Source organism: Rhodopseudomonas sp. BR0G17, from assembly GCF_010907025.1.
Classification (GTDB): Bacteria; Pseudomonadota; Alphaproteobacteria; order Rhizobiales; family Xanthobacteraceae; genus Rhodopseudomonas; species Rhodopseudomonas palustris_H.
In genome coordinates this window covers 1-57,671 of the sequence record NZ_QUML01000016.1, presented here as the reverse complement: position 1 = coordinate 57,671, position 57,671 = coordinate 1, and the positions used below count along the sequence as shown (strand labels likewise).

At 61.0% G+C, this 57,671-nt stretch carries 40 protein-coding genes and 1 pseudogene; 18 read left to right on the top strand and 23 right to left on the bottom strand.

All coding sequences use genetic code 11. The annotated features are described in order from the left end of the window. Window positions 1-462: 462 nt before the first annotated feature. Window positions 463-744, bottom strand: a complete 282-nt coding sequence (locus DY467_RS14180) for a hypothetical protein (RefSeq protein WP_164636880.1) — start codon at window positions 742-744, stop codon at window positions 463-465. A gap of 183 nt (window positions 745-927) precedes the next feature. Then, window positions 928-1,179 carry a hypothetical protein gene (locus DY467_RS14175; RefSeq protein ID WP_164571698.1) on the bottom strand — a complete coding sequence of 84 codons (252 nt, stop codon included), beginning with the start codon at window positions 1,177-1,179 and terminating at the stop codon, window positions 928-930. Window positions 1,180-2,082: 903 nt separating this feature from the next. Here DY467_RS14175 and DY467_RS14170 point away from each other — a divergent pair. Both DY467_RS14170 and DY467_RS26790 read left to right on the top strand, forming a co-directional pair. Continuing rightward, on the top strand, window positions 2,083-3,150 hold the full coding sequence (locus tag DY467_RS14170) for a polysaccharide biosynthesis/export family protein (RefSeq protein ID WP_234819978.1): 1,068 nt from the start codon (window positions 2,083-2,085) through the stop codon (window positions 3,148-3,150). Beyond that, window positions 3,147-4,580 (top strand): O-antigen ligase family protein, encoded by a 1,434-nt coding sequence (locus DY467_RS26790; RefSeq protein WP_164636877.1) that lies wholly within the window; start codon window positions 3,147-3,149, stop codon window positions 4,578-4,580. The genes DY467_RS14170 and DY467_RS26790 overlap by 4 nt, the downstream gene beginning before the upstream one ends. A gap of 55 nt (window positions 4,581-4,635) precedes the next feature. Here the strand turns inward: DY467_RS26790 and DY467_RS14160 are convergent, their stop codons facing one another. The 6 genes from DY467_RS14160 to DY467_RS14135 form a co-directional block, all read right to left on the bottom strand. Next, a complete protein-coding gene (locus DY467_RS14160; protein WP_164636875.1) occupies window positions 4,636-5,298 on the bottom strand; it encodes a transglutaminase-like cysteine peptidase in 663 nt (220 codons plus the stop codon). 547 nt (window positions 5,299-5,845) lie between these two features. After that, window positions 5,846-6,010, bottom strand: coding sequence for a hypothetical protein (locus DY467_RS14155; RefSeq protein WP_164636872.1), 165 nt, complete (start codon window positions 6,008-6,010; stop codon window positions 5,846-5,848). Window positions 6,011-6,104: 94 nt separating this feature from the next. After that, entirely contained in the window at window positions 6,105-6,779 is a 675-nt protein-coding gene (locus DY467_RS14150; protein WP_107345156.1) for a sugar transferase, read from the bottom strand. An 805-nt stretch (window positions 6,780-7,584) separates the two neighbouring features. Then, the gene (locus tag DY467_RS14145) at window positions 7,585-8,301 is read right to left on the bottom strand and encodes a hypothetical protein (RefSeq protein ID WP_205502357.1); all 717 of its coding nucleotides are present in this window, start codon (window positions 8,299-8,301) and stop codon (window positions 7,585-7,587) included. Further along, window positions 8,298-10,646 carry a polysaccharide biosynthesis tyrosine autokinase gene (locus tag DY467_RS14140; protein WP_164636870.1) on the bottom strand — a complete coding sequence of 783 codons (2,349 nt, stop codon included), beginning with the start codon at window positions 10,644-10,646 and terminating at the stop codon, window positions 8,298-8,300. The genes DY467_RS14145 and DY467_RS14140 overlap by 4 nt, the downstream gene beginning before the upstream one ends. Before the next feature lie 58 nt (window positions 10,647-10,704). After that, window positions 10,705-11,343: a hypothetical protein gene (locus tag DY467_RS14135; RefSeq protein WP_164636868.1), complete on the bottom strand. Its 639-nt coding sequence runs from the start codon at window positions 11,341-11,343 to the stop codon at window positions 10,705-10,707. A gap of 250 nt (window positions 11,344-11,593) precedes the next feature. Between DY467_RS14135 and DY467_RS14130 the strand changes: the two genes are divergently transcribed. After that, window positions 11,594-12,370, top strand: coding sequence for a metallophosphoesterase family protein (locus DY467_RS14130; RefSeq protein WP_164636866.1), 777 nt, complete (start codon window positions 11,594-11,596; stop codon window positions 12,368-12,370). Here DY467_RS14130 and DY467_RS14125 read toward each other — a convergent pair. The 3 genes from DY467_RS14125 to DY467_RS14115 form a co-directional block, all read right to left on the bottom strand. Continuing rightward, window positions 12,367-13,485 (bottom strand): glycosyltransferase, encoded by a 1,119-nt coding sequence (locus DY467_RS14125; protein ID WP_164636863.1) that lies wholly within the window; start codon window positions 13,483-13,485, stop codon window positions 12,367-12,369. The genes DY467_RS14130 and DY467_RS14125 overlap by 4 nt on opposite strands. Window positions 13,486-13,516: 31 nt before the next feature. Further along, on the bottom strand, window positions 13,517-14,323 hold the full coding sequence (locus DY467_RS14120) for a glycosyltransferase family 25 protein (protein WP_164636861.1): 807 nt from the start codon (window positions 14,321-14,323) through the stop codon (window positions 13,517-13,519). Window positions 14,324-14,398: 75 nt separating this feature from the next. Continuing rightward, complete coding sequence (locus tag DY467_RS14115; protein ID WP_164636859.1) at window positions 14,399-15,544, bottom strand: DegT/DnrJ/EryC1/StrS family aminotransferase; 1,146 nt, start codon at window positions 15,542-15,544, stop codon at window positions 14,399-14,401. A gap of 608 nt (window positions 15,545-16,152) precedes the next feature. Here DY467_RS14115 and DY467_RS14110 point away from each other — a divergent pair. Next, on the top strand, window positions 16,153-17,289 hold the full coding sequence (locus DY467_RS14110; protein ID WP_164636856.1) for an acyltransferase family protein: 1,137 nt from the start codon (window positions 16,153-16,155) through the stop codon (window positions 17,287-17,289). Between the two features lie 138 nt (window positions 17,290-17,427). Then, window positions 17,428-18,921 carry a lipopolysaccharide biosynthesis protein gene (locus DY467_RS14105; protein WP_164636853.1) on the top strand — a complete coding sequence of 498 codons (1,494 nt, stop codon included), beginning with the start codon at window positions 17,428-17,430 and terminating at the stop codon, window positions 18,919-18,921. Between the two features lie 104 nt (window positions 18,922-19,025). On the opposite strand, the gene DY467_RS14100 is transcribed toward DY467_RS14105, so the two are convergent. Together DY467_RS14100 and DY467_RS14095 are read right to left on the bottom strand one after the other, a co-directional pair. Continuing rightward, entirely contained in the window at window positions 19,026-19,970 is a 945-nt protein-coding gene (locus tag DY467_RS14100; protein WP_164636850.1) for a glycosyltransferase family 2 protein, read from the bottom strand. Then, complete coding sequence (locus tag DY467_RS14095; RefSeq protein ID WP_164636848.1) at window positions 19,939-21,039, bottom strand: glycosyltransferase family 4 protein; 1,101 nt, start codon at window positions 21,037-21,039, stop codon at window positions 19,939-19,941. The genes DY467_RS14100 and DY467_RS14095 overlap by 32 nt, the downstream gene beginning before the upstream one ends. Before the next feature lie 499 nt (window positions 21,040-21,538). Between DY467_RS14095 and DY467_RS14090 the strand changes: the two genes are divergently transcribed. Beyond that, on the top strand, window positions 21,539-22,981 hold the full coding sequence (locus DY467_RS14090; protein ID WP_164636846.1) for a hypothetical protein: 1,443 nt from the start codon (window positions 21,539-21,541) through the stop codon (window positions 22,979-22,981). Here the strand turns inward: DY467_RS14090 and DY467_RS14085 are convergent. The 4 genes from DY467_RS14085 to DY467_RS14070 form a co-directional block, all read right to left on the bottom strand. Beyond that, window positions 22,976-24,724: a GMC oxidoreductase gene (locus DY467_RS14085; RefSeq protein ID WP_164636843.1), complete on the bottom strand. Its 1,749-nt coding sequence runs from the start codon at window positions 24,722-24,724 to the stop codon at window positions 22,976-22,978. The genes DY467_RS14090 and DY467_RS14085 overlap by 6 nt on opposite strands. Window positions 24,725-24,835: 111 nt before the next feature. Continuing rightward, a complete protein-coding gene (locus DY467_RS14080) occupies window positions 24,836-25,972 on the bottom strand; it encodes a glycosyltransferase (protein WP_164636840.1) in 1,137 nt (378 codons plus the stop codon). 63 nt (window positions 25,973-26,035) lie between these two features. After that, window positions 26,036-27,853, bottom strand: a complete 1,818-nt coding sequence (locus tag DY467_RS14075) for a glycoside hydrolase 5 family protein (protein WP_164636837.1) — start codon at window positions 27,851-27,853, stop codon at window positions 26,036-26,038. A gap of 91 nt (window positions 27,854-27,944) precedes the next feature. Next, complete coding sequence (locus tag DY467_RS14070; RefSeq protein WP_164636835.1) at window positions 27,945-29,084, bottom strand: acyltransferase family protein; 1,140 nt, start codon at window positions 29,082-29,084, stop codon at window positions 27,945-27,947. A gap of 486 nt (window positions 29,085-29,570) precedes the next feature. Here DY467_RS14070 and DY467_RS14065 point away from each other — a divergent pair, with 486 nt between their 5' ends. From DY467_RS14065 to DY467_RS14035, 7 genes are all read left to right on the top strand, one after another. After that, complete coding sequence (locus DY467_RS14065; RefSeq protein ID WP_164636832.1) at window positions 29,571-31,484, top strand: non-ribosomal peptide synthetase; 1,914 nt, start codon at window positions 29,571-29,573, stop codon at window positions 31,482-31,484. 22 nt (window positions 31,485-31,506) lie between these two features. Next, a complete protein-coding gene (locus DY467_RS14060) occupies window positions 31,507-39,537 on the top strand; it encodes a non-ribosomal peptide synthetase/type I polyketide synthase (protein WP_164636829.1) in 8,031 nt (2,676 codons plus the stop codon). Beyond that, the gene (locus tag DY467_RS14055; protein WP_164636825.1) at window positions 39,534-41,843 is read left to right on the top strand and encodes a condensation domain-containing protein; all 2,310 of its coding nucleotides are present in this window, start codon (window positions 39,534-39,536) and stop codon (window positions 41,841-41,843) included. Before DY467_RS14060 ends, DY467_RS14055 begins: the two co-directional genes overlap by 4 nt. Before the next feature lie 213 nt (window positions 41,844-42,056). Further along, window positions 42,057-43,016, top strand: a complete 960-nt coding sequence (locus DY467_RS14050) for a dienelactone hydrolase family protein (RefSeq protein WP_246701544.1) — start codon at window positions 42,057-42,059, stop codon at window positions 43,014-43,016. Window positions 43,017-43,031: 15 nt separating this feature from the next. Beyond that, window positions 43,032-43,739 carry a 4'-phosphopantetheinyl transferase family protein gene (locus tag DY467_RS14045; RefSeq protein WP_164636819.1) on the top strand — a complete coding sequence of 236 codons (708 nt, stop codon included), beginning with the start codon at window positions 43,032-43,034 and terminating at the stop codon, window positions 43,737-43,739. Window positions 43,740-44,310: 571 nt separating this feature from the next. Further along, on the top strand, window positions 44,311-44,652 hold the full coding sequence (locus DY467_RS14040; RefSeq protein ID WP_164571719.1) for a hypothetical protein: 342 nt from the start codon (window positions 44,311-44,313) through the stop codon (window positions 44,650-44,652). Between the two features lie 134 nt (window positions 44,653-44,786). After that, entirely contained in the window at window positions 44,787-45,176 is a 390-nt protein-coding gene (locus DY467_RS14035) for a hypothetical protein (RefSeq protein ID WP_164636817.1), read from the top strand. Between the two features lie 234 nt (window positions 45,177-45,410). Here DY467_RS14035 and DY467_RS14030 read toward each other — a convergent pair whose 3' ends face one another. From DY467_RS14030 to csgH, 4 genes are read right to left on the bottom strand one after another with little or no spacing between them, the layout of a single operon-like run. Beyond that, window positions 45,411-46,286: a CsgG/HfaB family protein gene (locus tag DY467_RS14030; RefSeq protein WP_107345133.1), complete on the bottom strand. Its 876-nt coding sequence runs from the start codon at window positions 46,284-46,286 to the stop codon at window positions 45,411-45,413. Window positions 46,287-46,342: 56 nt separating this feature from the next. Then, window positions 46,343-46,627 (bottom strand): curli assembly protein CsgF, encoded by a 285-nt coding sequence (locus DY467_RS14025; protein WP_107345132.1) that lies wholly within the window; start codon window positions 46,625-46,627, stop codon window positions 46,343-46,345. Window positions 46,628-46,659: 32 nt separating this feature from the next. Beyond that, window positions 46,660-47,190, bottom strand: a complete 531-nt coding sequence (locus DY467_RS14020) for a hypothetical protein (protein WP_164571614.1) — start codon at window positions 47,188-47,190, stop codon at window positions 46,660-46,662. Continuing rightward, a complete protein-coding gene (csgH, locus tag DY467_RS14015) occupies window positions 47,175-47,642 on the bottom strand; it encodes a curli-like amyloid fiber formation chaperone CsgH (protein WP_349627640.1) in 468 nt (155 codons plus the stop codon). The genes DY467_RS14020 and csgH overlap by 16 nt, the downstream gene beginning before the upstream one ends. Window positions 47,643-48,118: 476 nt before the next feature. Between csgH and DY467_RS14010 the strand changes: the two genes are divergently transcribed. Both DY467_RS14010 and DY467_RS14005 read left to right on the top strand, forming a co-directional pair. Then, on the top strand, window positions 48,119-49,924 hold the full coding sequence (locus DY467_RS14010; RefSeq protein WP_164636814.1) for a beta strand repeat-containing protein: 1,806 nt from the start codon (window positions 48,119-48,121) through the stop codon (window positions 49,922-49,924). A 378-nt stretch (window positions 49,925-50,302) separates the two neighbouring features. Continuing rightward, a complete protein-coding gene (locus tag DY467_RS14005) occupies window positions 50,303-50,719 on the top strand; it encodes a helix-turn-helix domain-containing protein (protein ID WP_164571612.1) in 417 nt (138 codons plus the stop codon). An 804-nt stretch (window positions 50,720-51,523) separates the two neighbouring features. Here the strand turns inward: DY467_RS14005 and DY467_RS14000 are convergent. After that, complete coding sequence (locus DY467_RS14000) at window positions 51,524-52,009, bottom strand: DUF6941 family protein (RefSeq protein ID WP_164636811.1); 486 nt, start codon at window positions 52,007-52,009, stop codon at window positions 51,524-51,526. Between the two features lie 390 nt (window positions 52,010-52,399). Further along, window positions 52,400-52,882 (bottom strand): hypothetical protein, encoded by a 483-nt coding sequence (locus DY467_RS13995; protein WP_107345126.1) that lies wholly within the window; start codon window positions 52,880-52,882, stop codon window positions 52,400-52,402. 817 nt (window positions 52,883-53,699) lie between these two features. Between DY467_RS13995 and DY467_RS13990 the strand changes: the two genes are divergently transcribed. The 3 genes and pseudogenes from DY467_RS13990 to DY467_RS13980 all read left to right on the top strand — a co-directional run. Next, window positions 53,700-54,569, top strand: a complete 870-nt coding sequence (locus DY467_RS13990; protein ID WP_164636807.1) for a TIGR04325 family methyltransferase — start codon at window positions 53,700-53,702, stop codon at window positions 54,567-54,569. 334 nt (window positions 54,570-54,903) lie between these two features. Further along, complete coding sequence (locus DY467_RS13985; RefSeq protein WP_164636804.1) at window positions 54,904-56,676, top strand: DUF4407 domain-containing protein; 1,773 nt, start codon at window positions 54,904-54,906, stop codon at window positions 56,674-56,676. Window positions 56,677-56,911: 235 nt separating this feature from the next. Further along, window positions 56,912-57,640: pseudogene (locus DY467_RS13980) on the top strand (mannose-1-phosphate guanylyltransferase); the annotation flags it as partial. Window positions 57,641-57,671: the final 31 nt, after the last annotated feature.

Genomic DNA, 57,671 nt, shown 5'->3' with positions numbered 1-57,671 from the left:
TAGATTCGAAGGCCGACGGCATCAGCTACCGTTCGATGATGTCCGGCGCATTGCGGAAACTTCAGTCTGGAACAGCCGGCATCCGACCTTATCAACATGCACGGCAATGTCGCGGCTCGCGGATTTGCAACTGCTCTATTCTTAGTTACGCTCGGGGCAGTTGGATCTGGGAGGATCTCATGCGAGCTGTGATCTTGGTGGTTTCTGCCATCCTGTCGATGGCCGGTAGTGCATCCGCACAGAGCGTGGTGCCACAACGCGACATGTACGGAAATCTGGTCCGCGATCGCGGGTCGAATAACATCGGTCCGGCGGAGCGATCTCAGGCCGGCCGAGGAAACGCGAACGATTTTTCGAGCCGTCAGGGCGCGCCGAACAATGCCGGATCGCGGCCGGATAGATAGAAAAGCCTATCCGAACCGCGGTTTGGTCGTGGCAGCGCTTGTTGATTGCGATTTGGGTTTACCACCAAATCATCGCGCGGTCTGGGCTACCGCAAACGAGGACGAACTCACGTCCGTAGCGGCGGCTCTTGCCGACAGTCTTGATGCACGCCGGATGGATCGCCAGGTTGTAGTGGAAGGGCGGGCTGTCGAACGATCCGTGCAGCTTACAGAGGTAGGCGTTGTCCGGACCGCAGGTCGTGACCGGATAGAGCCGGTTTCGCGCAGATGCAGGCTCAGACACTGCGATGGCTGAACTGCCTAAAATCAGCGAAATGATCGCAAGCTTACTCAAGTTCATATCAGGTCTCCGAAACCAGAATCCGAATTTCCATCAAGTATCTGCCCGAAAAGCGGGCTGCACCAGATCACGCTTGTAGCACAAGGATCGAAATCCAAGAGGCCAATCTTATCCCGGAGAGGCCGACTGGCGCTTCGCTGTGCGAGGCTACGTTAGAGGGCACAAGAAGATCGCGGCTACGCCCTAAAGCACCATTCGCGTTCGACGGGACTGGTACAGCGTCTGTGCGAGCAGGCCGAAGAAGTACCCGGCCTGGATGGCCGCCTGCGCTGCGAACACGACCACGATCGTTCTTGTGAAGCTGTATCCAAATCCGATGCAGATGCCGATCGTCAGGAGCAGCACCACGGCGAGGGCTTGAAGCAGTCCCACAAGCCGAAATCTCAGTCCAATCAAGAACCCCGCCGCCGCTAAGCCAATAGCCAAATACGCCATTACGGCCTCCCGCGGCTTCCTCCGTGGGCGTGACTCCAGCTCAGTCGAATGGATTGATAAATCATTGCCGCTCTCCCCCCAAGCGCCTTTCGAGCGCCAGCCCCACTTCAGGTGCAGCGATCAGAGCACCGCTCACTCCTGATTGCATGAACATATGACTGTCGAGCGATACTGGGTGGAACTTTGTTTAATTTGAGGAGGGTAGCTCGGCTGTCGGGCCAGGAAAGTAACTGCGGATAGTATTTCCGAAAATCGCCCAGTCACTTAATGCGTAATCATAGCCCGGAATTTGCACCAGGACTGAGACCCTGGAGGTCGGTGGTGCTCCTCGCCTGGGGGCGATGACCCTCCCCGTGGACGGGTCGGGGTGACCAAAGGGAGGGGGCGGCATAGTTCGTAGCCGGATAGAGCCCGCCGTGCCGGCTCTGGTGACCTTCTGGATCGGCCCGGGTACCGACTATCCAGACAAGAATGAGGGGCTGCGGAGGGCGGAAATGGGCCTTTTCGGTCACGGAAGTAGTGAATAGCACCGTCCAGTGTGGCTCAACTGCAACGTGTTTCCGCAGAATGAGGGCGGACGGGGGGAGCTTCTTCAAAAGCCTGTGCCCTCTAAGTAAGGTTCTGGGAGATATTCGAGGCTCGAATCGGAGGGACCGGTCGTCTCACCTCCCGACAAGGCCGCAGATTGATGTTCGTCCCCTGGACGCGCCGACCGGCACTGGTTGACCGCGGCCCCTGTGGCGCGATTCAATGAGGTTGCGCGTGGTACGCAAGACGTTTCAGGTGCTTGCTGGTCTGCTGTTGCTGATTTCGATGTCAGCATGCTCGGTTTTGCCGGGCACGGGCCCTTCAAGTGAATCAGTTGAAAATTATGCGGCGGCCGGGGTCCGGTCGACCACGGCATTGCCTTACGCGCTGGTGGACGTCTCGGCCGATACCATCGGCTTCCTGTCCCAGCCCAACGTCGTCTCGTTCAAAGGCTCGTTCAAAGACAGGCGTCCGAAGCCTCAGCAGGTGGTCGGCGTCGGCGACGTGCTGAACATCTCGATCTTCGAAGCCGCGCCAGGCGGTCTGTTCACCCCCGGTCAATCTGCCGGTGCTCGCCCCGGTAACTTCGTCGATCTGCCGCCGCAGGCCGTGGACCAGCGCGGCAATATTTCTGTTCCTTACGCGGGCGAAGTGCCGGCGGCCGGGCGGACGCTGCCGGAAGTTCAGCAGGCGGTCGTCGCGCGGCTGCGGAATCGCGCGATTGAGCCCCAGGTCGTGGTGAGCCTCAATCAGCAGCACTCGAGCGTCGTGAGTGTTCTCGGCGACGTCAATGCGCCGGGCGTGTTCGCGCTTAACAGCGTCGGCGAGAAGCTCCTCGCTGTGGTGGCGCGCGCGGGTGGACCGAAATACGAAGCGATCGAAAGCTATGTGACGCTTCAGCGCGACGGCAAGAAGGTCAAAGTCCTCCTGAGCCGGATCGTCCATGATCCGTCCGAGAACATCTTCATCCGTCCCAACGATGTGATCTTCATCACCCGGGAAGCTCCGACCTTCACGGCTCTTGGTGCTCTCAATCAGAACGTGTTCGGGTACAATTCCGAGCTGACCTTCGACGTCGAAACGCTGACGCTGGCTCAGGCGATCGGCAAGGCCGGCGGCCTGAACGATCAGCAGTCGGATCCGGCCGAAGTCTTTGTCTTCCGCTACGAAGATCGGCCGCTGCTCGAGAAGCTCGGCGTCGACACCAACCGCTTCGTCTACGACCGCATTCCGACCATCTATCACGTCAACCTGCGTGATCCGTCCGGTATGCTGCTGGCCTCCGGCTTCCAGATCCGAAGCAAGGACGTCATGTATGTGGCGAATGCGCGGGTGGTCGACTACTACAAGCTCCTGACGCTGATCAACAACACGGCCAACACCACGTCGAACGTGTCGAACGCGGCAATCAATGTGAACGCTGCGACGAAGACTCGTTGGTGACCGATAGGACCTCTCCGATTGCTTCGGCCGTGGGCCCGGGCGTAAAGCCCTCCCACGTCGAAGCTCTCGGAAAGGTTCAGCTAGGGCTCACCCTCGCAGCGTTTGCACTGGCGCCACTGCCATTCGGCTCCGTCGACACGATCTGGGTGCTGGTCTGGGTGGTTGTGCTGTCGCTGACCCTGCTCGGGCGGCCAGTGCGATCGGTTTCCCGCGCCCAATTCTGTATTCTGATTGCATTTTTGGTCGTCTGCGCCGCGTACCTGATTGTGGCGGCGATCCAGATCATTCCCGGCCTATCGTTTGGACCGAACTCGGCCGCGTGGCAGAGGGCAGGGGAGCTCATGCAGCTCCCGATCTCTCCGAGAATATCGGCTCGGGCGGAGATCCCTGTCGTAACTGCCGGGCATTACCTGCTTTTGGTCACCTCGGTCCTGGCGGGATTCTGGATCGGAACCTCGCGAAGCAACGCCGAGACGCTGTTCAAGGTCGCCCGCTATTCGATCCTGCTCTACGCGCTATATGGCTTGCTGGCGCGGGCGTTCACGCCGGGGTTGGTGCTTTGGCAGCCGAAGACCGCCTACCACGGGGATTTGACGGCTACCTTCATCAATCACAATACCGCGGCCGCCTTGCTCGGCGCCGGGGTGATCTTGTGGGCCTGCTCGATCCAGCAGCAGTTCAGGTCCTTCGGCCCGCTTTCGCTTCGGCTGTTGATGCTGAGCCCGTCCAATGAAGCCGTCGGGATCCAGATTGCCACCCGAGCCGCAGCAGGCTTGCTGTGTTTCCTTGCGCTGCTCTCGACGGGCTCGCGCGCAGGCCTTGCCTGTGCCGTTCTGGGGCTTTTCGCGGCGATCCTCCAGATGGTCGCCGGGCAGCTCAGGCTTCGCTTCGTCTACGGCCTATTGATCGCGGCTATAGGCTTGGTCGTGATCGCGCTGTGGCTGGCGCAAAGTCAGAGCGTTATGACCCGCGGCCTGTTCGATGAAGGCCGGTGGATGGCCTACAAGCATGCTCTGCGCGTGATTGCCGAAAGCCCGATCTTGGGCATTGGCGCCGGAGCGTTTGGCGATGTGTTTCCTGCCTTTCGAGGCGGCGATATGTCGATGTGGGGCGTCTGGGACTACGCCCATTCGACACTCGTTGAAATCGCCGTCGAAATGGGCCTCCCAATCGCTCTGCTGGTCTGTATGTCGGCGGTTGGCTCGCTGGTCGTTGTGGCGCGGGCCGGGACGCGTTCGGTCGGGCAAAGTCGGACCTTTCTGTGTGCCATCAGCGGCATCATGGTCATGACCTTCCTGCATTCGCTGATCGACTTTCCGCTGCAGGTCCCCGGCTACTCGATCCCCTTCGGCATCCTGGTCGGCTGTGGCCTCGCTTTGGCAACGCGGGAGCGAGGAGCCGAGAGGGAGGAAGCCGCGGGGCATCGCTGAGCTGGTCACGGCGCGTTCTGGGAGCGCCCGACGCAGCTAGCCGGCAGGCGCTGGGCTACTCGGCGGTTCGCCGAGCGGCGAGCTGAAGGCGAGCGGAGACTTTGAGGTCCGCCGGCTCGGCCATCCTTCTGCCGACGTCAAACCAGAGACGAGCATCAGCGCGAGACTGAATCTTCAGCCATTCGTAGTCGGTATTCTGCCAGGAGCGGATCGATGGCGTCAGATTGTCGAGCACAAGGTCGCCGTCTGTTGTCGAGACCAGGAGCACCAGGTGCCCGATCTGGTCGGGCGTCCGCACCACCGACAGCCGCAGCGCTCGCGCCGGCAGCCCGCTTTCAATCAGGCGATGCCTTTTGGTGACGGCGTAATCGTTGCAGTCCCCCGCCTTTGGCCCGATCGTCCAGCCGATCTTCAAATCCGATCCATAGACTTTCTGGATCGGTACGATCTCGGAATTCACGCTGCGATTGATTGCTTCCAGCAATTTGAGCGTCGATGGGGAAAGCTCGACGCGGTCGGTCGGATCGCGATCGGATGCGCAATCCATCGGATAACGCATGCAGAACCGAACATGCTGAAAGGGAGCCAAAGCCGGGGTCGCCTCGGCCAGCACCTGGACAGCACCGCTCCGGCCAGTGATAGGCCGTGCAACCGAGGGGCTGACAACGACGATGACAGCCGCCAGCGAGAGGATCGGACAGAGCAGCTTCTTCAGCATCGAACGCAACTGATCTTGGGCTTGCCTACGGGAACGGCTGGTCCAGAGGATGCATCTGCGAAGTAAATGAACGGCTACGGATCGAGGTTAACGATCAGTGCTGCTTATAAAGTGTGCTGTCTCAGCGGGGGCGAGCAGGCGAGCCGGGAACGTGGCTGCGGCAGCCGATTGCCTCCAGGAACAGAAGTCTACCAGAAGTCGGCCATAAGGCTACGTCGGCGATGAGGCTCGATGAGGGCCGCTGGAAGCTTCTTTCGCGGGTGACGCTCAAGGCGGGCGCGGGCGGGCCTGTAATAATCCGAGATGACGGCGACGTCGGGGGGGGTGAGTCCGGCGAGCGATCGGGCGAATTGGGTAGGATTCAGTGGTGGCCTGCCGGCGCAAAAACCGAGATGTTGCTTCAGTGCCGAAGCGCCTCTCGCGCGGAAGATAAGCCACAGACTGCACCAGGCGCTCTGAGCGCCCGAGGTGCTTGCAGATAGGCCCTGATGGCCGTCGGTCTAGAGATGCCTATTACAAAAGCATGTCCGCCTTCAGAGATCGTGGTTCACTTGAAGAAGAAGAACCAGACTGCGGCGACCACGTTCTCCAGCGAGAGACCCAAGCCGATGACGAGCAGTCCGATCCATGCCAACAGGGTGGCCGCGTTGAGAGCGACCAGGATCTTAAATACGCTCTTGCGTTTCGGATGAGAGATGAGATCGGTGCTCACGTCTTTGGTCTCGGCGAGTTGTCTGTTGCAGTGTTCCTTTGTCGCTCCAGTTACGCGCTGAGTTCACGTCACAGAACGCTTCACCCTAACTGTCTCAATATGCGCCGTACGCGGTGAGCAGTGTCGGGATGGTGACCAGGATGATCCGTAGATCGAGGCGATGCGACCAGTTGTTCGCATAGTACGAGTCGAGGGCAACGCGGCGATCATAGGTCGTGGTGTTGCGACCGCTGACTTGCCAAAGTCCCGTCAGTCCCGGACGGCACGCCAAATATTCTGCCGCGCAGTGTCCGTAACGGCTGAGCTCTTCCTCAGTGACGGGGCGCGGCCCCACGATGCTCATTTCGCCCTTCAGCACGTTGAAGAGTTGCGGGAGCTCATCCAGGCTTGATTTGCGAAGCGCGGCTCCGACCAACGTAATGCGGGGATCGCGGCGCAGCTTCTGCGTCAATCGCCATTCCTCGGCTGCCTCCGGATCGCTCTCCAACAGCCTTTGAAGCCGCTCATTGGCGTCGGTGGCCATGGTCCGGAATTTGAGGCAGTCAAATCGCTGTCCGTTGAATCCGACTCGTCGGTGGCGGAAAATCGCCGGTCCGGGAGACGAGATCATCGTCGCGAAGTAGCACAGAAGTAACAGCGGAGCCAAAATCAGCAAGCCCGAAAGCGCCAAGAGAAGATCGAGGGTTCTCTTCGATGCGCAACCGACCGGAGTCGGCCGACTCCTGTCGGCGAGATCAAGCTCCGTATCTGTTCTCAGCAATCCATCCATCGTCGCACTCTCAAAGCCGCCCGTAGATGTCCAGATGAACTGTCACTCAAAGTGTTATTGAATTGAATGTTTATCAAATTGCGGATGGTGAATAAACTGTTGATCGCACCATTGCCGATGCAAGTTCGCGTTAAGATAAATTGCGCTGTTGACATATAGAGCAACAAACCGCCTCGGACCGCGAAAGTCGCGTCCCAACAGCCCTTTCAGACATCATTGGAAATGTTTGCTCGTCTCAGAAATGACGCTGGCTCAGGCGTTGCGGTGATGTCGATTCAGTGGATATCGAGCTCGTCAGAGTCGAAAGACTCCGAGTGGCAACGTTCTCGAATTTGCTCTTTGCCAAGTCCCTAACGGGCTGCGCTATTGCGTGCCGAGTGTCTGACAATGCAATTGCTCGACGTGGCATCGGAGTGCCAGAAGTAATAGGTCGTGGCTTTTCACTCTGAATAGTTCGATGGTGTGGGGTGCTGTTTAGGAAATCGCTCGCTCATCCGGCTGCGCGGTGTTCGGCGACCTGGGTCGAGGCGTCCTTGGCAGTCGAGCGGATTGCCAAGGTCACCATGCCGTCTTCGCACTCATGGCTGGAGCGGATGCGGTGAGAGCATTCGGCGTTCCTATCCGCGAACACGCTCTGGGCTGGATTGCAGAGCCAGGATCTTGCTTTGTGTTGCTGGAAGGAGCGAGGGCATTGCCGTCAATGCGCGGCCTGCCGGCTCTCTCAGGCTGTATGCTCTCGGTGTCTGGAGGGCTGAGGAGGGGAAGTCTGCTGTCCCCGCATTTGCCGCGGCATCGAAGCGACGGTTCAGGGCAAGAGTTTCGTCACGGCTGCCTTGAAGCGTAACTGGGTGCGGACGTCGAGCTGCTCGACCTGGGTGTCCAGAAACTCTTTCACCCCCTGGTGAGATCGCGCGTAAGCCTGGGCTGGCAGCTCCACATATCCATCCAGCAGTAGTTGGCGAAACTCGGAGACAATCTTGCTTCGTATTGCATCCGGGGCAAGTGAGGCAACCGGAGCTGCAACTGCGATCCTCCGAACAGCAATCCAGGCCTCTCGCGGAGACGTTTCGTAGGAGCGTTCGAGCAGGGCGAAGGTATCTGCGTCGAGCCGTCCTGCCTGCACTGCCAGGCCAAACAGAACCAGCCAGGCGAAGGACTCGGTCGGCGCGCAGGAGAGGGACTGATAGGCGCGGGTTCTGAGATCCGTGGTCCTGCGATCGAACTCATTCGTCGCCCCGGTCCGGAGTGCGACGTCGGCGAGCGGGATCTCGAGCATGATCAGCGCGCGTTGCGCACGGGTGTCGCAGGCATCAAGCGCATGAGCTGAGCGACTGTTCAGCACCGTGGTGCTGAAGCTGTCGTCGAATGTCTTGAAGCGCAGAAGATGGTCGGTAAATGCCTCGAAGCGATCGATCGCGATTGCGCGGTGAAAATTCGCGACCGCCCAGCCGATACCGATCACACCGATCGCAAAAAATACGAACTTGAGCGTCGTAGACCGACGAGCATCTGAGGACGTCAATTTGCGGTCTGCTCGTTCTCGTGCTTGGGAGCACCATAGTAATAATAACTGTGGCTGCGATACGAGTAGCCCTCGAGACGGCGCATGACGTCTTCGTCCGTCTTGTTGAGGACGGCACCCAGCAGCCGCTCGGACAGGGAGCGAGAGACACCGACCGCGCTACGGACTTCGTCGCTCATGGTCGCTCCCCATTCGACAACCAGGACGAAGGCGTCGAACAGGTGCGCCGCGGCCTTGACGTCGACCACCGGAAGAATGGGGGGCAGGTCGACGATGATGTACTCGTAATTGCCTGCGGCAGACTTCAACATCCGCTTCACGGACGGCGAGGTGAGCACGTCCGCGCTGTTGATCGGCTTCATCTCGGTCGCCGATGGCAGAAAATCGAATTTGTAGACTGGATCCGTGACGACCAGGTCGCTCAATTGGAGCTGATCGGCGACGAGTTCGAGCAGGCCGCGCTTGTTCTTATAACCGAGCGTTCTGCTCAGAGACGGATTGCGCAGGTCGCCGTCGATCAGCAACGTTCGCGCGCCGCTCTTCGACAAGAAGGCTGCAAAGCTGGCACAGATCGTTGTCTTGCCTTCTCCGGGGCGGGCGGACACGATGCCGATCACGCGTCCTCCACCGGGGCTCAGGTCAATCGCAACCTTGATGTGGCGGAGGGCTTCTGCGGTCGCCGAAAACGGCGCAACGTCGTTGATCTTCTCGAAGGCCGCTGAATTCGCCGGGCTTTTCTCGCGAGGCTGCCCCGGGACGTTGTCTCGGCGATGGACGAGCTGCTTCACCGCCCGCGACAGCCGGGAGGAAGTTGTCGCGGTCTGGGACGCGAGAGACGGATCCGCGAAGGAGGGGATGATCGCAAGGCAGCTGGTGCCCAGGATGGTTTCCAGTTGCGCTCGGGTGTGGATCCGGCGGCTCATCCGATCGCGCGCGAAGGCGGCGAGGATACCCAATGCCAAGCCTGATATGGCGGCGAGGGCGAGGGTCAGATTGGTTTTGGGCGAACTGCGGACCGAAGGCGGCGAGGCAAGGGTGACCACTCGTGCCTCGGTCGACGGAAACGATTGCTGCTGAACCGACTGGGTAAACCGCGTCAGGAAGGTCTCATAGATGCCACGGTATGTGGTGGCCGCGGTTTCGAGCTCTCTCAGATGGACCTGCGCCTGGCGCGTTCCGGTCGACAATTGAAAGACCTCGAGCATGCGTTTGTCGATCGAGTCCTCCTGCGTCTTCGCGATCTGGACTTCGCTGCGGTAGCTTTCGGCGATCCGGCTGACTTCATCCCAGATGGCTTGACGAACGTTGGCCATTTCGGACCTGAGATTGCGCGCGGCCTGATGGTCGGGTCCGTAGCGCGAGCTCCATTCGGCTTCCTTGCTCTGGTTGTCGAGGTACTGCTGGCGAAGGCGAGTAATAACCGGGTTGCTGAGGGCGTCGGTCACCACCGGGTCGGGAATCTCATTGCTTCCCTTTTCCTGGCGCAGTTCGAGAACGCGGGTGATCCGCTCCAGCTTGGCTCGGGCTTGACTGGTTTCGGCTCGGGCCTTTGCAAGCGCGATGCCGAGCTGATCGAGCTCCAGGTCGCTCGCGAGTTTGCCGTCGCCATTCACGATGATCGAGTTGCTCGACTTGAAGTCCTGAACCGCCCGATAGGCATCGCTGGCCTGCTGGCGGAGTTCTCCGATCCTCTGCTGCAGCCACTCGCTGGCGCGCCGGGTCGCTTCGAACTTGGCCTGGATCTGGTCCTCGATGTAGGCGTCCGCAAACGCGTTGGCGATGGCGGCCGCTTTCTCCGGCACCAGCGACGTGAACGAAATCTGCTCGATGTAGGATCGCCCGAGCCGGATCACCTTGAGATTGTCTTTCACCCGGCTGAGCGCACGTGCCTCGAGTTCGCTGGGCGTGAGCTGCGGCGAGATCGGGCCATCCAGGTCTAAAAGCTGATAAAGCCGGTTGCGAAGTCCGGTGCCGGACCCGATGAATTCCGGGTCCTCGTTCAGGCGGAGCTTTCGAATGACCTGCAGCGCCACCTTTTCTGACTTTGTCGTCTCGATCTCGCTTTCGACCGACGCGTCCTCGACCATCCGGTTCTCGGTCGCGAACTCCGACTGAGTCCAGGTGACACGTTTGGTGTCGATGATCATGTCGGTTTGGGCGGTGTATCGAGAAGGTGCCGCGGCCAAATAGGCGAGCGCAAGCGCGATCGAGATCACCGTCACCAGGCCGATGAAGCGCCAGTGCCGGGCAACGAAATCGCTGACGTCCAGCAGGGAGAGCGCGTCCTTCCCGGTGCCAATACGAGGCAGGCTACCATCTTGAAGAGGCTGACCGGCGAAGTTCATACGGCAGTCCTAAACCGTCATCGGCGTTGATACGGAGAATGCGAGTGACAGGCGGGGGTCAGCGTGTCGCGCTGACCGATCCGCCGGCCGTGACTGACTTGACGTTGTTATCAGTGCCATCGACGGCAACGATAGCGCGGGCGCCGGCGGTGATCTGGGTCAGCAGCGAAGCCCCACCACCGACAGCGGGATTCAGGGTAACGCGAGCCGAGCGGTTCGGGTTGTTAATGATGACACTCCCTGCGGAGCTGGTTGCGGAGGCGGCCGCCGCCGCTGTGGCCGCAGTCGAAAGATCTCCTGCGATCGCGGCGAATGTAGCCTGGAATTCACCATCCGGGAGCGAGGCGACAGCTTGCTGGATCAGCATGGCGGACTGAGCATCGATCGTCGTGCAGGCGGTGGCCGCTTGCGCAAGGCCAGCCGCGATCGCCGTCTTAAGTCGCGGCGGTGCGCTTGCTGCTAACTTCACGATGTCCATCGCAAGTGTCGCGTCGGTGCCGACCAAGTCTCGAACGGCCGTTTCCACCGCGCGACCGTCCGTCGTGGGATTCAGCACAGCTTTCGGATTTGATCTGAACTGTGCGATCGCCTGATCAGTGAGCGGCGGATTGATACAGGCGGCTGATGCCGACCAGCTATAGAAGGGGATGGAAGAAACAGCCGCTAAAAGCGCTATGCGACCCAGCCTGCTCGCCATCTGACGACTCCAAGGTACTGTTTATGAATATAAATTTTGTAGTTTTTAGATACATTAAACGCCCAATAGGTTCAACAACGGTCGGCGGTTATAGTTGATTGTGATCAACCAGAGGGCTCGCGATCGAGACCAGTATGACTATGAAAGATAAAGGGAGTTTCCTTCGTGTTGACATGTATGTCACCGGAGGCAAATAGGGGGATATGTTGAATCCGAGTAGCGGTACCTGTGGGCGAAAGGCTAAAACGGCGTGAGCAGATGGGGCGGGAAAGCTGAACAGGATCTCGGTTCAGGGAAATTTGAGCGCTGGTTGCCCTTTCTGCCCGACGGATTGCGGATCTATGCGGTCGGTGACGTGCACGGCAGGGCCGATCTCATGGAGCGGCTGTTTCGCCTGATCGATGATGATCTGGCTAAGCGCCCGGTGGTTCGCTCCGTGTGTGTGTTCCTCGGCGACTACATCGATCGTGGGCCAAAATCGCGCGACGTCATCGACAGCCTGATCCGGAGATCGCGTGAGAGAGAGCTTGTCTTTCTCCGCGGCAACCATGAGGCAGTCGCGATCAAATGCCTGTCCGATGAAGGCGTCTTCGAAAACTGGATGCGCCGCCTTGGCGGGGTCGAGACGCTAGTGTCCTACGGCATAGAACCGAAGAAGGTGCTGTCGGAATCGGGGGTTGCAGAACTGCAGTCGGCGTTCCGGGACAGTCTTCCGGATGCGCATCACCGGTTCTTGAAGGGACTGCAGAGCACGTTTTCCTGCGGCAACGTATTCTTTGCCCATGCCGGCGTGAAACCAGGCGTTGCACTCTCCGACCAGACCGAACGCGACCTGCTCTGGATACGCGACGAATTCCTGTCGTCGACGTTGAACTTCGAAAAACTGGTTGTGCACGGTCACACGCCGGTTCAGCGGATCGATGTGCGATCGAACAGGATCAATATCGACACCGGCGCCTTCGCCACGGGGCATCTGACGTGCCTGGTGGTGGATCGCGACGCTCTTAAGGTGCTGGCAACGGGCTAGCCTCTGTTGCGGGCGGTGGCCTCAGCTTTTGCCGCCAACAGCTGGTCGATGTGCGAGCGGAAGCCGTTAAAGAACGCCTGTTTGCCGAACCGGGCGGCATGATTGGCGATCTTGGCCGGATCGATTTCGATGTCATCGAGCTGCAGGATCGCCGCGCGGATTTGCTCGACCTCCTGTGCTTGAAAGAACAGCCCGGAGAGTCCGGGTACGACGGTTTCGGTTGCTCCGCCTTTTCCGAATGCGATCACCGGGCGCCCGGCCGCCATCGCTTCCACCGGCACCATGCCGAAATCTTCCTCGCCGGGGAAAATCAGCGCGCGGCAGTGCATGTAGTGGTCCCTCAAGACCTCGAAAGGTTGGGCCCCCATGACGGTCACATTCGGCCCGGCGATCCGCTTCAACTCGCTCAGCATCTCGCCGCCGCCGATCACCACCAGCTTTCGGCCGATCTGGTTGAATGCTTGGACCGCCAGATCCGGGCGTTTGTAGGATACGAGCTCGCCGGCCATCAGGTAATAGTCGCCCAGCTCTGATGCGGGGACAGGTGTGAATGCGGCGGTGTCGACCGGTGGATGGATGACGACGGAGTCTCGGCGATAGTAACGGCGGACCCGGTCTGCGACCGTCGCCGAATTGGCGATGAAGCTGTCGACGCGGGATGCGGTCGAAACATCCCACATCCGCAAATAGTGAGACAGCGGCGGCATCAGCAATTTCGTGAGCCGGCCGGCGCCATTCCGATAGTCGTGATACATATTCCAGATGTAGCGCATCGGCGTGTGGCAGTAACACACGTGCAGGGCATCCGGTGGTGCGATAATCCCTTTGGCGGGCCCGGACTCGCTGCTGATGACCAAGTCGTAGCCGCTCAGGTCGAGGTGCTCGAGCGCGAGCGGCATCAGCGGCAGGTACGATTTATACATCGAGCTGGCGCGGGGTAGGGAGTTGATGAACGACGTCGTCACGCGATGACGACGAATCCCATCGCTCACCGCCTCGGGGACGAACACGTGAGTGAAAATGTCGGCCTGCGGGTAGAGTTCGCACAGAGCCTCGATCACCTTTTCGCCGCCCCGCATCCCGACGAACCAGTAGTGTACGATCGCGACCTTCAACGGATTTCACTCCAGGCTACGGCGCTTCTGTTCACGGATCGCGGCGTTGCTCGACATCCACTCGACCGACCTGCCGAAACTGCCAATGGCGCTGCCGCAAGCTCTCGTCGCTCTTGCGAAGCTGGGCGTTCGTCAGAATCTTCCGAGCCTTGTTGATGACCCGTGCGCCCTGCCAGACCACGTTCTCCAAGCCTCGGACTTCAACAGTATGTGGAGGCATCGGGATGGATGTTGGCGAGAACCGCTCGATAATCGGGTAGGGAAAGATCGAGTAGATCGGCAACTGTGTGATCCAGAACGAATCCATGGCCAGGTCGACGGTCGCGCGGATCGATCGGTAGCTGTCGAGGAAGCGCCGCGCCGCCATGCGCGACATCAGATAGGCTTGGGCGCCCGCCGGGCTTGTGGTGAAGCGGACGATCGACCGGTCGTAGAAGAAGCCGAGATGAACTGCCTTGGCGTAATGTTTGCCGAACAGCCGGATGTATTCCAGCCCGTTGTCGGCGCAGAAGGCACAGAACTGGTCGAGCGGAAAATCGGTATCGAAGATGACGTCGTCTTCGAGCACCAGGATGTAATCGGCCTGGTTGCTGTCGACAAACTGATGGAGGATCGCGGCGTGGCTCGAGCAGACGGCAATTTCCGGAGGGGACAGATTGCGTCCGAAGTGTCGCCGCAGCTCGGCGCTGTCGTAGTGCAAGTTGGGGCACATCAGCGACGCGTGGGCATCGAAGTACTGCCAATCCAGCGACGTCTTGCTGAGCATGGCGGTCATCTGGCTCCGGCGCGCGGTGGCAGTCGGTAAGCTCAAGACGACGATTTTGACCGATGGGTTCATTGCCTGTGGCTTTGATCTCGGAGCATCCAGCGTGACCTCGAAGACGTCGCGCTGAATGCACGCATTCAGATGTCTCTAGGACGCCGCCTTGAGGAGGGACCGTCCACGCCATTCCATGAATGGAATCGGGTATTGCGGACCGAGCGAGACGCGGCAGGTTCGCGACAGGATGTCGAGCGTCCGGCTGCACATGTCTTCCGAGTATTGGATGTCTCGCTTGGCCCACTTCCACGGATTCATCCGATCATCGAACGTGCGCTGCGTCATGATCGGGCGCCAATTGGTATAGACGTGACGGCCGGTGTCGATCAGTCGGTCCACGCCTCGGTTCTGTGCGAATTTCTTGGCATCTTCCGCTGTATCGAGGATCACAGTCAGTCCGGCAGCGTTCTCTGGATCATTGTGCGGCGAGACTCGGAGCTTATTGCTCTTGGACAGGTGCTTCACCATGATCGGATAGCGCGCGCGCAGGCGGGAAATCAACGGGTCGAGCTTGGGCAGCTGGGCGTGAAGGACTGCGCCGGTCAACTCCGAGACCTTGAAGTTCATGCCGGTGAACGGCGCTTCGTTGGACTCGTAAGAGTACTCCCGCGTGTAGCTCCCGGCATCGTGGAACATTCGCGCGCGAGTGAAAAGACGGTCGTCGTTGGTCAGGACCGCGCCGCCTTCTCCAGAGTTGAGATTCTTGAATTGATTGAAGCTATACGCGCCGGCGTCGCCGATCGTGCCGACACGGCGCCCTTTGTACGTCAGCCCGACCGCCTGACAGGCGTCTTCAATAATCTTCAGCCGATGCTCGCGAGCAATCGCGACGATCGAGTCCATGTCACATACCAGATTGAGCATGTGAACCGGCATGATCGCTTTGGTGTACGGCGTGATCTTCCGCTTGATGTCTTCCGGATCGATCGTCAGGCTTTCGTTGACGTCGACGACGATCGGAACAGCACCGACCATGAGCGGGGCGATCGCGGTCGCCACCCAGGTGTAGGCGGGAACGAGTACCTCATCACCTGGACCGATGCCTGCCGCCGCCAGCGCTGAGATCAGCGCGCTCGTTCCGCTGTTCACCGTCAGCGCGTGCTTGACGCCGATCTGCTTCTCGAGATTTTGCTCGAACTGGGTCGTGTAGCCTTGTTCGCCTCCGCGGTAACGTAACAGTTGACCGCGAGCGACTACCTTCGTTAACGCGAGCCACTCCGAGAATCCAACGCGCGGCATTCGAGGACCCCAATTCGTTGCATTTAGTCCGAAGTTTACCCGTTGTACGTATCGGAGCAATGGGCGATCAGCAAGTGATCGGTCCAAACATAATGAATCCGCGAGACTGGTTCGACGATCTGTGTGTGTCCACAGTCACATTGCGTGAGTGATCGTTGAGAGTGCACGATGGCGCCAAAACAGGTGGCCTGATGTACCGCCGCTCAGCAATTCCGGTGCGTGTTCAGGCGTCACAAACATGTGGCGCGGCGCCCGCGTTTGGAGTCAGAAAACAGAGTTTACCTCAGGCGGTCAACCGCCTCTGACAGGACTGGCCCGTTGCTTCCTGCAATCCTCAACAGTTGTCTCCGCATTGGCAGTTCCCCTGGTAGCGCTGCATTGTGGCCTCAGCAGTCCGGCAGGTGGAGGCTTGTGGTGCCACACTGTTCGGCGGAGCAGACCCGACTGCCGCTGCGGTTAACCCACTCGGATCTTCGCCAAGATGTTTGTTGCGGAGGAGACTGAACAAGATCAGCATGGATCGAAGACGAAGAAAATGAGCGTCGTGTTGTAAACTGCCGATCGGAGGCGGTTGGGCTAGTGGGTGTCTATCTCGGGAGCGCCAAACGTTGACGTGCTCTGTTGATATAAATGTCAACAGAAGGCGGATCGATGCGATCCAGTTGCTTCGTGCGTTCGCGGCTACCGCGGTTGTGTTTACTCACGCGACGACCCGGATCGGCTATATGTTCCCAGAGGGAAAAGCGAGCTCGCACCTGTTTGATGGGACTTCCGGTCAGGTCAGAGTTGGTGATGCTGGCGTCGACCTGTTCTTCGTGATCTCCGGCTTTGTGATGCTGTATGTGCATCGGAACGATTTCGGCCAGCCGGGAGCGGTGACGGGATTTTTCAAAAAGCGGATCGCCAGGATCGTGCCGCTGTATTGGTTACTCACCACGGTGGCGGTGTCGGTCACGGTGCTGTCGCCGGGGTTATTCACAACGCATTATGCAGCGGCCGACCCGGCGTGGATCGCCGGCTCGTATCTGTTCCTGCCCATTCCCGCTCCCGGACGGGAGTTGTCGCCTGTCATCGGGGTGGGGTGGACGCTTAATTACGAGATGTTTTTCTATCTGGTCTTCGGGCTGTTGCTGACGTTACCGCGCCAACTGGCGCTACCATTGTTGCTCGCGTCGTTTACCGTTCTGGTCGGCATGGGAGCCGCGTTGGCTCCGGCTGCGCCTTGGGCGAAATTCGCAACGAGTTGGCTGCTGCTGGAGTTTTTGCTGGGGATCGGGGTCGCCTATTGGAAACTCTCGGGAGGCCAGTTGACGGCCCAGGCCACGCGCGTTCTGGCCGCCTTGTCACTGGCCGTTTTGTTGGCAACTGTGTATTGGACGCCAGACGAGCAGGGCGCTGGTCGGTTTGCATTCTGGGGTATCCCGGCGGCGGGGATCGTCGTTGCGGCGACAAATCTCGACTTGGGGCAGGGACGCCAGCGTCGGCTGGCCGCGGTGCTGGGCGACGCGTCTTATTCGATCTATCTGTTTCAGGTGTTCGCGCTGCCGATGTGGGGGCTCGTGATGTCCCACCTAGGTTTCGGAATGTTGCCGTTCGATCTCAATGTGGTGATCTTGACCATTCTGGTCGTTGCGAGCGGCGTCCTCGGCTGGGCATTTGTCGAGCGACCTCTGAGCCGCGCGATCAAGCCGCTGTTGTTTGGGCCGCCACAGACGGACCATCCGGTCGGGGAATTGCGGTCGTGAAGCCTATTGTCGGAAGATGCCTCGATGCCTGCCGTGTTTCGTCATCGCGAGCCCGACCGATGCAACGGTGCAATCGCAAACCAATGATGGCTCGTCCCTTGGCCGGCGCGGCGTCGCGGGTCTGATGTCTGGTGGGTGATGGGCTCCGAGAGTCACGCTGAGGCGCCGGTTGGTGCGCGAGCCGCGGCGAGCGCTGGCCTGCTGGTCGCCTCGCGCCTGATTACGCGGTGCATCGATCTGATCACCCTGAGCCTGTTGGGACGGCTGCTGACGCCTGCCGACTTCGGCATCGTAGCCATCGCGATGTCCGTGATTTTCATCGTCGAAGCGGTCATGGAAATCCCGATCGGCGTGGCGCTCGTCAGAGTGCGAAATCCCACCAAACGACATTACGACACGGCCTTCACCGTGGGGCTGTTGAGGTCCTGTATCTTGATGGCGGTGGTGATCGCGTTGTCGTGGCCGATCGCCGAACTGTATCGGGACGAAAGGCTAATCTGGTTGATTTCGGCGCTCGGCACCGCGCCGGCAGTCCGGAGCCTGGGAAGCCCGCGGATCACTGAGTTTACCCGTCGGATGGATTATCGGCCGATCGTCGCTTTGGAGGCGATGGGTAAGCTGACGTCGCTTGTAGTGTCGGTGGTGGTGGCTTGGTGCACGGGCTCGTATTGGGCGATCGCTGTCGGGACGATTGCGACGCCACTCACGATAGCTGTCGCGAGCCACATCGCGTTTAGATATAGGCCGCGTCTGTCGCTAGCGGAATGGAGTGCATTCTCTGCCTTCGTACGCTGGTCCACGATCAATCAACTGGTCGGGGCTATGAACTGGCAGATCGACCAGTTGATGCTGGGCCGGATGGTGAGCCGTCAGGACCTCGGCCGGTTCTCCATGGCATCAAATCTGGCGTCGTTGCCGACCCAGGTGATCATCGTTCAGCTTCTCAATCCGCTCACCGTGGCGTTTTCACTGATCCACGACAATCCCGCGCGATTGAAAGATGCGTATCGAGCAAGCGCTGCGATGATCGTCTGCATTGGCCTGCCGGTGCTGATCGGACTTGGACTCGTTGCGGACCCGCTGATCCGCCTGGTGCTGGGCGAAAAATGGACGGTGATCTCGCCGATCGTATCGTTCATGGCGTTGTCGATTATTCCGTCGCTGTTCGTGTCGCCACTATCGCCGCTGTTGATGGCGTTGAACCGGACGCAGGCGCTGTTCCCGATCGCGCTGTCGGAATTGCTCTTCAAGATGCCGATTTTGTTGGTCGCGATCTGGCTGTTCGGGATGGAAGGGGCGGTCGGGATGAGAATGCTGACCGCGTTATTCGTGGCAGCGGTTTCGATGCGGGCGGCACAACAAACGATCGGCTGGGCGGCATGGAAGCAGGTCGCGGAGCATTGGCGTTCGATCGTGGCGGGCGCGATGATGGCGGCTGCGGTTTATCCGCTCACGTGTGACCTGGAACACGAGCCGCAAATTGTTCTGATGGCCGCGAAGTTGGTGGGGGCCGTTCTGTTGGCTGGGGCGGTCTATGCCGTTGCCATCCTGGCGCTTTGGTTTGTCGCAGGGCGACCAGCAGGCGCCGAAGCGAAAATCCTGCATCTCGTACGATCAGCGATCAGGCGGTAGATCGACAGCGAATGCCGAACTTCGGCCTGATCGGAGCGCATTCGCGATCGCGGTGGCTGTGTTGGCGACGTCAATGTGGGCGGTAAAATAATCCGCGTCGAAAGTCACTGGCGAATGGAAAGAATGTTCTTTGGATGATCGCGTCCGATCACCAGGTCCAGGATGCCTATCCAGTTTCCCTTGCAGCGTCCTCTGCGATCGATCCACGGCTCGGGCTTGAAGGCGCGAACATGGTTCATTACCAGATTGCGCGCGATCAGCCGGATCCCGGCTTTGACAGACAAGGTCCCCTTCCGCATCAGATAGACCGGGTTGACGATCTGCGAATAGCCGAGGCGTACGCCAGCCAGACGAGCGGCTTTGACACCCTGATGAACTCCGGCGAAGGCTGTGGTCAGGGCGAGGCTGCCTCGGCGGCCCACGCGTGCCGCGAAATCGATATCCTCTTGCCAAGCGTAGAGCGGCAGGTTCTCGTCGAAGCGCTCGGCCCCGATGGCAGCGCTGCGATACACCATGTTGCAGCCATACAGTCCATCGAGCGAACAGATTACGTTGGCCTTGGGCCTGCCGTTCCGATCGTTGGCGTCGACCAGCGCGATGGCTTCTTCATACGGAATCCCTGCGGTGTTGATCCCATCCGCCAGCAGCGATCCATTCACGGCGACCACTGCAGGATGGTGCAGGAAGAAATCCTCGATCCCCTCGAGACAATAGGCCGAGGGGACATAGTCATCGTCAAAGAACGCGATGATGTCCGTAGAGCCAAGGAGCAACTCCAGCGCAGCGTTGCGCTGCACGGGAAGTCCCGGATTGCAGTAGACAACCTCGGCGCCTGCCAGCATCGAATCCGAGGGCGGAAGGTCTGACGGCTTCACGACCGCAAATACGAACCGGCTTGGCTGGAGGGTCTGTCGGAGAATGTGATCTTTCCAGCGACCAAGCTCCTCGGGGCGGCCGGTGCTGGCGACCACCACCGCGATCCTGGTCGACCTCGTCGACCCGTCAACGAGGCTTTCGCTATTTGTCTTCGGCGACGTGTCGAATGACATTGCAAAGATCCGCCCCGGCTTTCCGCCACGTAAAATTCGCTGCCTGCGCGACCCCCTCGGCGGAGCGCTCCAGCCAGAAGGGAGCCGAGCCCGCGAGCGACCTGATCGCTTCGATCCACTCCCTAGGATTGTCTGCCGCCGCGTAGAGCGCCCCTTTCCCTGCGACCTCGGGAAGGGCACCGCAGGGCGCGACGATGGCCGGGCAGCCCAAAGCCATTCCTTCCAAAGGTGGCAGGCCGAAGCCCTCCGTGGTCGATGGAAATGCTACGCACAGCGCCGCTTCTAAGAGGGACCGTAACTCACCGTCGGTCACGGACCCTGCAAATACGACATTGGCTGGAATGTTGGGTGACAAGCGGTCAAAGTCGCGGCGATCATGTCCGCCAAACAGGACGAGCTTGATGTCGCCAAGCTCCGGGCTGGAAAAGGCGTCCAGTAGAACCTTGATATTCTTGTGCGCCTGAGTGGAAGACAGCGCGACCACAAAGCGCCGCCGTGCAAGCGAGAGACGATCGATGATCTCGGGCGCTCGGGGGTACGTCAGGACGTGATCGACACCGTTATGGATCACCGAAATGCGCTCGGCATCGGCGACGCCGGCTCTCGCCAGTTGCTCGGCGGAGAAATGGGACACTGTCAGAATGCGACGATGTCTTCGCCCGGTCAGCGGCAGAATGGTCTTATACCACGTGCGAAAAGCAGCCGAATAGGACTGCGGCGTGATGAACACTTGTGCATCATGGATCATGGTGATCGCGTTGCCGATCGCCACCGGTCCAAGATTGCAGAGGTTGAGCAGCAGATCGGATCGGGCGGCGCGGGGCAGGTCGATCTGCTCCCACAGCTGCCCGCGCAAGCGGCCATAGCGCTCAACGTGAACGCCTTGCGTGCCGTCCGGTGCGGACTTGGGAGCAACGATCGTCGGTGAGGTCGAAAATACGCCGTCCAGGAGATCCTGGTTCAAAACGATCTGGCGAATAAGCTGATCGGCGACCCTGTGGACGCCGGTAGGTCGCGCTGTCAGGAACTTCCCGTTGATCGTCAGTCGACGAAAGGGCAATGGGTTCACCTAATGCGATCTCCAGAACGCCTCTCGCGTTCTGGCCAACTATCGATCTGCCGATGGCGCCAGATAGTGTCAAGACAACTGTAGAGGGAATAAGATCGCCCGTGCTTGTTTGTTTGGGACAATGGTAAATTCATGGGGCGCTCCTAATGGGAATGGGCGAAATGGCGTCTATCAAGCCCGTGGGCATGCGATGATGCTTGAGTTAGTAGGCGATGCGCAGAGTCCGGCGGTCGCCAGGACATCATGGCGGCCACGCCCTACTGCCTGTCCTGATAGCGTAGCTCGGATCGCTCTATTCGCGTACGTGGTCTGGTGCCGCGTCTGGACTGGCGGGATCGGTCCGATTATCGGGACAAGCGGCAGGCTGCACAGCCGCCGGACGGCATGGCCGGTTCGAAGGAGACGTTGACAGATTTGACTAAAGCGAGAAACTTCAGCGCGGCCGAGCCCCAATGAGCTCCGGCCGCCGACAGCAAGAGAAAGGCTCCGGGGCAACACCATGACGATCGAAGTCATCGGAATGATCACGCTCGCGCTCGGCGTGATCTGCCTCTTTCAGCCTGTATCTTTCATCATTCACGCCTTTGTATGCTCGATCCTGCTCGGCGCGGCCGCCGCCTTCACGCTGCCGAGCCTGGGCGGCACCAACGTCACCCCATCGCATTTGCTGTTAGGGTTTCTGACGATCCGCATTCTTGCTGAACCGGGTTGTCGGAGCCGGCTGTCCGATGCCCTGGTGATAGGGACGCCTGGATTCTGGCTGGCGCTGATCGTGATCGACTGTCTGGTCTCGGCCTATTTCATGCCGCGGCTGTTTGCCGGCGACACCTTCGTCTATCCGGTGCGAACCACCGGCTACATGGTGGTGCTTCAGCCCGCGACGTCGAACTTCACGCAGTCGGTCTATCTTGTCGGAGATCTGGTCTGTTTCGTTCTGATCTGGGCGTATGCGACTTCCTACGTGGGAAGAAGCCAGTTAGGGAGTGCCGCCATCCTGTGCGTCGCCGCCAACTTGGCCTTCTCGGTCGTCGACCTCGCCACCTATTATTCGAACACCACTGAAATCTTGTCGTTCATCCGAAATGCCTCCTACGGGTTGTTGACCGAGGTGGAGCTTGCGGGCTCGAAGCGACTGGTCGGATCGTTTACCGAGGCGTCCGCGTTCGGATCGATGACGGTCGCGTTCTTTGCTTTCACGTTCCAGCTCTGGCTTTGTGGAGTTTACCGGCGCTTGTCGCTGGTCCTGGCCGTGCTGTCCCTCGGCGCGGCGCTGCTTTCGAAATCGTCAACGGCCTATGTCGGGCTCGCGGTGGTGCTGGGCATCTTCTATTTCCAGATCGTCTCGGCGTCGTTCTCCGGCGCATTGCGTATTGAATCGATGGTTCTGCTGGCCGGGGCGCCGTTCGTGGTGGCGTTCATCATCCTGGGAATTCTCGCCGACGATCGTGCATCGAGCTATGTGGCAGACATTCTCAACGAGTTGGTGTTGAACAAACTGTCGAGTTCCTCGGGGGTCGAGAGATCGCTTTGGAACAGACAAGGGCTCGAGAACTTCTTCGACACCTTTGGGTTCGGCGTTGGCAACGGCAGCATGCGAGCGTCGAGCTTCCCGATTGCGGTGCTTGCGAGCCTTGGAGTGGTTGGAAGCATCCTCTTCGTCGGGTTCTTTCTGTCGGTGTTCTTGGCAAAAGACGGTAACGGTGTGGACGCGAGGGACGAGGGCTACAGAAAGGCAGCCAAGGTCACTTGTGCGGCGATGTTGGTGACGCAGGTTCTGGCGGGTGCGCTGACTGACCTGGGGCTGCCGTTCTTCATCTTCGCGGCGTTGGCCTGTGCCAAGCGCGATGCGTTGTCGAGAGTGAGGTCGAGCACCAGTTTGGCGCTCGAATCTGGGCTCGGTGTTCTCGCAGCGGCACGCCGATCCGGGGCAAGAGGACTATAGCAAGGTCTGTCGAATACGGTCGGCAAGACGGACCGCAAAGGCCACGATCATAAGAGTTGGATTGGCGTGGCCACTGGTCGGAAAGATCGAGCTTCCCGCGACGTAAAGACCGCGAACGCCGTGTACTTGGCAGTGTTCGTCGACCACGCCTGATCGCGCCGACGCCGACATCCGTGTGGTCCCCATGCTGTGCGCCATGTCGATAATCACGGCGTCGTTGAATGCGCCTTCCGCGACCCATGGTTCCAGGATCGGCTTCGGTAGCTGCACGTGCGCAAAAGCCGACTGCACGATGTGGCCGAGCCGCAAGATGGTTCGGCGCTCGTCAGCGTTGATCCGCCAATCGACCCGTGGCAACGGCAGGCCCAACCTGTCCGTCTTCTCCGACAACGTGATGCGACTGTCGGGATCAGGCCGCTGCTCGGATATGGCGTCGATCCACACGTCCGTCACCTTGTGCGGAACGCCGCGACTGAGGAAGTCGTCCGCGGCCACATTAGGCATGTAACGAATGGCGGTTTGGACGATGAGGTCCTTGACGGCGACCGGAAGCCGGTTGCTCGACAGTAGCTTCATGGCGGCGCCCTTGCCGAGGAGACCGGCGCCGGCGATGGCACGCATGGCATCCTTGACCTGTCGCTTACTCTTTCCGGTAAGGAGCCGTTTGACGGCGTCCCATGGGTCGTCCGCCGCATGCTCCGGCATGAAGTAGATCGCGGAATTCAAGAGATGCTCTCGCTCCTGCACTTCAGGCGTGATCGCGAGGCCATGCATGTACATCGAGGTGCGACCGCTGTTGCGGAGGCCGTAGAATCCAAAGCGCCGCATGATCTGGTTGGCGTTCGATCCGCCGAACCTGGCGATCCGCGCGCCGGCATGGTCCATCAGGAAGCGGCCCACCAGATCGTGCTGATTGCCAACTCCGTTGGGGTGAACCGTGGTTGAAGCGAGCAGAAGGCGCGCATTTTCGATACCGCCGCCGGCGATCACGGCGGCCTTTGCGTGCACGGTGTGGCGTTGCCCGTCGATTGTCGCGATCTCCAATCCGCGAAACCCGTCTCCCTCCTGGGTCAGATCGAGGCGTGTCGCGGTTGCGTTGAGCAGAACGCGAATGTTGTCGGCTTCCACCCTGAGAAAGTCGGCGCCGAACCGCATAATGTCGAGAGGATCGATCCGGGATCGCGAAAACTGCCAGAAGAACGAGCGAAGCCCCTGCGTGCCGAGTTGGGGTTCGGGAGGTGAAATGCCGAGCAGGGTCCAAAGGGTGTCGTCGTAACGGTTCGGTCCGAGGTTCAGAATGTCGGCTGCCCGATCGAGGAACGGATCGAGGCTGGATCGGTCTATCGGCCAGCCGGAATGCGGGACCCATGCTCGCTCCTGAAAATCGATGCCATCGAAAGCTGCCGACTTTCCTGCCCAAGCATGTGTCGAGCCCCCGAGCGCTCGACAGCGGACACCATAAGGTTGCTGGTCCTGAGTCCAGGAGCGGCAATTGGCGCCGTGAAAAGCAATCCTCTTCTGAATTTGGTGAGGGGCTTTCGGCTCGCCGATGCTCTCCAGCGTCGAGAGCTCGGTTGCTTGAGGGGCCTCTTCAAGCAGTCCGCTCTCGACGATCAGGACGCGCAGCGGAGCACCTCGCAACTCGCGCGCTATGGTGAGGCCTGCTGGGCCGCCTCCGATAATGACGAGGTCGGCCTCAAAACGAGTATCGGCGCTGAAATGAGCAAGGTTCTCGACAAGCATGATTTCAGCCTACCAGCCTGCGCTGAAGCCGGGAATCTCTTTCACCGCGGGCTGCTCTCACAGAGACTCATCTGTTAGCGAAAATGTCTGCCTGACGTTGCGCTGCAGTCGCTATAGCGATGTGGAGGGGCTTGCATCCGCATGCTGGTGAAGCGATGCGGCCTGGGACAGAACGGATCGCCAGACCCGTAGGGCGTTCTCTGTTGAAAACCTCGCAATACTCGTTCGCATCTGATCCAAGCGCTGCGCCTTCTCGTCCTCGCTCATAGCTGAGATCTGATGCATTCCCTGAGCGATCGCGTCGACATCCAACGGGTCGACGAGGATAGCTGATGGGCCTGCGACCTCTTGGAGAGCTCCTCCTCGGCTCAGCAGCGGTATTACTCCATAGTGGATCGCCTCGGCTGCCGGTAAGCCGAAGCCCTCAAGTAAACTTGGGAGGATGAATCCTTCTGCGTTGGAGTACAGCCAAAGAAGCTGGGGATCGTTGACGTACCCCGGGATGATGACGCCGGGGGTGCGGTCTGCGGCGGCGATGACGTGTTCGGCGCCAGGCTCCGGGCCGCCGCAGATCACATAGCTATACCCCTTCTCGGCGAGGCCGGTTCGTCCAAAGGCCTCGATCGCCCGCAACTGGTTCTTGCGGGTTCCCAGGCTGCCGACGGACAGAAAGAACTTGCCCGGGATAGACGTCACCGGTTGCTGGTCCGAGGAGCCCGAAGCGAACCTGATCGGCGGATACAGAACGCCCAGATAAGGGAAATCGTCGCCATAGAGCAGCTTGAATTCCTCGCACGAGCTTTCACTGGCGAACAGAAGATGCGGCTTGGCCTCCGCAATGCGATCGAACGCAGCCCGGTAGATCTGCTCGACACCATCGGCGTAAAAGGCCGGATGGGTCAGGGGGCCGACGTCGTGGCAAAGGATGATATCGGTTTCGCGCAGATCGTGGATGAGGACTTCTCTTGGATCGGTAAAGACGATCGGCAGCCTGTTCCGGCGCGACAAGAAGGCTGTGAGTGTCCTGGGATGCCGAACCCGCAGATCAATCTCGACGACGGCCAGACGGCCCAGGATACGGGCAATCAGCCCGGTGGGAAGCCGGTCTAATCCGAGCCTCCAGTAATACACCTTCCGGATCAGATCCTTCGAGCCGGCGATGAGATCGCCGCAGAAGAAGAACTTACCGGTCCTGTTGTTGAGCGCCAGCGTGAAGTCGCAATCGACAAGTCCTGGTTGACCAGACATGCGTAGCTCTTGTTCAGTCTTCAGCCGATCGGCGTCCGATGATGGCCTGATCGGAGGCGCGTGTCATGGCCGTTTTTCCACGCGAATGTCCTTGACCAGAAATTCGCTGGGCGAGGCAATCGCGTTTATTCGGAAGTGCCAGCCCCACTGGCCGACGAAATTCGCGTCATCGATCGTCCATGTCAATTCCTGCCAGTCCGTTTCGCTCGGTATCTCGCGATAGGAAGCGTTGACGTAACCCTTCTGGGATTCATAGTCCAAGCTGAAGCCTGCCTTCGGACTTCCAGGCAGCCGTTTGACCGTTGCGCTGATCTGTAGGCGGCGGGTGCCCCAAGGAACGAATTGCGGCGATACCGCGAAATAGGCGTAGTGACCTTCATTGTTCGCGACCGAAAAATCGAGCCGCCGCGAGGTCGAACCCTCGTCCGCGAACACCTTGGTGGTCTGCGGATTGATCTGCTGGAGACCGGCGCCGCGATTGGTCTCACCAAGAGAGATCGCGACAGCGTCCACCTTTGAAAAGTCTACATCTTGCAGGATCGGCAGGTCGCGGTTCTTCTTCGCCTGCTGCACGATTGCGTCCGGAAGCTTCGAAACGAACTGGGGCGTGGACGACAGGCTGAGGGGCTTGTCGGCATCCAGAGTGACCTCCGAGCCGTCGGTACGCGTGACCAAAACCGGCGACTGGAAGGTCGTTTCAACCGTTTTGTTCGATGTGGTCCAAGCGGCCAGTACGGGACCTTGTCGGCCCTCGAAGACAAAGCCCAGACCTTCAGCGTCCGCTCGGACCCATCCAAGATAGGTTGGGCGATCGCCCAGCAGACGGATCAGGGTTGCAAGCGCTTCGAATGAGGGGCGCGGTGAAAAGTCCGTGCGAAGCAATCCGTGGTCTGCCTGATCGTGATAGGCCGGCCCTCGCGCCTCGAACCAGAAGATCTTCTCGAACCCGGAGGCGAGCGCGAGCACGTAAGCTTTTGTCAGCAGTCGCGATTGGCCGGCTTCAGATCTCGGTTCGGTGGTTGCGACGGCGCCGACTTCCGAGATCCACAGCGGGAGCGAGTTGTCCAGGTTATGTGAGGCAAGCATCCGCCGCAGCGTCGATGCCATCGCCATAAACTCGATCTCGCCTCCGGCCTCGAGCAGATCGAGCTTTTCGTAGGGGTGCACGCAGATGAAATCGAAATGTCCGGCCGCGCCCGCTTCGATCGCGCGTTCCAGGAAGTTGACGTCGAAGTTTGCGACGCTAACGCCGATCTTTGCCGAAGGATCGGCCCGCTTGGCGGCCAACGACGCCTCCTTGACCAGCTCGGCGTAGATGGACGGATTTCCGTTAACGGCGAAGCTGCCGTTGAACTCGTTCCAGATCTCCCAGTGTTTCACCGACCCGCGATAACGCTCGACGATGGCGCCGACGTAGTCTTTCCAGTACTGGATGTCCTTAATCGGGAAAGCGCGGGTGCCGCCATCGGCGGAGGCCCAGGGCGCCAGATAGGCCAGCGGATAGAGGAGGCTGATGCCGTTTGCCGTTGCATCGCTGACGAGTCGATCCGCTGGGGCCCAGTTCCAGATGCCTGGGGTGGGTTGAATGGTCTGCCATTCCTGAAATGCCCGCAGCCATTTCACTCCAGCCTTCGCCAGGATCGGATTGAACCGGCGATGATCATCAAGCCATTCGGCGCCGGTGGCGACGCCCCACGGGCTGGTCTGCTGTTCGGCGCGATCGCCGGTCGCATCTGAGGCGAGGGCGCTTCGTTGACCAACGGCAGCGCCGGCAGCGATGATTGTCGTCGTCACCACTACCGGTACCAACCGGCGTGCCCGAGCGCTGAGCTGACCGAAAAAGGATGTGGGGCGCCCAAGACGAGCGCGGTCGAACGCCATTCTGTCTTGTCTCACTCGATCAAGTTGTGACTGCCAGGTGGTCTGAGATGTCCGAGCAGGAGGTGCAGATCCTGCTCGCCGGCCCAGATCGTCATGCATCCGCTCTCACAGGAGCACTGCCGCGGACTACTGTGGTCCGGCGCATGATCCGCAGATATTGCTTTTCAAACGACCCGACCAGAGACTTCAGTTGCTGAGCGGGACGCTCCACAAAGTGCCATGACATCGCCGCAAGGATCGCTGCGAGCGGCACGCATACCAGGATGTTGATCCACCAGACGCGGCCGGACGGAATCGTGGCTGCGAAGGTCTGTTGGATGACAAATCCGTACAGGTACATCCCGTACGAGTAATCGCGGTCGCGCACAATTGCGAGGCGGCGCGGTGTGGTGAGGCCTAGGAAGATCGCGACATAAGGAACGACCAGCGCGCCAAAATATTCGCCGCCGTAGCGGGAGTACATCCCGAGCAACGCAACCGCCGTGGCGCCCCAGAATACGGACCAGCGCCACGGAATTTCATAGCGGTAGTAATATAGCGACAGGCCGACGATCCCCGAGATCATCAGGGCGAAACCCGGAACGTTGCCGTTGAAGGGCAGATATTGCCATCCATGCCACCACAGGCGGGCGACGAAATGAAATACGATCAGCACGCCAACCGAGATCGGACCCAAGATGCGATAGCGTTGCACGCCGGCAATGGCCAGCAGACCGATCGCCCCATAGGTGTACAACTCGAAAGGGACGGTCCAGAGTTGAGCGTTGACGATGTCGGGCTTGGGATTGTCTTGAAACACGCCTGGAAGAAGATAGTGGATCTCGCCAATCGCGTTGAGCAGGTAGAGGAAGAACAGCTTGTCGGTGAAATAGTCGCTCAATGCCAGTGTGGTCAGCATCGGGCCGATCAGAAATGCGGACAGCAGCACCTCTACGGTAAGCGCCGGGAATATTCTGATCGCCCGAAGTCCAAAAAACTTAATGAGCGTCTTGCAACGATCCAGGCTGGCGGCAACCAGAAACCCACTCACTCCGAAGAACATCGGAAGCACAGATCGCAGGAATGGCCGCGCGGGCGTGTCCCACATGGCGGCATCCGCGGCTTGCCCATAGCTCGTCAGCACGCTGTGCGTCGCGATCACCATGACCGCGAGCGAGACCTTCATGTAGTCGAAGCCGGAAGGGCGTCCGGCGCTTGCATCAAGGCGGTCTCCGAGTGATTGCAATGACATTGCGCGATACCCAGTGATCGTTGACAAGGATGCATTCGGCGTTGAACAGCTTGGCGTTCAACGTAGTGCAGAAATATCGTGATCGCGGTGCGCGAAGTCGCATCGTAGTGCGTGTGCGACGTTGGGTCGTTGCGCTGTGCAACATCATTGTAGGTTTTTGAGAGCCTTTCAAGTGCGAGTTAGTCTCTCATCAAATTGTGCGCGTGAGAGAGGATGGCGTGTGAAGTGTCCGGCTCGCAAGGGCTGTTCCGCAGGCATTGGTGTCGAGCGACGACGGTTGCGATGGTTCCTTGTAGCGCTCGCGAGGCGCGATGAGTGGAGTGCGTTGACATATAGGTCAACGCTCGCCGTCGCAGAAACTATCGTTGATCGGGATCAGGCTCGCGTGATCGATCCGCGTTAGCGCTTTCGCTTACAGTCGGGTTAAGAGTAAGCTTAATATGCGAGGCAGATTGCCGTTAGTTGGTTGCAAGGGTAGGGATAGTCATGGCGAGCACCGTGGTTATCAAAGAAGGATCTGGCAGGGACGCGGCCGTGGCATGCACCGTTCCAGATGTTCTTCAGCAGATTGCCCAACGTTTTCCGGAATCCGTTGCCGCCATTTCCGAGCGTGGGCGGATTACCTTTGCCGAGTTTGAGTTTCGTTCGAACCAATTGGCACGATTGCTTGTCAAAAGAGGCGTGAAGGTTGGCTCGATTGTTGTCCTCCTGACTGGGCGCTCGATCGATACGCTGATCGGCATGACCGCGATTTTGAAGGCGGGCGGAGTCTATATGCCCCTTGATATCGGGCTAGGCCCGGAAGCGATCGGCGGCGCCATCCAGGATGCACAGCCGACGCTGGTTTTGACGGAGCATCAACCGGCTTTGATTGACGCGATCGAGCAGCGCCGCCTGAGTGACGAGCTCGATGCCTCGCGGCTTGAGCCCGGTGATCCGTTGGCGCTTGATCTGACGCCATCCTTGCCTGCCTATGTGATGTTCACGTCGGGATCAACAGGGCGGCCGAAGGGCGTTGTGGTGCCGCATCAGGCCATCGTCAGGCTGGTTGTTGATACGGATTTCATGACGTTGTCGCCCGCGACCGTGATGCTGCATGCGGCGCCATTGGCGTTCGATGCCTCGACGTTGGAAATCTGGGGGCCGTTGCTGAACGGCGGGCAGATCGTCATCGTCGAAGATGCGGTGCTGTCGGTCGATCGGATCGCCGAGACGCTGGGGCGTTTCTCGGTCAACGCGGCCTGGCTCACCGCCGGTCTTTTCCATCTGATGGTCGACGAGCGGCCAGAGGCGTTGTCGGGGCTCACGACCCTGCTGGCCGGCGGCGACGTTCTTTCGCCGGTGCACGTTCGTCGTGCGATGGCACTGCTGCCGGACTGCACGATCGTCAACGGGTACGGGCCCACCGAGAATACGACGTTCACGTGCTGCTATTCGATCCCGCGCACCGGCTGGGGCGATGGGCCGGTGCCGATCGGCTTTCCGATTTCGGGCACGAGTGTGCACATTTTATCGGATGCGTTAGAGCCCGTTCCCGACGGTGAGGAGGGTCAGCTTTGCGCGGGTGGGATCGGGCTCGCGCTCGGCTACCTCAATCGCCCGGAGCTGACCGCAGAGAAGTTTGTCGTTGATCCGTTGTCTGACGATCCGAAGGCTCGGCTTTATCTCACCGGGGATTACGTCCGTCGCCGGAGCGACGGAGCGATCGAGTTCCGTGGTCGGCGGGACCGTCAGGTCAAAATCAACGGCGTGCGTATCGAGCTCGACGGCGTGGAGCAGGCGCTGCGGCAGGATCCGGTCCTGGCCGACGCGGCGGTGGTTCTGTCCGCGGATCGAGGCGACGTAAAGCGGATTGTCGCTTTCTTGAAGCCGCTGCCAGGTGACGCTGCCGATGATCTTGAAGCCGGCATCATCCGCAGGCTCAAATCGCAATTCCCCGCCCAAGCGATCCCATCAACTATCAAGATCGTGGATGAGTTGCCGCTCAACAAGAACGGCAAGATCGACAGAGCGAAGCTGCTGAGCGACCTGATCGCGACGGAGCAGCTGGGCGCGCGTACCGACGATGAAGATTTCTCTGACGACAGTGTCGGATCGATCGTGGCGGACATCTGGAGCGCATTGCTGGGCAAGTCGGTCGATGCCAGGGCGAACCTGTTCGATCTTGGCGCGACGTCGCTGCAGATGATCGCGGCGCACGAGCGCATTCAGGCGGCGATCGGGCTTCGATTTCCAGTTACGGACCTATTCGCCCATCCAAGCATCGCCGAATTCCAGGCTTGTCTGGACGGAGCCTCGCATCGGTCGCTCGCCATTGCCGGAGCGGCGCGTGGACGCAGGCAGAGACGTGCGATGAGTGCGGCGTATGGCGCGCTCAATGTTCGGAGCCATCACGCATAGGGCTAGACGGAGCTGAGGCGAGATGTCGGACAGCAATGAGATCGGCTTCGCGATAGTGGGACTTTCTGGTCGCTTTCCAGGCGCACCCGACGTTCAGAAGTTTTGGCAGAACATTAAAGCGGGGCGCACGAGCGTTTCGCGTTTCTCGCCTGAAGAGCTGGAAGATTCCTTCGCGGACCAGGAGCGCGCCGATCCCGACTTTGTCGCGGCCAAGCCTATTCTGGATGACGTCGATCTGTTCGACAGCGAATACTTTGGTATGTCGCCGCGCGAAGCGGATTTGACAGATCCGCAGCAGCGGATTTTCCTCGAGATCTGCTCCGAGGCGTTGGACGATGCGGGGTATGACCCGGAGCGTTATCAGGGGGCGGTTGGCGTCTTCGCCGGCGCCTCGCTGAACACCTATTTCTTGCGGCACGTCTGCCCCGATCGGACCGCCCTCGAGCGGTTCACGTCGCAGTTTCAGGTAGGTTCGTATTCGGAGCTCCTCGGCACGCTCAATGACTTCGTTGCGACGCGGGTCGCCTACAAGCTCAATCTCAAAGGACCGGCAGTTTCAGTCCAGAGTGCCTGTTCGACCTCGCTTCTTGCCGTCGCGCAAGCGTGCGAAAGTCTCGCGGCTCTGCAATGCGACATGGCATTGGCCGGTGGCGTCTCCGTCACGTTCCCCCAGAAACGCGGGTACATCTATCAGGACGGCGGAATTGCCTCCCGCGATGGCTCCTGCCGGCCGTTCGATGTCGATGCGGCCGGGACTGTGTTCGGCTCCGGCGCGGGCGTGGTGGCAATCAAACGGTTGGCAGATGCCGTCGCTGATCGCGACGCGATCTACGCGGTGATCAGAGGTTACGGCATCAACAATGATGGCGCAGCCAAGGTCGGCTTCACGGCTCCCAGCGTCGGCGGGCAGGCAGAGTGCATCGCGGCCGCGCTCGCGATGGCCGGATTCGACGCGGAATCGATTGGTTACGTCGAGTGTCACGGCACCGGCACGCCGCTGGGTGATCCGATCGAGATCGAGGGGCTGTCGCAAGCGTTCGCTGAAGCTTCTACCGGTGCGATCGAAGACCGCAACTGCACCCTGGGATCGGTGAAGGCGAATGTCGGTCACCTGGATGCCGCGGCGGGCGTGACAGGGCTGATCAAAACCGCCTTGATGCTTCACCACGGCATTGTGCCGCCTCAGGCAAATTTCTCCGAGCCGAACCCACACCTGGACCTTGCGAAGCGGGGCTTCCGGGTGGCGACGGAGTTGCAGGACTGGCCTCGGGAAGATGCGCCGCGCCGCGCCGGCGTCAGCGCCTTCGGGGTCGGAGGCACCAATGTGCATCTGTGCCTGGAGGAGTCACCACCGACTGCAGCCGAGAGCTCGTTGCCGGTCGAGAATGCGGTGGTTCTCCGGCTGTCGGCCCGGTCCCCTACTGCATTGGAAGCGATGCGGCTCCGGCTGGCCGATCATCTCGAGGCGGCAGTGCAGCGTGGCGAGCGCATTGGCTTGAGCGAACTCGCCCATACTCTTGCCGCGGGACGGCGAACGTTCGATCGGCGCTGGGCGGTCGCGGTCAATTCCGTGGAGGGAGCGGTTCAGTCGTTGCGGGAAGTCCGCTCCGACCCCCGACCGGCATCGCTACACCCCGGCGCGGTGTTCATGTTTCCCGGCCAGGGCGCTCAGTACCCGGGGATGGGGCGTTGGCTCTTCGAGTCCGATCGCGAATTCCGCGCCGACGTCGAGCTTGGGGCCGCAATCGTCAAGGAACATCTTGGCGTCGATATCCTCGCCGTGCTGTTCGACGATCGTGACGTCGACGATCATGCGATCCGATCGACGACGTTGGCGCAGCCGGCGCTCTTCCTCATCGAATATGCTCTGGCACAGCGTCTGCTCCGGTTCGGCATCGAGCCGAAAGCGATGATCGGCCACAGCCTCGGCGAGTTGGTCGCGGCGGCGCTGGCGGGCGTGATGTCGTATCAGGATGCGCTCAAGCTTGTGGTGCATCGCGGACGGATCATGCAGGCCCAGGCACCCGGCGCCATGCTCAGCGTGCGGTTGGCGGCAAGCGAGCTGTCGGCGCACCTGCCAGTCGGGGTCGAGATTGCGTCCGACAATTCGCCCCGTCTCAGTGTCGCCAGCGGTCCTTTTGAAGCTGTGGAAGAACTCGAGCGCCGGTTGGAGAGGGCGGAGATCCCCCATCGACGTCTCCACACGTCGCACGCCTTCCATTCAGCAATGATGGATCCGGTGGCAGTCGAGCTCGAGAAGGTTGCGGCCGGGATTCCGCTCCGGCCACCGAAGCGTCGGCTGATCTCGACCGTCACTGGAACTTGGATGACCGCGGCGGAGGCCACGTCACCGGCCTATTGGGCCCGTCAATGCCGCGAGCCTGTCAGCTTCCGCGCCGCGCTTACCACGCTGATCGATACGACATCCGAGCGGGTGGATTGTCTGCTGGTGGAGGTCGGCCCCGGCCGAACGCTGGCGACATTTGCAGGGGCCTCATCGTCCGCTCCGAAGGTCCGGGCGATCGTCACGACCGCGCCGGACTATGCGGAGCGAAACGATGAAGAGCTCACCTTCGCTCAAGCGCTCGGAGATCTGTGGGCACACGGCGCGAGGCTGAAATCCGATGTTCGTCCAGCCGCGGGTGCCGCACGCCTGCGATTGCCAAGCTATCCGTTCGAGCGCACGCGCCATTGGATCGCGCGTCCTGCTTCGGCCGGCCTTGAGATGATCATGCCAGTCGCATCGGCCCGAGGAGACGCGTTCCCTCCGACCGTGCCTCCGCAGGAGGTGAGTAGCGATCGGGAAGTTCTAGGTAGCGTTTCGATGGAGAGTAAGATGTCGGGTGACGAGGTCTCGAAGGCGCTGATCAAGGCGCTTGCGGCTATTCTGTCAGATGTCTCGGGACGACCTCTGTCGGATCAGGACGCGGCGACCTCGTTCATTTCACTTGGGTTCGATTCCTTGCTGCTCGGTCAGGTTGCGCAGCGCGTCAACAAGTCGTTTGGGGTGAAGATCACGTTCCGGCAGTTGATGCGAGATCTCAACTCGCTGGACGCCCTGGCTGCGATGTTGAAGACCTCGGCACCTGCCGACAAACTGCCCCAGGCCGAGCGAGCAGCCGTGAAGCCCCAGGCGGCGATGGTCGAGCGGCCGGCAGAGGCTGTGTTGTCGAAAGACCCGCCGGCGCCGGTGATGGCGGGCGCCACGGGGGTCGAGGCATTGCTTCGCGAGCAACTGCACTCGATGGAGCGGATTTTTGCTGCTCAGCTTGCGGCGGTCGGCAAAGAACAGGGTGTCGCTGCCGAGTTGCCTGTAGCGGCGGCGCCGGCCGATAGCAGCGCAGGGAGCGCGGCTGAGAGTACCCTTGTGATGCCCGACACGGGTGAGGAAGGGGGCGGTCGGTTCAAGATGTATCGTCCCGGCGCGGGCGATGGCGATCTCACACTCGCACCGGAGCAGCGCTCCTACATCGAGAACCTTGTCCGGCGCTATAACGACCGCACGCCTGGATCGAAGTCACGCGCTCAGGCGTCGCGCAGAGTTCTTGCCGATCCCCGGACCGCGAGCGGCTTCAATGCGCAGTGGAAGGAGATGGTTTACCCGATCGTTTGCAAGCGGTCGAAGGGAGCGTCGATCTGGGATGTCGACGGCAACGAGTACATTGATCTGGTGAATGGCTACGGCCAGACGATGTTTGGCCATGTCCCGCCCTTCGTCGCCGCCGCGTTGCACGCACAGTTGGAAGACGGATTCGCGATTGGACCGCAGACCGAACTGGCCGGGGAAGTGGCGTCGCGAATTAGCGCCATGACCGGCAATGAGCGGGTCGCCTTCTGCAACACCGGTTCCGAAGCTGTCATGGCCGCCATCCGGGTGGCGCGCGCTGTGACCGGACGACAGAAGGTCGTTGTGTTCAGTGGCGCCTATCACGGTCAGTTCGATGAGGTACTGATCAAGTCGTGCCGCGCAGGCAGCGTTCCCGGTGCACTTCCGATCGCGTCCGGCATCCCGGCTGAAAACGTCGGACAGATGATCGTTCTGCCGTACGGCCATCCAGCCAGCCTCGAGCTTGTCAGTCAAATGGCCGACGATCTCGCCGCCGTTATCGTCGAGCCGATTCAGAGCCGGCATCCTGCTTTGCAGCCGCGAGATTTTGTGGCGTCGCTCCGAGAGCTGACCTCAAAGAGCGGGACGGCGCTGGTGTTCGACGAGGTGGTGACCGGCTTCCGGGTCGACCCCGGTGGCATGCAAAAAGTGTTCGGTATCAAGGCTGACCTGGCGACCTATGGCAAAGTACTGGGCGGAGGAATGCCGATCGGCGTGGTCGCAGGCCGCGCGGATTTCATGGACGCGCTGGACGGTGGCTTCTGGCAATACGGGGACGAGAGCGAGCCCGAGGTCGCTCCGACATTCTTCGCCGGAACCTTCGTCCGGCATCCGATGGTGCTTGCCGCCGCACGCGCCGTGCTTGAGCACATCGAACGGAACAAGGCCGAGATCTATGCGCCCTTGGCGCAGCGCACGGGGCAGCTTGTCGATCGGATCAATTCGCACCTCGATAACTACGGACTGCCGACGCGGGCCGAGACATGTGCGAGCTGGTTCTTTGTCGATGGTGCGCCTTTGGGACGGTTCGCCGGCCTATTGTTTGCCGAGCTTCGCCTACAGGGGATTCACGTCCACGAAGGTTTCCCGTGTTTTCTCACGACCGCACACGAGGCCGTTCAGTGCCAGGCGATCGACGGCGCGTTCGAACGAGCGATAGGGGCCTTCGCGGACGCCGGGCTGATCACGGGAGAAGCCAAGAGTGCCACCAGGAAGGCGGGCCGTAGTGGTGATGGTCAAGCTCAAGCGCAGCCGCAAAGACTCAAAACGGTACCCCTGACCGAGCCTCAGATGGAGGTGCTCCTCGCGGCGCAAATGGGCGATGCAGCCTCAATGGCGTTCAACGAGTCGGTCAGCATTCGCTTCGATGGGCCCATCGTCGAGAGTGCGTTGATCAAAGCGGTCGAAGAAGTCGTCCGGCGTCACGAGGCACTTCGTAGTCGTGTCGTTGACTTCACCGGCATGCTCGAGATCAGTCCGGATTTCGTGCCCAAGGTGCCGGTCATCAAGCTCGACGAGGCCAACGCCGATGCCGAACTGGCGCAGTGGCTGGCCAAGGATGCAAGAACGCCATTTGACCTTTTCAAGGGGCCGTTGGTTCGTGCCAGCGTTCTGTGTGTGGGGTCTGGCATCCACGTGCTGGTCTTCACCGCGCATCACATCATCTGTGACGGCTGGTCGATGAACGTCCTGCTCGGTGACTTGGCCGAGATCTACAATGCTTATCGGGAGGGAAGAACGCCGTCGCTGGTGCCTGCCGCGAGTTTCGCCGAACATGCTGCGGAGCGTCCGCGGCCGTCTGCGTCGACGGTTGAGTTCTGGCGAAAGCAGTTCGCGGATGTGCCGGTCGCCTCGGAGCTTCCGCTCGATCGCCCACGCCCGGAGGTCAAGAGCTTCCTCGGTGCATCCCTGCGCGAGCGGTTGGGGCAGGACCTCTGCGGCGGGGCCAGAGAGCTGGCCAAACGCCAGGGCGTAACCCTGTTCACGGTGCTGTTTGCCTCGGTGCAGACTCTGTTCGCGCGGCTTTGCGACAACGAGAGCGTTGTGTTGACCGTCCCGATGGGCGGCCAGGCATTGCTGGATCGGCAGGATCTGGTCGGGCACTGCGTGAACTTCCTGCCGGTGCCGGTCACCGCTCGGTCCGCCGTCTCTTTCTGTGAGCATCTGAAGCACGTCGACGAGAAGCTGAACGATATCTTCGATCACCAGGACTACACGTTGGGATCGTTGGTCCGTGATCTGGACATTCCCCGTAGCATCAACCGGACGCCGCTGTCGGACATTCAGTTCAATCTTGAACGGGTCGGCTCTCGGCTGACATTCCGCGGCGCCGACACGCGCGTCGACACCAATCCAAAGGCCTTCGTCAATTTCGACATCTTCATCAACATGATCGAAACGGAGGACGACATCACGATCGAGGTCGATTTCGCGACCGATCTTCTGGATCGGACGACGGTGTCGGGATGGCTCGATCAGCTCCGCAGGATCTTGGGACAAGCGCTCGAGCAGCCCCAGATCATCCTGCAGGACCTGAAGCTGCAGAAGCCAACCGTTCCTGGGGCTGCAAGCGGACAGACCCACGCACTGCAAGCCTCGCGTTTCGATATTCCTCTGGTGGAGATGATCGAGCGGAACTGCGACCGTACGCCTGACGCGGTTGCGGTGGAGTACGAGACGGAAGTTCTGCGCTATCGCGATCTGGAATCGAGGAGCAATCGTATTGCGGGGCTGTTGAGAGCGTTGAATCTGGCCAACGGGGGCCGCGTCGCGGTCGTGGTTCAACGGGGCCTTGATCTGCCGGTCGCCTTGGTCGCGGTCGCGAAAGCGGGTCTCGCCTACGTCCCGGTCGATCCCTCACTTCCCGTAGCTCGGATTCGGCAGATGGCTGAAGCGGCCGAGGTTGCGGCGTTCATCACGTTAGGAGGGGACTGTCCGGTTGCGGCCGAAATGGGGGTGCCGGTCATCGATATCGTGCGAGATGCCGCACAGATCGACGCTGCCTCGTCCGCTCGCCGCGAACCCTCGCAGGAAGTGCTGGACTCGACCGCTTATGTGATTTTCACGTCTGGCTCGACCGGAACGCCCAAGGGCGTGGAGATCACTCACCGCGCACTCGCCAACTTCCTCGGTTCGATGGCGGTCCGACCTGGCTTCGGTGCCGATGATCGGATCGTCGCCGTGACCACGGTGTCGTTCGACATCGCGGTTCTCGAGCTTCTTCTGCCGCTGTATTGCGGCGGACGGACGGTGATCTGCAGCAAGGACAGGTTGCTCGAGCCCGAGAGCGTCGTTCGGCTGATTGAAACCAGCGCTGCAACGATCGTTCAGGCCACACCGACGCTTTGGCGCGTACTTCTAGAAGCTGGTTTGCAGCCATCGCGCCCGCTTCGCGCGTTGAGTGGCGGGGAGGCGCTGCCGCGCGATGTTGCCGAGAAGCTGATCGCCGCAGGCTTCGAACTGTGGAACATGTATGGGCCGACGGAGACCACGATTTGGTCGGCCTGCGGACGGATTGTCGATGCCAGCCGGCCGATCGTCATCGGCGAGCCAGTGGCTCATACTGATCTCTACATCCTGTCCGATGACGGAACGCAGGCGCCGGTCGGCACCCCTGGGGAGTTGTGTATTGGCGGACTTGGTCTTGCAAAGGGCTACGTCAACCGGCCCGATCTGACAGCCGCAGCGTTTCCCGTGATGTCGTTGCAGGATGGCGAAACGGTGCGTCTGTATCGAACCGGCGATTTGGCAACGCGCTTGGCGGACGGCAGCATTCAACTGCTCGGCAGACGCGATCAGCAGGTGAAGATCCGTGGCTTCCGCATCGAGTTGGAAGAGATCGAGTCCGTGCTGCGCACCTGTCCAGAGATCTTAGACGCCGCGGTCATGGTCGAGAATGCCGGCACTGCCGACGCCGCGCTGGTGGCTGCCTTCGTGGCGAAGCCGGGCATGACGGTGAGCATCGACAGCCTGCAGCAGACGGCGCAGCTCAGCCTGCCTCACTACATGGTTCCCAACCGCTTTGTCGCGGTTACCGAATTGCCCAAGACCGCAAACGGCAAACTGGATCGGAAGGCGCTATCGGCGGCGATCATCAGTCCGTCGATCGTCGTCAGTTTCATCGACAAGGCGGAGGCGCGCGACGAGCCGGCACCGGAGGTTCTGACCAAGGTGATCTCGATCGTCGAGGCGTCGTTGAATCGAACCGGGATCAAGCCGGACGACCGGGTTTTCGCGCTCGGTGCGACCAGTCTGCACGTCTTCCGGATGGCTGCGCGGTTTTCCGAAGCGAAGCTGCCGATCCGGGCACAAGATCTGATGACCAACCCGAGCATGAGCGATCTGGCGCGGCGGGCTTCCGTCGGGGCAAAAGCGCAGTCGTCTGACAAGAAGACGCCGTCGCTCGCCGAGTTTCGGCGTTCCTCGAGCCGCGTGAGGACAACATGAAGGCGCAGGTCCCCTCAGCAGTCGGACAAGAGCCGGGAATTGAGCCGGTCCGCTGCACCAGCATTCAAGAGCGGTTTCTCGAACTGCAGAGACGCAATCCAAGCTCTTCGCTGGCCAATATCGCGATGCGCTGGCAGATGAAGGGAGCGGTGCGCGACCAGACGCTCCAGAAGGCGCTGGACTTTCTCGCCGATCGACACGAGGCGCTCCGGACGAGATTTGAACGCTCGGCCGACGGCTACTCACAGATTGTCGTCGACACGTCGCCGAAACTATCGCTGATCGATCTGTCGCAGCTATCGAGCGAGCGCTACCAGGCGGAGGCGGAGCGGCTTGCGTCATTGGAGGCGAGGGCGGCGTTCGATCCTGTGGTCGCGCCGCCCTGGCGAACGACCGTGCTGCGGCGCTCGCCGAACGAAGCGATCCTGCTGCTAACGATCCATCACGCCATTGCAGATCTCTGGTCGGTCGGACTGATCGCGCACGAATTTGCCCAGGTGGTCGATGCACTGGAGCGCGGTCAAAGGCCAGACTGCCGCGAGTTGAACCTTCAGTACGTGGACTACGCGCAGTGGCACTCGGCGTTACTGGCGAGCGACGGCCTGACCGAGGAGCGGCAATACTGGCGTGGCAAGCTGTCGGGGCTGTCACCTTTGGACATCAAACCGACCAGGCAGCCCGTGCTCGATGCCGGCCGCAAGGGCGAAATTAGGAGCCGTGTTCTTCCGAGGCTGTTGACGGATGCGCTGCAATCGCTCGCGCAGCAGGAAGGCTTCACGATGTATGGGCTGACTTGTGCGGCCCTGACGCGGGCGCTGGGCCGCAAGCTGGAGGCCGACGAGATCGTCATCGGAACGCAGGTTGCCAACCGTGATGATCCGTTGCTGTTCGATCTGGTCGGCCCCGTGGTCAACACTGTGGTCCTGAGGCTCGGGATCGAGGCGGGCAGCGATCCGCTCACGCACGCGCGCCGCATCAGGGACGAGGTCTCGCAGGCACTGGCGAACAAGGCGCTGCCTTTCGCCGAGATGGCCGCCGGCATCGAACTGTCGGATCGGAAAGATCTGCCGCTCGGCTACGCCATCAACTTTGCCGCCGGCAATGTCGAGACCGGCCAGGCCGGCGTGATCCGGCATGGCGACTTCGAACTGGTGTCGCTGCCGTCGGCGACGACGGGCTGCCTCTACGAATTCAGTTTCTTCTTGGTGGAGCGGCAGGAGGGGTGGCGGATCTCCTGCGAGTACAATACCGACCATCACGTCGCCGCCGCTGCGGATGCGCTGCTGAAAGCGTGGTCGGAGGAGATGGAGGCTCAGGTCGCTCCGGCCGGGAGCGACCTGAAGAGCGTTGCGCCCGCTTTGAAGGGCGATCAGCCTGCCGGTGATGTCGTTGCGCCTCTCGCGCTCTCGCTCGAACGCAGGGTGCCGAACCGCCGTCCTACGCGCCCCTATTTTCAGCCGTGCGTGCTACAATCCGACGGCAAGCTGCCGCCGATCTTCGCGTTGAGTAATCGGTCCTTGTACTATCCTCTGGTAGAGCGGGTGGCGGCGGGGCGTCCCTTCATCGACTTGCAATGGGCTGACGACGCCGAGTTGCCGCCGCTCGATCAGGACAGCATTTGCAGGATCGCGGCCGACGCGGTTCGGCAGATCCGGGGACACGATCCCGTCGGCCCGTACTATTTGATCAGCCTCTGCCTGATGGGCAACGTCGCGCTCGAAGTTGCTCAGCAACTGAAGAGCCTCAATGGCGAAGTGTCGGTGATCTTTCTGCTCGATACGGTCGCGCCCGGCTATGTAGAATCGATGAGCCGGTTCGACCGTTTCCTGAGGCGAGTCCAACTAACCGACCGTATCATCCCTGATCTGATCGCGCGGATTCGGAAGGTCAGGTCCGGGGACATGAGTATTGCGGCTGCGATGTCGCAGTACTCGATCATCCGGAACAATCCATTGGTTCGCTTGATCGGCCGCGGGAGCGATGCGCCACGTCCGAGGGCCACCAACGAGGATTTCCTCAATCACGGCCTGATGGACTATCTGCTCGACGCCAGGGCCTTGTATCCTTGGAAGCCGTATGATGGTGAAGTCGTTCTGTTCAGAAGTGCGAAATCACGCGTCGGACGGCTATTCGTGCGTGGCCTGGGATGGGACAAGGTCGTGAACGGACAGCTCCGGATCTTCGACGTTCCTGGTGGTCATGATGACATGACCCGTGAACCCGCGGTCGCGACCATCGCCGAATACATGAGCTGGATGATCGATCGGCGGGAGGGCCGCTGGTCCGCGAAGCGCTCCGTGGGCTGAGGACCGATGTCGTCGGCAAGCAACGATCACGACGTGCCTGCCGGAGGCTCCCGGCGGGGGCTCGGCTGAACGATGCGCCGCGGTGCCGTCGTGCTTCTCATCGCTCTGGTAGGGTTGATAGCGGCAGCGCTAGTCGGAGCCTCGCTATGGGCCGAACGTCGCACCTCGAAGCACGTCAGGCCAACCGATCAGGCGCGTGTCGGAGAAGTCGTCTTGACGGATTCCACCCGTGACACCGGGATTGCTGTCCGCATCTGGAGGCCGAACGATCCGGTGCCGCGTCCTGCGGTGAAGGCGGGCGCTTCTGATCGGGGGCTGCCGCTGGTGGTTTACGTCGCCTCGTGGGGAGGGCGCCGATCCGAGAACGATGTGTTGCTCTCCACGATCGCCAGCGCGGGCTTCATCGTCGTCGCCATGGACGACATCAGCCATGACCGGCCAGATCCCGCGACGGACGCTGCCGATGAGACGGTTCGGTTGGCGCCGTTCAGCATGCAAACCGCGCAAGACTACGCAAGCTTCCCGACCACCAGTGAGCGTAGAACCCGGCTGGGATATGACAAGCTGCAGCGGGTCTTGGCTGCGCTCCGCACCGGACAAGCGTCAACGATGCTTGAGGGAGTCGATTTCTCACGGGTTGCGGTGGTCGGCTATTCGTTCGGCGGGGCCGTCGCGGCGAGGGCGCTCGCGCTGGATCGGCAATTGGCGGCCGGCGTCGATCTCGACGGCTGGGTGATCCACACCCCTGCAGCCGCGGGCCTGAAGCGACCGTTTCTGGCGGTGTACGCGTCGCTGCCATCTGCCGAACGGACATGGTCGCATCGGCCGAACTACGAGACCAAGATCGGATGGGAGGATTTCGGCTGCCTGCTGACGCTGGCGCGCTCGTCAGGTTCGGACGTGTTCATGGTCGACGGCGCGAAGCACGCGGACTTCTCCGATCAGCTCTATGCCGAAGGTCGCTGGCGCGATTGGCGGCCGTGGGCCCCCAGACGTATTGCGCCCGAGCGGATGCATGCGATCATCGATACGCTCCTGGTGCAGTTTCTTGTCGGGCACCTGATCCAGCGTGGAAGCCCGCCCAGGATCACTTTTGCAGAGGTCAGATCGGTGACGGAGATCGAAAGCCTCATCCCGAGCGAGCCGCGGCCGGGCGCCAGTTCGGCCAACTAGATCAGGCACCGCACGATGAGCGAACCGGTTGAGATCTGGGAGATCAGCTTCGACGAAGCCGGGGAGGTGGATTGGCAACTCCTGGATCCGCGCGAGACCGCTGCGGCTGATGCGTTCATCCATGCCGACGACCGTTACCGCTACGGTGTGATCCACAGTGCACTGCGGCTCCGGCTTTCCGAGCTGCTCGGCATGGCTGCGGAGGCCGTTCCGATCGTTGTGGGAGCCCACGGCCGGCCGTTCGTTGCGGGCCGCGCCGCCGAAATCGACTTCAACCTCTCGCACAGCCGGCGGACCGGGCTGATCGCGATCTCCAAGGCTGGGAACGTCGGAGTCGACGTCGAGGATCGCGACGTCGCCGCGGAATATTCCGAAATGATCGATACCATCTTCGAGCAGCACGAGGCCGCTTGCCTGCATCGCTTGGAAAGATCCCTCCGCAATGACCTCTTTCTGCGTGGATGGACCCGTAAGGAAGCCGTGGCGAAGGCGGTGGGAACGGGCTTTCTGCTCGACCCCAAGCTGTTCCAGGTGCCGCTGGATGACAGAGGCAGTTGGACCGTTTCGGTGCGCAGCCCGATGAGTCGCCGGCTCGCGCTGATTGATCTGAGCTCGGATGCCAGGGCGGCCGCTGTTGCCGGCGTGGCGCTGCCGGCTCGCCCCCGCGTCCGCAGATTCCGATTCGAGCGGACCCTCCGGGCACGTGCGGCCGCCACCCGCTAGGCCTTAAGCTCCTCCAGACCGTGGAGTGGGGGTGCGGTAACTCATAGCCGCTGGAGGCCTGCTTACCGGCGGTCGGGGCTTAGCCAGGCGGCAAATCCCGTCCAATCTGTGCTTTTCTGACGCGAAGGGGCCGATAGTCGTCGTCGATTTGCAAGCTCACGTTAACCTTTGACGCTCATTGTCACGATATTGGGCGGAGGGGGCAATGAAGAGCTCTGGAATTTCATTCTCCGAAGTTCCCGAATCGGCCTTCGGACGTACGGACGACGATGCCGGCCCGCCATCGGGCCCGCTGGCCGAGCTCCAGTATTCGTCTCCTTGGCCCTGGGTGGCCGCAATCTTCATCAGCTCTGGACTGTGGGCCGGTATCGGCTGGCTAATCTTCGCCTGATCTTCGCCAGGTGAAATCTGGGCCCGATCTGTGCTGCTGCGTCATGAGCGCCGGCATGGCTTGATGGCATCATGCGACATCGAGAGCTGAGTCGCCCTGCAGGCCGAGGCCGGCGGGCCGGCCTCTTACGATTTCGAAAGGAACCGCGTCCGATACTGAGTGGATCGAGGGGGAGCACCGATGCGGACCATCCGGATACTATCAGTCGCCACCGTTCTCATCGCCGCCTACCAGCCGGCTTGGGCCAGCGAGGCCTATGTGAGCCAGCCCACGGGCGGCAAGACGCAGCAGGCCCCGACCGCATCAGCACGCACCACGGCAGTCCCAGTGACGATCGAAAGCGCCGCGCGCTTGATGAAGGCGGCTGCCAAGATGCCTGATCCCGGCACGGCGAACGTGTCGATGATCGCTCAGACTGGTACTCTGAACTCGGCGCTTCTGGCGCAGGTGGGCGGGGGGAACGCCTCGTACATCATCCAACAGGGCTCGCAGAACAGCGCCATCGTCAGTCAGCGCCGGTAGCCGAGACGGTATGCGGTCCGGCCGGGTGTGTACCGCCGCCGAAGCCTTCGCCATTTGCGGCTGGCGGTGCTAAGGACGGGGACCGAGAGAATCGTCCGGGGGGCGGACGATCTCCCATCGCGAGGGTGCAGCAGATGTCATACCCGGCAATGCTATTGGCGGCGATGAGCGTCGGTGGTCTCGTTTGGGAAAGCGGCGCGGTCAAGTCGTCCTCGGCCGATCGGGCCGGGACCTTCCGGGTCGCCAACGAGGTCTATGTCCAGCAGCCGCATGGCATGCTTCCTCCGCTTGCGGCCCGCGCCGGAGAAGCCCCCAAGCTCTCACCGGAGAGCGGGTTGGTTGCTCCGAAAACCGCTCCCGGCGGCCTGAAGCCCGACGCGCCGAAAAAGAAGGGCTCGCCCGAACTGAGTGGTGGATCGCCCGTTCCGGCCGGCAGCAATGGTCAGGTGTCCTGCGATCCGAGCAATGCGTCGTCGCAAGCCTGCTACAGCGCCACCCAGCAAGCCAGACCGCCGACACGCTGAGATCGTCTCGGCGAGCACCGTCGCCGCCTGCTGAGCGTTGCTGCGGAGGTCGTCGCTGCCCAAAACGGCAGGGGCGCACGGGCGAATAGCGTCGGGACGAATGCTCTCGGCCCGCACCGCGCCGATGCTTTCAGCCGATCGACACGTCAGATCTGCGCATGGCGAGCTTCATCGCGCTCGGGCGATTTCTGAGAGAAGCGGCCGCCGCCGGGACTGCGAAATATCAGTTCCGGATCACATGCCGGCCGGAGCGACCGGAACAGCCGCCTTCCGTTGCAGCTCGAGCTCGCGCATGAAGGCGGTGCCGGCAGCCGGATCCTTGAAGTTCCAGAGATCCTTCTTCACGCCATCGAAGATCAGCGAGTAGACGGCGAGCTGGATGCCTTCACGCACCGCCAAGGTCGTCGGCGAGTTCTTGGTGAAGCCGACATCGGCCTGCAGCAAGCTATCGATCGCCACATACTTGAAGCCGGTACCGCTGACGTTGACGGAGTAAATGATCTTGGTCGTCGTGACGGCGGCGAGAACGCGGCCTGTCTGGACGCTCACCGCGCGCAGCGACACCGTGACGATGTCCTGCCGATACTGCATGTTGCCACCGAGACCGAGGTAGTTCGCGCCGATGCCGCCGGTGGTCTCGTTGGTGTCATATCCGACAATGCCGCCTTCGAGCAGAACGCCGGCGAATCGCAGTGGCGGCAGGCTCTGAGCCTTGTCGCCCTGCAGCGCTGACCGCGTGTTCTGAATGATTTGGCGTTCCTGCAGCAGCGGCTGCAGGTCGGCGCGTTCCGCAACGTCGAACCACTGCCCGCCGCCGGCGGTCAGCAACACGTCGGTGAGAATCGAGCTGCCGCCTTGGGTGACGGCGCGGGAGAACTCCGCGAAGTTGTCGTTCGACTTGTTCTGACCGGTGAGGTCCGGGAAGTTGTAAACGGCGACGTCGAGCTTCTTGGTCGGAGGAGGAAGCTGCTCCAGCACGACGCCGGTTTTGGTCGACGCCACCATCGTTGCCTGCGGAGTCACCGGGTCCTTATCAGTCCCGGTGATAGCGCATCCACCCAAGGAAACAGCCAGCAAGACACACGCCAATGATCCGGCTCTGCTATCCATCGCCGCCGCCCCCCGTTTAACTAACTTAATACTGACCAAGCAATGTTGATGCTCGGTTACGGGCTGGTCGAAGCTGTGGTCGGCGTACCGCCGATCACGATCACGGACGAACCGCTGCCGACATTGCTGAGCGCCGAGCTCAAGCCGGAGAGGTCGGGCGTGTTATTGCTGCCGGACTTTGTGCCCATGCCCTGAGCCTGGGCGGTGCTGAGAAGGAAGTTGCCGTTGAGCGGATTGCCGTTGAAGGTCGGGCTGACGGGCCGATAGATCTGTTCGGTCGCGAAGCTGGGCGCTGTGAGAATCGCCAACGCGGCAGCGGCTAGCAGAAACTTCGACTTCATCCTACCCTCCTATAAGCTACAAACAATTTTTCTCAACGTCTGATCGGCAGGCCTCCGATCACCAATGCGCCGTTCGGTAATCGTCCGACGAGGAGGTTCAGCGGCGCTGCACCATTTCCCTGCAGGACGCCGACCGACGTTCCTGACGTACCAAGTAACACAAGATTGGATTGAAGGTTGTTGCCAGCCTGCAACACGCCGACTGCATTGTTGTGTCCGCCGATGATGCCGACGTTGGAGACGTTACCAAAGCCGCTTTGGGCCTGGAAAACCGAGTTATACGAGCCGATTTGCAAGGTGCTCGCGTAATTTCCGCCAGTTATTTTCGGCGTAGCCATCTCCGGCAGGGACATCTTTTGTCGATTACCGTTAGCGAAATTTGCAGCGGTGCCGTTGCTGAGCGAAGAGGGCGCTAATCCGATCACGGGCGTACCACCGTTGCCGGTAGCCTGTGAAATATAGGCTGTTTCCGCGTGTGCGATCGTCGCGTGTCCAAGGCCCACGGCTGCGACGGCCAGCGCGGCCGCCATCGAGGAGAACCGCGATTTCATGGTGAAACACATGATACGCTCCCTTGATTGGATCTTATCGTTAGTTCGGCCCGAATTTTCGCTTCTGGTGACTGATCGATGATGACGCTGGTCAGCACCTGGTCCGTAGGGCCGGTGAGTTCGAAAGTTCCGCTCTGGGCGTTTTGACTCACGCCGCTTGTCGATTGTTTGAAGACGTTCAGTTGATACTCGCCCGCCGCGGCGCGCTGCGCGTGAAGCACTGCGTCGATCCGTAGAAGATTGCGGTCCGGCGTATTCCTGATCTCGCAGTCGAGTCCCGTCGTCTTGCTTGCGTTGGCGGCGGACGACCAAGTCGAAATCAGCAGCAGGCCCGCACTGCATCGGGCGAGGCGACTGAAATTTCGTGACGCGACAAACATCGAAATGACGACTCTGGATCTGTGTGAACGAGTTTGAACTAACCGCCTTGCGTGATGCGGAATTGGAAAGTGATCGTCGTCCACTTCGGGTTCTTTGCGGCGAAATCATTCGGTCAGCGCCGCTCATCGCCGAGGTTTGGATAGTTAAACGAGGTTTAATTGCCTCCACAAGAGTGGACTGCGAGTTGAATTAATTTGTCATCGGCCGGTTGGCTATGTCGGCCAGGGAATCAAAAAAGTCACGATTTTTCGGTGTTTTTTGCACTGCTTTTGCCGGAATTCCGGCCGTGTTGACATATGAGTCAACGCCGCCGAGACGGCGGTTCCGCGCCATGTTGACCTGTATGTCAACGCCTCTGCCGCGAACCGACAGTTAGTGTCTCGAATCCTCAAAAACCGACGTGTTAGCTGGCTGTTAGTTGGCGAGCCGCTTCGCGGTTAGGTTGACAGTTAAAGTAAACAACCGGTTTACGGTTGTCCGAATAGTTAAGTTGGAGTTAAATCGATTTTGAGGGCGGCGATGGTCGTCGACCCCGCTTCGGATAACAGGGAATAAAAACATGCGTATGCTGACAACGTTGGCCGTCCTGTTGGCCACGACGTCGCTGGCTTCCGCCGCGAGCAATGAGTCGTTCATCCTGCAGGCTGGATCGACCAACCACGCGATCGCCGGTCAGACCGGTGGTAACAACAAGCAGGGCACCGTTCAGGTCGGCCGCGGCAACTCGGCGCTGACCGCGCAGAGCGCAGCTTCGTCGAAGACCAACGAGTCGGGCGTGCTGCAGATGGGCGCGCAGAACGGCGCCGTCGCGCTGCAGACCGGTGGCAACAACAAGCAGGGCACCGTGCAGGGCGGTGTGCGCAACTTTGCCGTCACCTCGCAGAAGGGCCGGCAGAGCGCCGCTACTCCGAACGATTCGACGACCGCGCAGTTCGGCGCGTTCAACGGCTCGATCGTGAATCAGAAGGACGGCAACAACAAGCAGACCACGCTGCAGGTCGGCGGCAGCAACTTCGCGGCGACCTCGCAGGATAACGCCGGCAACAACAAGAACACCTCCTCGACCACCCAGCTCGGCGCCTTCAACAGCGCGCTGGTCGGCCAGACCGGCGGCAACAACAACCAGAACACTCTGAGCGTGGGCGTCGGCAACTTCGCCGCCACCAGCCAGACCGGCGCTGCCGGCCGCACCAACGAGTCGTCCACCCTGCAGTTCGGCAACTTCAACCGGTCGTTCGCCGGTCAGGCCGGCGGCGGCAACGATCAGGGCACGCTGCAGTTCGGTTACGGCAACCTGTCGGCGACCGGCCAGAACGCCAACGCCCAGGGTGCCACCAACTCGGCTCTGACCACGCAGGTCGGCATCGGCAACAAGGCGATCACTCTGCAGAGCACCAAGGGCTCGCCGAGCTTCGCGGCGAACGACGGCTCGGTCTCGGGCTCGCTCACGACCACTAAGGCGTACTGGGATCTCGGCGGTCTCCATCAGCCGGGCACCACCAACTACGGACCGTATTCTGTCCCGTACGTTGCCCCAGTTGTTTTCGGCGGAACCAATGCTGCAACGACCTTGCAGGTGGGTAAGGGCAACTCTGCTCTGACCCTTCAGAATTCGCAGGGCGCCCGCGCGCCCCTCAGCTATGGCACGAGCTTCCAGACGACCGTTGGCGCCGCCAACATTCACACCGACGCTTCTTCCTACTACAGCAACTTCCTGCACAAGTGGATTAACGTTCCGGCGACTGACACCCCAAATCTCCTCAAGTCTGTTGATGGAACAGTCACAGGGCAGGTCAATCTTCCGCAGGCGGTCGCGCTCAACGGCGTTAACAACAACGCCGCGACCGTCCAGGTGGGCAAGAAGAACGCCGCGCTCACCCTGCAAGACGGCGTCAACATCGCCAAGACGTCCAACGACTCGCTCGTCGCGCAGTTCGGCGACAAGAACGGCGCGCTCGTCAGCCAGCAGAACGGCCTGAACGGCCAGGCGACCATCCAGCTCGGCGACCGCAACAACGCCGTCACCCTGCAGAAGAACGCCCCGGTGTCCGGCACCCTCAACGCCGCGGCGACCATCCAGGCGGGCTCGAAGAACCGCGCCTTCACCAACCAGGTCGCCAATCCGCTCAACGCCGGTCTCAACGGTTCGCTCGTCGCCCAGTTCGGCAACAGCAATACCGCGGTCGCCGCCCAGAGCACCGGCCTGCAGCCGATGATCGGCGCTCTGAGCATGAACACCCAGGCGACGATCCAGGTCGGTACCGGCAACTACGCCGTGACCGCCCAGAACAGCGCGACCGTGACCAACACCTCGGTGACGGCGCAGTTCGGCTCGCACAACGTTGCGTTCACCTCGCAGCACTAAGATGCCTTCGGACGGCGGGACCTTGGTCCCGCCGTCTTTTCTCCAGGCGGCCGAGTACCGTGGCCGCATCTGCCATCGTCAAGATTCTGCAGGTTTCGCTCAGGAAGTGGCCTTTGGGGCGCGCGAATTCCTTAATAGACCGGTCCGGTATCTTGTTCCGTTGAACCGTTGTGCGGCCAAAACATACTAAATCTTAGGGCCCAGGGGCCCGCTGCTTGGTGGGATGGATATTCGGCAACACTCCGCCTGTATTCATTCAGCAAGCCAACAAAAAAGGGCTGTCAACCTGTCCGCTTTGGTGCACAATAAACACTACTTGCAAGTGATAGGACGGCGCTACGTTGTATTGAGGATCGCGGCTGGGTAGGAGGTTCCGCAGTGTCGTCTTATCATTTTGATATCGGCGGTCGCGCGCAGAAGGCAGGTCGATTTATTGCCCGCGTACGCGACGAATTGCTCAAGGTGCTTTCAGAAAAGAAGAGGGACGGCCTGACCCAACAGGCACTCGCCAAACGCCTCGGCGTCAATCGTTCCGTGATCAATCGCCAGCTCTCCGGTGAAAGCAATCTCACCTTACGCAGCCTCGCTGATCTGGCTTGGGCCATGGATATGGAGCTGTCGTTCGAGCTCCGCCAGCCCGAACGGCATCCCGGACAGAACGAGCCGGTGACGACCTCGACGCTCAGCTATGGACAGATCAAGGTCGTTAATATCCGCTCGGTGAAAAACGACTGCATCCCGGACCAGCGCGCGCGCAACTCCAATTACCAGAGTTTCTCGGGCGCCGCGGAGTAGGGCTGTCATGGCTTTCCCGGACACGGCGGTCGTTGTCAGGATCTCCTGAGCGGCCCGAGCGCGCGACAATCCGATCATGTTGCGGTCGTTAGGTCAGATCATTTGATCTTCGCGGAAGCATTGGATGGTGAGCGGCCGCTGTGCCGCAGACGCGTGTTTGGTCTCTCGCATTGTCGACCGTGCCGCAGATCGTGGCGCGTTGTTTTCTGATCATTACAACGACAAGGCCGGTCTCGTGGTCCGCGGTGAGGTCCTCGGACGTCCGAGCGGGCCCATCTCGATCGCCACCCAACCGCGCGACTTTCAAAGTGAGCTCTAGAGCATCTCTGCTTTTGTCAGAATCAGGACCGAACTTCCTAGCGGCCGCAGCTTGTAGAGCCTCATGGTGAGGAGGCGCGAAGCGCCGTCTCGAACCATGCGCCGCAGGCGATGTGGCTCCTCATCCTTCGAGACGCCCGGCTTTGCCGGGCTCCTCAGGATGAGGACTTCGGACGCTTGGCAAAGGCCAAATCCGCTTCAATCAATCGATGAAGCGCTCTAACGCTTGAGACAGGCGCTGCCTGTTGGGAAGCACTTTCGAGGCGTCGCCACGATTCAGCGAGAGACAGAGCAGCTCTGGAATTGAGGACTGAGCGCGAGATGCGCGATCTGTGGTCGGATCTTCGTCAGCGAAGTCCGGTGCGAACGGGGAGGGAATCCGTCAATGCGACCGGTTGCGGCTTAAGTCTGCGCCGGAGTCTTGCTCGCGGCTGGCTCGACCTCGGCAAAGTCGTCGATCGCGGCAGCGGCGATCGACGGGAGTTCTCAGTTGATGGCGGTTGGTCCGTGCTCGAGGGCGACCTGAGGCGCTGCTTGCGACGAGACGGCGAGCGATCCGAGATGTAGTTCGGTGGGACTGTCGTTGATGACGGCGCGCACGTGGATCATGCCCGGCGATTTGATTTCGCACGGTGAAAAAATCAGGCTTGCCGCCACCACGATGTAGGGCATCATCGGCTGATCTTTCGGCAGGCTGGTGAGAAGATTGATCTGGTCCTGCAGCGCAGGCACTTCAATGGTCTCCTCAGCGATCGGCCTGTCTTCGCCCGGCAGATAGCATCGGACCCGCAGAGATTTGTACGGCTGGTCCGCGGGCGAGAAGACGTTGAAGTGCACACACAGCTTGGGCAGCGACAGCGGAAACTCGTTGGTCACGAACATCGCCGAGTTGTAGCACCCGATAAAGCTGAGTTTTCCGCCGGCCTCGGTCCGAATGTCGTCGCAGAAGATGCAATAACCATATCGTTCCATTTGAGCTCGCTTCAATAAAAGGGTGTCAGAAAAGCATGTGGGCCAAAAGGCCTGCTGAGTCTGTTGTCTCAGTCGGCGCGCAGGGCCGGATCGAGCATTCTAGCCCGTGTCGTCCGAACATTCCGATCGAAAGATCGATCGGTTTCAGTGTCGGATCGGTCCCAACGGACATCCATCACGGCGGTTCGACACCGATCCGGGCCCGACAGAATTAATTTCCGTGCTGCGCACTTTACGGGATCGGATAGCGACGAGACCGCCCCGTCGAACGGGCCAGCTAACTGCCCGGCCGGCACGGCTATTAGGTGTTCGCGCGCCGGCGAGGCCCCGGAAACAGCAACGCTTATTGAGGTAGCAAAGCGCGTAGTGACTGTTGAATAGCCGCCATCTTCACATTGAAATGACGTCATCGGGTGAACTCCCTGTGACACACAGGGTAGCACCTATACCCAATTCTCGTCGAATTCGGCGGACTGATGTACGGTAACCTTTATATAAATTGTGATCTTTTACGTGATCGGTCCAATCGCCGAAAACTGCCACGAAACAGTCCTTGCGCAAGAACCATCCGAAGATGCGCACGTCGGGGGTCTTCAACTCCCACACGGCACTTTGCTCGACGCGTATCATCCTGAATTGACGGACATAAACCAGCGGTCGTCCGGAAATATAGGCGTAGAACAGCGCATCGACTTGTTCGGCGGGTGTCGCTTCGCCGAGCCTCTGCTCAGGCTCCGCGCCCCCCAACAAGTTCTCCAGCCATTCGATGAAATTCGGGGTGCCATACAGCAGCCGAGCCGGCTGCGCGCCCGCTCCGAGATCCACCTCGATCCGTCGTATCGCCCCTTGCCGCAGCAGATCCTCGATCGTCACGTGTCCCCGCGCGCTCCCCTTACGATCAGACTCTGTTGCTCCGTAGCGCCCGCCAGATTACCGCCGGCGTCCACAGAGCTGCCGGAGTCCCCGCCGGCAGTCCGACCAGATTCCCCTGCAATTTCGGTCACCTCGTGGCCGAATTTTGCAATTCACGCTTTCGTCCAGCGCCCCGTCGATCGACGCGCATCCTCCAACAGCACCAGCGACAGCTCAAGATAGACTGCAGCCGATGGTTGTGTGAGTGCTTTCTGCGCCTCATTCACAGCGAGCGTTTGCCGGTCATTGCCCTACCGATTTTCAAATTCCCGGAGCGCTCGCTGGGCGTCGAGATCATTGTGCGAGGTTAACTCCGGCGAGGGCAGGGCGCGCGCGCCGTGATCCACATTGGAGAAGGCATAACGTTAATAAATACCTTCGGGATTGGCTAAGAATCTCAGCACTTCATCATGGATTAAGTCCCCGCATGATCGCCGTCAGACGGCAGACAAACGGCTCAACAAATCGGTGGCTGAGGTAGGCGTTTGGTCCGTCCTTCGGCTTGCCGAGGTCTGCCTGAACGATCCGAGGAGCGCGTCGACCGGGCCGTAGTTCTCGGCCGATGCGTCGATCTGCGGCGGGCGTGGCACGGCAATCGCGACGATGGCGTTGACCGTCGCACCTCGTTTCCGATGAAATCGATCACGAGCGCGCCCGATCTGGAGAGATGGCGGATGACCTGCCGCCGTATGTGAGCGAGGGCCGAGGTCGGTATCAGTTCGGAGATTGCCCCACATTCTGATAGACAGTTGATCTGGCGCTTGCTTGGAAAGGCGGCATGGTCCCGGGGCTCACCAAATTACGTGTCGCGATCGGCTCGTCGACGGTGATCGGCCTGCGGGCGCTCGCGAAACTGCCCTATGGCCCGCAGCTCATCCGCACCGCGGCGAGCCGCCCCGGAATCGAACGCTGGTTGAGGGCACTGCTGTGCGTCTATCAACCGTTTCCGGACATCGAGACAGCGACCCATTATATCCGGAGGTTCATTCCGGCCGGGCACGAGCACTCCGATGTGGTGAGCCAGCTCAAGCAGTTCGCCGACGTCACCCGAGAGAGCGACTATCCGGTTCTGTTCTATCTGTCCGGCTACGCGCCGAGCCTGTCGACCGTGTTCGATCTCGGCGGCGGGATCGGGAATCTGTTCTACCCCTACGACCGCGAATTGCGGCTGCCTGCGACGCTGCGCTGGATGGTGCACGATCTTCCCGACAAGGAAGAGATCGTGCTGCAGTTCGCCAAATCGCGCAACGAACCGCGGATCGGGTTTTCGCGCCGGATGGAAGATGCCTCCGGGGTCGATCTGTTTATCGTCTCCGGGGCGCTGCATTATTTCGAAGACGAACTGGCGGTGATCCTCGGCCGGCTTCCCCAATTGCCGCGGCTGGCGGTCGTGAACCGGACGCCGTTCTCTCAGGCGGATCCGATCGTGACGACGCAGGTGGGCGACGGCTATGTGCACGCCTGCAAGCTCCACAGCCTGGCAGGTACGATCGCGGGCATGGAAGCCATTGGATATCGGTTTGTTGCGAAATGGCCGGTCCACGAGCGGGCAAGCCGGGTGCCGCTGCGGCCGGACCTGAACGATACGTACTGGGGGCTATTTTTCGTGCTCGACGCCGACCGCCGGCAAACGGCCGTTCCCCGATAGGCTCTTCGTCTTCGCCACCCGACCCACGGAATGCCGGTCATGTCATCGCGACTGGTTCGTCGCGTGGAGAGTGTCGAGCGAGTCGAGGTCGCGTGTACCTGTGCCGAACAATTAGTCGGGCCATCGGCACGTTGACATATATGTCAACGTGCCTCGTCGAAATAACTGATCATACCGCTCAGCCTGCGAGCGACGTGCTCTTTTACCAGCTTTTTCCCGGCTCAGTTAACCGTTGACTAATCAGTTTGTTGCCGGCCGCCTCCAAAAGGTGTTCGATCCTCACTCTGGGCGTGGGCGGTGAACAGCCCGCATCTGGTTCATAGAGGGGTGAGCCATGCTCCAACGATTGCTTTATTTCATTGCCGGCGTCGACCGGGAGCTGATCGCCCGCTGTCCGCCAACCGACCGAATTTGGGCGATGCAGATCGGCTTCTCGCTCTGCCTGTCGTTCCTGGTGGTGTTCGGCGTCTCGTACTACGCCCTCGGCTATATCGTCGGCTCGACCGCGCTTCGATCCTCCATTGCGGTCGTGATCGCGCTCACCGTGATGATGTTCGACCGCGCGCTGTTCCAGTCGGACTGGTTCGTGCAAGGCGCGTTCTGGTTGGACGACGATCAGTCGAAAAAGGTCGGGGAGGGGTTGAGGCGTTCGGTTTGGCAGTTCGTCCGCATCACGGCGCGTCTCGCCATCTCGCTCGGACTGGCCTGGGTCATCGCTCTGTTTCTCGAGCTGGCGCTATTCTCCGACGCCATCTCCCAGAAGATCGATCGGGATCGGGTCGCGGGCAATCGTCCGATCTACGAGCAGATCGACAAATATGCGTCGGGGCTGGATCGGGAGATCGCGGAAAGTCGCGCTCAACTGACCGCCATCGAGCAGCATCAGCGGGAGCTGCTGGCGCAGGCGCCGCTTCCCTCCGATAGTCCAGCCGCTGCGGACCCCGAGGCCGACCGCGAATTGAAGGCGCTGGCTGAACGCGAAGCCACCGTCCGCGGTGAGGTGAGGGAGCTGGAAGCGACGATCAGGGATCAGTCTCTCGATATGAGCGCGGAGCAGTTCGGAGAGAAGCTGCGCCCGACCAATAGCGGACGGGCCGGCGCCGGACGGCGCTACGAGCTTGCCAAGAAGCAGAAGGAAGCTGCCGAGACGCTGCTGCAGTCGCGGCAGGCGGAGCTGTCCGACATCGTCGCGCGGCGCGAGCGCGTGAAGAACGATGCGGCAGCGCGGCTGGCGGCGGACATCGCGCAACGCGACGATCAGAAGCAGGACTTCGCCGCAAAACGCGTAGCGATCCAGAAGCAGGTCGACACCGCGCGCGCCAACCTGCAGCTGCTGGAAAGCCAGCGCGAAGCCAAGGTTCAGCGTTATCGCGAGCGCACGCTGGAGGGCTCGTTCGTCCAGCAGAGGAAGGACAGTAACGATCCGCTGGTGCGGCTGACCGCCTATCAAGCCTTGAAGAGCGATCCGCAGGAAGGCCAGGCGATCACGCTGTTCTCGTGGATGATCCGGCTGTTCGTCGTGTTTCTCGAAATCGTGCCGGTGGTCACCAAGATCTTCTTCTCGCCGCCGAGCATGTACGCGATCAACGTCCAGTCGCAGCTTAAGTCTGCGCGGGTCGCCGCACGGTCGATGACGTGGAAGCTGGCTGAGGACGAGCCGGAGCACGATCGGAAAATCCCCGAGCCTGTCGCGCCGATCGAGCCAGCTCATGCCGACGACCGGGTGACCCCGATATTCCCAAGGTTCGAGCCGCCCGAGACGGTCCGCGCGCCATCGAATCCGACGGCACGACGGCGATGGGGACTGCCGGTACGGAAAGCCAAGGAAGAGTATCCGGCGCCCACCAACGACCAGGCGATCGTTGCGACGATCCCGGCGCCCGCAGACATCAACGACAAGACCGAGGCACAGCTGGCCGATGAGGTTTCGCCTGCGCCATTGGCCGCGGTGGAGCGCGAGCCCTTGGTGGAGGAAGCCGTTCCCGCCAGCCCGCCCGAGGAGGCCGAGCGGGTGGTGGTGGTTTACAACGGCGGCGGTATGCGTGACGTCGGTCCCGGCTCGCACGCGCCGGCGGAGACCGAGATCGCCACGCCGCGTCGCGCCTGACAGAGACGATGAGAGTTACGCCATGGGCTGAGTCTTTCGATCTGTGCGAGGCCGCATCTTCGGGTTGAGCGTGATGCGATCTCTCCAATAGATCCGGGATAGAGGCTTGTGGCGTTCCTGGACCTGCGGCGGTGGGGCCGCGAGGTGGATGTGTTCGGTCATCCCAGGGGAGGCGTGTTGACTCGACAATTCGTTGCAACCACAAAGAGATCGTAATCAGAGTTGGGTGTCTTCGATGAACGCTGTCGGGAAGTCTGCGAACGATCCTCGGTGTGTCCCCTTGATCATGTGCGGCGGCGCTGGGACGCGGCTATGGCCGGCCTCGCGTGAGGTGCGGCCGAAGCAGTTTCTGCCGCTGTTTGGGCCGCGCTCGACGTTCCAGGAGACGCTGCTGCGGGTGTCGGACCCGGCGCTGTTCGGCCGGCCGATCATCATCACCAACACTGCCTACCGCTTCATGGTGCGCGACCAGCTCGCGGAGATCGGGATCGAGGCCGACGTCCTGCTCGAGCCGGCGCGGCGGGACTCCGGTCCCGCGATCGTGGCGGGCGCAGTGTTCGCCGAGCAGCGTGAGCCGGGCGCGATCGTGCTGGCGCTCGCCGCCGATCACGTGGTGCGCGACAAGGATGCTTTCATCGCCGCCTGCCGCGATGGTCTGGCCGGCGTTGCCGAGGGCCGGATTGTGACCTTCGGGGTGAAGCCGGAGCGTCCCGCGACCGAGTACGGCTACATTTCTCCCGGCGACGCGATCGTCGGTAAGGTCCGCAACGTCGCCAAGTTCGTCGAGAAGCCGGACCTCGCCACCGCCGAGGGCTATGTCGCGGCGGGCTATCTGTGGAACAGCGGCAACTTCATGTTCCCGGCGGCGGCCCTGCTCGAAGAATACAATGCGGTCGATCCGGACAGCGTTGCGACCATCACCGAGGCGGTGACGACGGCCGGCCGCGACCTGGGATCTGTCTCTTAGACACATCTCCGAGCCCACGAGACGCTCA

What these genes read in the sequence shown, in the direction of transcription:
- DY467_RS14150 (WP_107345156.1), bottom strand. Translation starts at nt 6,779, where the DNA reads ATGGATGGATTGCTGAGAACAGATACGGAGCTTGATCTCGCCGACAGG.
- DY467_RS14020 (WP_164571614.1), bottom strand. Translation starts at nt 47,190, where the DNA reads ATGTGTTTCACCATGAAATCGCGGTTCTCCTCGATGGCGGCCGCGCTG.
- DY467_RS14040 (WP_164571719.1), top strand. Translation starts at nt 44,311, where the DNA reads ATGCGGACCATCCGGATACTATCAGTCGCCACCGTTCTCATCGCCGCC.
- DY467_RS14175 (WP_164571698.1), bottom strand. Translation starts at nt 1,179, where the DNA reads ATGGCGTATTTGGCTATTGGCTTAGCGGCGGCGGGGTTCTTGATTGGA.
- DY467_RS14055 (WP_164636825.1), top strand. Translation starts at nt 39,534, where the DNA reads ATGAAGGCGCAGGTCCCCTCAGCAGTCGGACAAGAGCCGGGAATTGAG.
- DY467_RS14100 (WP_164636850.1), bottom strand. Translation starts at nt 19,970, where the DNA reads ATGTCATTCGACACGTCGCCGAAGACAAATAGCGAAAGCCTCGTTGAC.
- DY467_RS14115 (WP_164636859.1), bottom strand. Translation starts at nt 15,544, where the DNA reads ATGCCGCGCGTTGGATTCTCGGAGTGGCTCGCGTTAACGAAGGTAGTC.
- DY467_RS14010 (WP_164636814.1), top strand. Translation starts at nt 48,119, where the DNA reads ATGCGTATGCTGACAACGTTGGCCGTCCTGTTGGCCACGACGTCGCTG.
- DY467_RS14035 (WP_164636817.1), top strand. Translation starts at nt 44,787, where the DNA reads ATGTCATACCCGGCAATGCTATTGGCGGCGATGAGCGTCGGTGGTCTC.
- DY467_RS14180 (WP_164636880.1), bottom strand. Translation starts at nt 744, where the DNA reads ATGAACTTGAGTAAGCTTGCGATCATTTCGCTGATTTTAGGCAGTTCA.
- DY467_RS14030 (WP_107345133.1), bottom strand. Translation starts at nt 46,286, where the DNA reads ATGGATAGCAGAGCCGGATCATTGGCGTGTGTCTTGCTGGCTGTTTCC.
- DY467_RS14065 (WP_164636832.1), top strand. Translation starts at nt 29,571, where the DNA reads ATGGCGAGCACCGTGGTTATCAAAGAAGGATCTGGCAGGGACGCGGCC.
- DY467_RS14135 (WP_164636868.1), bottom strand. Translation starts at nt 11,343, where the DNA reads ATGGCGAGCAGGCTGGGTCGCATAGCGCTTTTAGCGGCTGTTTCTTCC.
- DY467_RS14085 (WP_164636843.1), bottom strand. Translation starts at nt 24,724, where the DNA reads ATGCTTGTCGAGAACCTTGCTCATTTCAGCGCCGATACTCGTTTTGAG.
- DY467_RS14080 (WP_164636840.1), bottom strand. Translation starts at nt 25,972, where the DNA reads ATGTCTGGTCAACCAGGACTTGTCGATTGCGACTTCACGCTGGCGCTC.
- DY467_RS14120 (WP_164636861.1), bottom strand. Translation starts at nt 14,323, where the DNA reads ATGAACCCATCGGTCAAAATCGTCGTCTTGAGCTTACCGACTGCCACC.
- DY467_RS13985 (WP_164636804.1), top strand. Translation starts at nt 54,904, where the DNA reads ATGCTCCAACGATTGCTTTATTTCATTGCCGGCGTCGACCGGGAGCTG.
- DY467_RS14025 (WP_107345132.1), bottom strand. Translation starts at nt 46,627, where the DNA reads ATGAAGTCGAAGTTTCTGCTAGCCGCTGCCGCGTTGGCGATTCTCACA.
- DY467_RS14070 (WP_164636835.1), bottom strand. Translation starts at nt 29,084, where the DNA reads ATGTCATTGCAATCACTCGGAGACCGCCTTGATGCAAGCGCCGGACGC.
- DY467_RS14140 (WP_164636870.1), bottom strand. Translation starts at nt 10,646, where the DNA reads ATGAACTTCGCCGGTCAGCCTCTTCAAGATGGTAGCCTGCCTCGTATT.
- DY467_RS14105 (WP_164636853.1), top strand. Translation starts at nt 17,428, where the DNA reads ATGGGCTCCGAGAGTCACGCTGAGGCGCCGGTTGGTGCGCGAGCCGCG.
- DY467_RS14045 (WP_164636819.1), top strand. Translation starts at nt 43,032, where the DNA reads ATGAGCGAACCGGTTGAGATCTGGGAGATCAGCTTCGACGAAGCCGGG.
- DY467_RS13990 (WP_164636807.1), top strand. Translation starts at nt 53,700, where the DNA reads ATGGTCCCGGGGCTCACCAAATTACGTGTCGCGATCGGCTCGTCGACG.
- DY467_RS14160 (WP_164636875.1), bottom strand. Translation starts at nt 5,298, where the DNA reads ATGCTGAAGAAGCTGCTCTGTCCGATCCTCTCGCTGGCGGCTGTCATC.
- DY467_RS14060 (WP_164636829.1), top strand. Translation starts at nt 31,507, where the DNA reads ATGTCGGACAGCAATGAGATCGGCTTCGCGATAGTGGGACTTTCTGGT.
- DY467_RS14000 (WP_164636811.1), bottom strand. Translation starts at nt 52,009, where the DNA reads ATGGAACGATATGGTTATTGCATCTTCTGCGACGACATTCGGACCGAG.
- DY467_RS14090 (WP_164636846.1), top strand. Translation starts at nt 21,539, where the DNA reads ATGACGATCGAAGTCATCGGAATGATCACGCTCGCGCTCGGCGTGATC.
- DY467_RS14075 (WP_164636837.1), bottom strand. Translation starts at nt 27,853, where the DNA reads ATGGCGTTCGACCGCGCTCGTCTTGGGCGCCCCACATCCTTTTTCGGT.